The sequence below is a fragment of the Aquabacterium sp. genome (genome assembly GCF_029946005.1).
Lineage (GTDB): Bacteria > Pseudomonadota > Gammaproteobacteria > Burkholderiales > Burkholderiaceae_C > Aquabacterium.
In genome coordinates this window covers 110,378-166,437 of sequence record NZ_JAQSDR010000033.1, presented here as the reverse complement: position 1 = coordinate 166,437, position 56,060 = coordinate 110,378, and the positions used below count along the sequence as shown (strand labels likewise).

Here is a 56,060-nt window from a genome sequence, read left to right as displayed (position 1 = left end):
GCTTGTCCATGCTCAGCCTGCGAGACTGCTTGGATTGGCGCTACCCCGCCCCTGAAAGGGATCCGGCTTTGGCTGGCTTGTTTTGCAGCTGATCATCAATGGCCTGCAACAGCAGATCGGGATCGACGGGTTTGACCAGGAATGCGCTAAAGTTCGAAGAACCGGCACCGGGTCGCTGCTGCCCATAACCGGTCAAAGCGATCAGCGGAATGTGCCGCAGCTGCGCGGACTGCTTCAGTTCAGCGGCGATTTCGTAGCCGTCCCGGCGCGGCAGCCCGATGTCCATCACCACCACATCCGGCATGCTTGTGGCGGCCATCGCCAGGCCCTGATCACCATCCTGCGCTTCGACCACATGGTGTCCTGCAAAGCGCAACAGCTCTGCGGTGGCTTCCATGGTATCCACGTTGTCTTCAATCAGCAGAATCTTGCAAGCGGATCGCGTGGTGTCGCTCAGGGCACTTCGGGCAAGGTGGGGCGAAGGTATCAAGGGCCAGGTCACGGTGAAAGTGCTGCCCAGCCCTTCTCCGTCGCTGTGCACCTTGACTTCTCCATCATGAAGTTCAACCAGCTGCTTGACCAGCGCCAGCCCGATCCCCAGGCCGCTTTGCAAGTTCCCGCTGAGGGCCGGCCCCTGCAAGAAGGGCTCAAAGATGCGCGGCAACAATGCCGGACTCATGCCCATGCCAAAGTCTCTGATTTCAACGACGGCCAAAGTGCCGGATGCTTGGACACGAATGTGAAGTGCCTTGTCGACCGGCGAGTATTTCAAGGCGTTGGTCAACAAGTTGCTCAAGACCTGCTCGATCCGGACAATGTCGCCATCAAGCCAGACCTCCTCGGCCTCGACCACAAACCGGCGCCCTGCCCCACGGTCCGTGGCCTGCAGGGCCTCAATGCAATGGTGCAGGCATTCGGCCAGGTTCAAGGGCTGGCGTTCCAGCACGATCTTGCCCGACAGCATGCGGCTCACGTCCAGCAGATCATTGACGATGTGCCTCAGGTGCTTGCTCTGCCGCTGAATCATGCCGAGGTACTTCGAGTCAATGAGCTGAAGGTCCTGGCTTTTACCAAGGATGGCCGTCGCGCCCGCGATGGCGGAGAGGGGGTTTCTCAGCTCATGCCCCAGCAAAGCCAGGAACTGGTCCTTGGCCGCGTTTTGGGCCTGCGCTTCTTCGCGGGCCCTCGTCTCGATGTCGAGCAGGTGGAGCCTCTGTTGCGCCAGTTCCGCCTTGGCATGCCGATCGGCTTCCAGCAAACGCCCGGCCTCGGCCAGCGCATCGTTCAGCACGTTCACTTCGTGCACGGAGGTCCTCGCCACCTTCAGTTGGCGCTGATCGGTGGCCAGGCGCCTGGCGGCTGTGGACGCCGTGTTCATGGCCAGAATGAACTTGTGTGCCAGCACCAATGACGTGGCGGTGGCCCCCGCCAGTGCCAGCAGCACGCCCGCTGTCAGCAAGGCGACCGCCTGGCTGGCCGAGGCCTCGATGGACTGAACCGGAGCGGCCACCGCGATGGTCCAGCCTGTCAGATCCGAATGGGTGAAGGCGTCATAGGACTCGATCCCCTCGAGGGTGTTGTGGCGGATCAGCCCATCGTGCGACGCCGCCGCAGCCGCCACCAGTTCGGGCCGGGCCTGCTTGCCGAGCAGATTGGCTGCGTTTTTGCTGCGAGAGATGAACCGGCCCGAATGGTCAATGACCGCCACCACCCAATCGCGCCGCACTTCCGTCTGCAGAACAGCCTTTTTCCAGTGCTCAACCGAAAAGGCCTGCGCGACCACATATTGCCGACCACCGAATGCTTTGGTCGGCAGGTAGACGGTAGTGAGCAACTTGCCCGTGACCGGCCCCACAATCAGGTCCGTCACCAGGGGTCGCTGGGTGGCCAGCACCTGTGCCACGCGCTGGCGGGCGGCCGCGGGCGGCGGCGGCGTGCCAAAGGGCACCACGGTGTTGAGGACCTGGGTGCCTGTCTCGTCCAGCAGCAAGGTCCAGACATCCGGCGCTCGGTTGATGGCCAGGGCCTGGTCGTAAAACCCCCTCAGGTTGCCCGTTTGCAAGTGTTCGGACGCACCCAGCGCCGTCAGGGATCCCAGCGCGCGCTGCAGCTCGCCATCCACCATCAGAGAGGTGGCCCTCACGGTTTCATGCAGACCCTTGAGTGCCGCCAGCCGTTCGCCCTCACGCACCTTCTCGATGGCAATGGCCGCCGCCAGAAACCCGGGGATCAGCGCCACGGCCGCGACCAGAAATAGATGAGAGCGAATTCGCATGCGGCGATTATGAATTGGCAGGCCACTGTGACAGCACTTGCAGGAAGTCAACGGTACCATTGACGACCATCAGTTGTCGATATCAGGGAGAGCATCATGCGCGGGCGACACAGCCAAGCCGCCGTTCGGTCGGATTATTTCGGCAAACACTTGCGAGGGGACTACGGGCTGGCGCGGGCCTGCGCGCTACCTATCCAGGGCCGTCCTGGCGTTTGAGCCGATGGCCCTGTTGGTGTGGGGATGGTCCACCTTCGGCGCATTCATGTCGGCTTTCAAGCAGGGGGCCGGCCGTGGCAGCACATTGGCAGGTCGCGATGGTGAACGACCACCAACAGTTGGTGTTTGCCGGAGGCGTCAACGAAGGGGCCGCAGACGCGCTGGAGCAGGCGATTTTTTCCAAGCTTGGCACCGTTCACACGCTGGTGCTCGACTCTCCGGGCGGCTGGATCGGCGAGGGCCGACGCATGGCCGAGGTGGTCAAGGAGCACAAACTGAACACGCACTTTGAACAAGAATGCATGTCAGCCTGCACGCTGTTGGCTGGCCATGAACGCTCAGTATTGACCAGGTGACGATTGTGAGCCGCCCCAAGAACCAGCCCCTGGTTCAGCGGGATTTCGGGCGGAGCATGAGCCAGACGGTACCGTGCGCCGCCAAGCCAATCCCCCAGCCCCAGGCCACAATGCTGGCCCAATCGTGCTCGGCGGAGGTGGTCTGGTTGATGCGCCACAAGCCCACCACGACGATGACGTAAACCACAGCGTGGATGACGAAACTCAGTTGCAACAGACTTCGGTGACGGGCCATGACTGCGATCCAGGTTCAATGTTGAGGCCTGAACTTTAAGCCTCGCGGACCAGCCTGTCTCGCCTTTGCCCGCCACGGACTTGACTGGTGGCGCCATGGCGGCCATGGCGCCCGCCCAAAGGGCAAGATGTAAGCACATGATTGCAGGGCCCCGGCAAACTTAAAATCCGGCCGATCCAATAGGACAATGGACTACTTGCAACCAACCGCCATCTTCCCGATGGAAGCCCCATGACTCAAGAGAAAAGCCCTACGTCCGAAACGATCGCCGGATGGGATTCAACCCCCGTGGCAGGCAAAGGCATCAGGCTGCGCTTCCTCACCCAAGGGCAGAACAAAGGCCAACTCGAGTCCGGGGCCTGGGTCATGCTGAGCGCCAAGCAATGCCTGGCGTTGGCGGAAGAGCTTTTGCAAGAAGCGAAAAAGATCTAGTACGCGGCGCGGTCGGCCATCGGCGCCTGCCGGTTAGGCCGCCGCCCCCAGTGAATCGCCGGCAATTCCACGTACCTGTGCAGTAGCGCAGAAGCCACCAGGGTGCTTGGCACGACCACGAGCACTACCGTCGCCGCCGTGGGGGCCAAACCCATCCCGAATTGCGTCACGCACACCCAGGTCACCAGTTGCACGATGGGCATGTGAATCAGGTAGGTGGCGTACGACCGGTCGCCCAGCCAACGCGAAACCGGTGACGAGAACACCTGGGCAAAGGTCCACCGCGCGCCTTGGCTGACCGGGTCAGAGGCCGAGTCATTCAGCAGCATCATGCAGACAAAAGCCGCCCAGACCAGGATCGGCGTGGTGCCCGTGGCGTTCATCAGCAAGCCCGCCCCCAGCATCAACAAGGCCAGCGGAAACGCAGAGAGGGAGGCGTTGGCCTTGAGCAAAAACCTCGTGGCCATGCCCACCCCAAAGTAAAGCCCCGCCCCGGGCAGCACGCTGGGCAGCATGAACTCGCCAAACACACCGCGTGTGTACAGCACGTAAGCCCAGATCGCCGCCGCTGTCAAAGCGAACTGCCCCAGGCGGTGCATGGCCAAAGCCACCATCAGGGGCGCCACCAGGTAGAACTGCCACTCCAGCGACAGGCTCCACGCCGGCCCCAGGAACATGTATTGCGACTCGTACAGCACTTGGCTGGAAATGGCGCCATGCAGCATCGACAAGTGCGCGGCCAGGTGCCACAGAAAATCGCCGCTGGCCAGGCTCTCAGACTGCAGGAGCATGCGCTGCGTGGCGGGTGTCATCTCACCCCAAGGGTGCGACAGAAAGGTGTCAAAAGCCAGGTAGGTGCCGCCAATGCCAGCCAACAAGGCCACGGCGTAGACCGGATAGATGCGCAGAAAGCGGCGCACGATGTAACGCGCATAAGGCTCGCGCCGCTCCACCAGCAGGTGGGTGATGACGAAGCCGCTGAGGATGGTGAACACCATGACCGCGCAGTCCGCCAATTGCCCCAAAGGTTTGGCCAGCCAGGGCGCCATCTGGCTGAAGCCGGTGAACGACATGAGGTGACTGAACACCACGGCCCACGCCAGCCAGGCCCTGAGCCCTTCCAGTCCGCCAAACCGCCGCATCGTGCCCGCCCCCAGCCAAAGGGACGGATTTTAAAGCTCAGACCTCCGGCGGGTCCATGAAGCGCTGGAAGTGCCGGTGCTTGGCCATGGCCGCCTTGAACATGGCGGCCGTGGTGACCGCGTCCGCTGCCGTGCCCACGATGACGCCCGGATCGGGCTCACCCCATGGCAGGTCGGGCGAAGCCCCTGCCGCCTCCAGCAAAGTGGCACCTGCGCCCAGCACCAGGATGGGCTTGCAATGGCGGTACTGGTCACGCACAAACTCCAGGGCCGGCCCCACCCCGACCAGCGAGGCGATGGCCGCTTCGCCATCAGGGAGGACCACGGCGTCGTACAGCACCGCTGGCGAAGCTTCGAGCGTGATGTCCACGTGGATCGGCGTGCCGGCGATGGACTCGACGGCGCCCAATTTCACCCCCACGAAACGGGGCACAGCGCCTTCCTGGATCAGGGCGGTGTAGATGGATTTCAAGGATTCGGCCTCGACGCCATCCGCCACCAACAGGGCCACGCGGCGCGCCTTGATCGAGCCATCGCCTGGCCGGGCCATCAATGACAGCGGGGGCGACGGTTCATACACGGGCGCGGGCTCGTCCGTGGCCAAGGGCATGGGCGCAGGCACCAAAATGCCCAGGCCGGTGGCCACGCCCAGCGCCAGGTCGGGATCGACATTGGCCAGCATGGACACCACCCGTTCGCGGATGGCCTGGATTTGCACGCGGGTCAATTCGAAGCGGTAAGCCTTGATGATGTGCTCTTGCTCGATGGGCGTCTGGCTCTTCCAGAACAATGTGGCCTGGGCGTAATGTTCGGCAAACTTCTCGGGCTTGCCACGCACCTTGTCCTCGGCCACCCGCTCGGGGAAGGAGGTGAAGCCCGTCATGCGCCCTGCCTGGAAGGGGCAGCCGCCGCCCAGCGAGTTGGGCTCGTAGGCCACGCGGCCTCGGTGCACGGCCTGGCGGTGCATGCCGTCGCGCTGGTTGTTGTGCACCTGGTTGACTGGCGCGTTGATGGGGATCTCGTGAAAGTTGGCGCCGCCCAGCCGCGAGATCTGCGTGTCCAGGTAGGAGTGGATGCGGCCTTGCAGCAGCGGGTCGTTGCTGAAGTCAATGCCCGGCACGATGTGCGCGGTGCAAAAAGCCACCTGCTCGGTTTCTGCAAAGAAGTTGTCGGGGTTGCGGTTGAGCACCATCTTGCCCACGGGCGTGATGGGTATCAGTTCTTCGGGGATGAGCTTGGTGGGATCCAGCACGTCAAAGTCAAAATTCTCGGCCTGGTCCTCGGTGAAAATCTGCAGGCCCAACTCCCATTCGGGGAAGGCACCGGCCTCGATGGCCTCCCACAAGTCACGGCGGTGAAAGTCGGCATCGGCCCCAGCGATCTTGACGGCCTCGTCCCAGTCCAGCGAATGGGTGCCCGCCACGGGGCTCCAGTGAAACTTGCAGAACACCGACTCGCCCGCTTGGTTGATCAGGCGGAAGGTGTGCACGCCAAAGCCCTGCATCATCCGGTAGCTTCGCGGGATGGCGCGGTCAGACATCTGCCACATCAGCATGTGGGTGGATTCGGGCATCAGCGACACAAAATCCCAGAAGGTGTCGTGCGCCGACGAGGCCTGGGGCATGGCGTGGTGCGGTTCAGGCTTGACGGCGTGGACCAGGTCGGGAAACTTCATCGCGTCTTGAATGAAGAAGACCGGGATGTTGTTGCCCACCAGGTCCCAGTTGCCTTCGTCGGTGTAGAACTTGACGGCGAAGCCCCGCACATCGCGCACCGTGTCAGCCGAACCGCGCTCACCCGCCACGGTTGAAAAACGCACGAACACCGGCGTGCGCTTGCCCGCCTCTTTGAAAGGTGCGGCTTTGGTGACGGCCGCCAGGGGTTTGTAGCACTCGAAGTAGCCGTGGGCGGCAGAACCCCGTGCATGCACCACGCGCTCGGGGATGCGCTCGTGGTCAAAGTGGGTGAGCTTCTCGCGCAGGATGAAGTCTTCCATGGCGGTCGGACCGCGCAGACCCACCTTGAGCGAGTTCTGGTTGTCGGCAATGGCCACGCCCTGATTGGTGGTCAGCACCTGGCCGCCCGAGTCCACGCGCACGCGGTCAAGCGAGCCCACCGTGGGGTTGTGCCCGGCAGGTGCTTGGCCCGCGCCCACCTTGTCCGACACCGCACTTTCGCTCACGGTGCTGGCGGTGGCCAGTGGGGTGCTCGGTGCGGTGGACTGGCCTTGTGGCGGCTCGGCAGCCGCTTCACCGTGCTCGGCGGGCTTGTTCTCGTTCCAGACCACGGCCGCTGCCAGCTCGGCCGATGCGCTGACCTTGTTGACCAGGTCAGGCAGCACCGGTTCCGTGGCTTTGGAGGCCTTGGGCGGTGGGGTCGTGGAAGGGCCCGCCACCGTGGCGAGGGTGGAGCCGAGATTCATCTCAATCTGGGGGGGAGTGATCTTGCGCGTTGCCATGGGTCTCTTTCCTGGTCAAAGTGGGGGGGCCAAAAACAAGAGATCAAGAGGCAATCGGGGTGCCAGTGCAGAGTGCCCTCTCCTCTGCTTCACTGGGCAGGCGCTTTAAAGCCGCTTGGCGTAAAGCTTGCTGCAAGTTCGGGTTTACCATGGGCAAAAATTCACTCATGCACCAATCTTTGGCAAACCTCATGCAAGACACCCCCGACCACACGCAGCCCCTGTCCAGAATCCATTTGATCGGCGGCGAAAAAGGTGGGGTCGGCAAATCGATGGTCTCGCGCCTGCTGGCCCAATATTTCATCGACCAGCAGTTGCCCTTCGTCGGCTTTGACACCGACCGCTCGCACGGGGCCCTGCTGCGCTTTTATGCGGGCTTCGCATCGCCAGTGCTGATCGACCGCTACGAGGCCCTGGACCACATCGTCGAAACCGCCATCGAGAACCCAGGCCAACGCGTGCTGGTGGACCTGGCCGCGCAAACGCACGAACCCTTGGTGAAGTGGATGGAAGAGTCGGGCGTGCTGGACATGGCCGTTGAATCCGGCTTCAAGCTCACCTACTGGCACGTGATGGACTCGGGCCGCGACTCGGTCAACCTGCTGACCCGGCTGCTGGACCGCTTCGGCTCACGCCTGAACTACGTGCTGGTGCAGAACCAGCTGCGCGGTGATGACTTCAGCCAGCTGGAAAAATCAGGGCAGCTTGAACGCGCCTTGGGCCTGGGCGCCAAAGTGGTCGCCATCAAGCACCTGCACGACAACGTGGTGCAAAAAATCGATGCCAACAACGCGAGCTTCTGGGCGGCCAAAAATGCTGGCGATGCCAGCAGCCTGGGCCTGATGGAGCGGCAGCGGCTCAAGACCTGGCTGCAACACGCCTATGGCGAACTGGCCAAAGCCGACGCCTGAACTGGTGAAGCGACTCAGGCCGTGGGCCTGACCTGCATGGCCGCCAGGCTTTGGGTGCCGACCACGATCATCCGCACCATCGTCACCAGCTGAGCGGTCAGCTCTTCCTGCTTGTCAGGCGGCATGTCCATGGCGGAGGCCCCCATGGTGAACACCAGTCGGGTGATGGCTTTCGCGGTCAGGGCGGGCTCGAACAGACCGGTCTGGTTGGCGGCTGCCAGGCGGATCAGGTCAAGCCGCAACTCCTCTTCAAAAAAATGAAGTTCGCGCTCGACCGCTTCCTTGTAGGCATCGGAGCCGACCGTGCCTTCGCACAGCAAGATGTGCAGCAACTTGTCGTCCGCGCGAAGCTGATCCATGAAGGCATGGATGGAGCCGGCCACTACGCTTTGCTCGGCCGTGGCACGGTGCCGGGCTTCGCCAATGATCTGGCGCAGTGAGCGCCCTGCCAAGTCGATCAAGGCCACAGCCAGCTCGTCCATGTCGCGAAACTGGCGGTAAAAACTGTTGGGCGCGATGCCGGCCTCGCGGGCCACTTCACGCAAGCTGAGCGATGACACGCTGCGGTGCGGGCCCACCAGCTTCAAGGCGGCCGCGATGATGTCCTCTCGGGAAATCACGGCTTTGCGTCCCAGGGCATGCACAGCAGGTGCCGCGCCTGGCAAGGTTTCCCGAAGGTCTAAGGACGTGTCCAAGGTGGTCAACGCGCTTTTGTGAAAGTGAGGGATTATACCGCCCAACATTAATATACAACCGTATAGACAAACGTTCAGAATTCACTACAATTCGCTCAAAGTCTGCATTTGGAGACCCCTTGATCGCCCCTTCCAACGACACCGCCCTGAGCCGCCTGATGGGCCCCTTGGTCAAACCGTCCGTGTTTGATTTCTGGGCCGGACACCTCAACTCCGCCTGGTCCTGGGAGCGCCCCCTGGCGCGCGTGGTGGCCCGGCGCATCGAAGCCCAGGGCACCGTCACCCTGGACCTGAAGGCCAACCGCCATTGCGGGGCCATCCAGCCTGGGCAGCACATCAACGTCAGCACCGAGGTCAATGGTCGGCGAATCACGCGCAGCTACAGCCCTACCCGCCTTTCGCGCTCGGGCAAGCGCCTGTCCATCACCATCAAACAAGTCGATGGCGGCAAGCTCAGCCAGCACCTGTGCCGTCAAACGCAGGTGGGCGATGCCCTGGAAATCGGCCCAGCATTTGGCGACATGACCTTGCCCCAGGGCGGCGCCCAGCAAACCGATCCACGCCTGTTCCTGGCGGCGGGCAGTGGCATCACGCCCTTGATGAGCCTGACCCGCGCGCTCGATCAGGTCGGCCTGACGCAGGACCTGACCTTGGTCTACTGGGCCCGCACCCGCGCAGAACTGTGCTTCGTGGCCGAGTTGCGCGCCCTGGCCGTCCGGCAGCCACACTTCAAGGTTCACTTTGTGCTGACCCAGGAATCCCAGCGCTTGAATGGCGAACTCGCCGAGCGCCTGAACGCCGAATTGCTGGCCACCCTGGTGCCCGACCTGGCCCAACGCCGTGTTCACGCCTGCGGCCCTGCTGGCTTCGTGGACACCGCTCGCTCGCTGAGCCTGGGCCACGCGCGTTCATTCTTGGGCGAAGCCTTCACGCCGCCGCCCCCCCTCGCGGCCACCGACGCCGTCGGCACAGTGCGCATCAACCTGGCCTTGAGTGGCCGCACGATCGAAGTACCCACCGGGCAAGCCCTGCTGCCCGCCCTGGAAGCCCAGGGCCTGAGCCTGCCTTCAGGTTGCCGCATGGGCATCTGCAACACCTGCGCGTGCGGCAAGCAAACCGGCGTCACCCAGAACCTGCACACCGGTGACAAGGAAGACATCCCCACCACGGCCTTGCGCTTGTGCATCAGCCGCGCCTGCACCGACCTCACGCTCGACCTTTGAAGAACCCTGATCCAGCATGACTTCATCCAAATCCCTGAGCCGCCCCCTGAACGACGAAGAATTGAAGCACTTCGGTGCCGAGATCGATGCCCTGCGCGCCCGCACCGTGGCCGACCTGGGCGAGCGCGATGCGCGCTACATTCGCCGCGTCGTCAAGGCCGTCAACTACCTGGAAGCCGGTGGCCGCCTGGTGCTGATGGCCGGGCTGTTCCCTCCGGCTTTTGTGCTGGGCACCTTGATGCTGGGCCTGTCCAAGATCATCGAGAACATGGAAGTGGGCCACAACGTCATGCACGGTCAGTACGACTGGATGGGCGACCCCAGCTTGACCGGCAAGACCTATGAGTGGGACATCGTTGGCACGGCCGACAGCTGGCGCAAGACCCACAACTTCCGCCACCACACCTACACCAATGTGCACGGCATGGACGACGACATTGGCTACGGCCTGCTGCGCCTGTTCCCCGAGCAAAAGTGGAGCCCCTTCTTCCTGTTTCAGCCGCTGATCGCCATCATCTTCGCGTTGCTGTTTCAGTGGGGCGTGGCCATCCAGGACCTGCGCCTGGGCCGCTACTTCATGGGCAAGATGAGCGGCAAACAACTGGGCGAACAGTTCAAGCCCGTGGGCAAGAAAATGCGCTACCAACTGGTCAAGGACTACGTGATCTTTCCGCTGCTGGCAGGCCCCTTCTATTTGCCGGTGCTGCTGGGCAATCTAATCGCCAATGGCATGCGCAATGTGTGGACCTACAGCATCATCTTCTGCGGCCACTTCACCACCGATGTGGAGACCTTCCCGCGCAGCATCGTGAAGAACGAAACACGGGGCCACTGGTACGCGCGTCAGATCAAGGGATCGTCCAACCTCAAAGGCGGGCGCCTACTGAACTTGATGTCGGGCAACCTCAGCTTCCAGATCGAACACCACCTGTTCCCCGACCTGCCAGCCAACCGCTACGCGGAGATGGCGCCTGAGGTGCAAAGCATCTGCGCGCGCTATGGTCAGCACTACAACACGGGCTCGTTCGCCCGTCAGTTTGGCCAGGTAATTTGGCGCATCCTGCGCCACTCCCTGCCCAGTCGGCCCAAAGCCGCCGTGCCCACGGGCGAACTGGCCATGGACCAGTCCTGACGTGATCAGAAGCGGTACTTCAGGCCCACGGTAGTCAAGTCCACATCCTTGCGGCCATCGCCCGCGAACTTCAGATCGTGGCGCTCCCAATCCAGCGTGGCACTCCAGTTGCGCGTGAAGTCAAAGCTCAAGCCTGCGCCGTAGGCCAGCCCAAAAGCATCCTCGGAACCTGAAGGTGCCACCAGGCCCACCACGGGCTGGCTCTTGGTGAAGCCATAGGTGGCACCGACCTTGCCCACCAGGGTGAACATGGGGCCCAAGGGCACGAAGCCCGTCAGCATGGCATTGACACCGCGGGCTTTTTGCTGACCGCCATTGCGGTCAGCATCACCCCACTGGATGTAGCCCAGCTCAATGCCCAGGTAAGGGTTGAACATGCCACCCGTGTAGATTTTGCCGGAGGTGTCCGGATCTTCACAGCTCAAACCAGCCACACACGATGTGTTCAGTTCGCCCCGGCCAATGCTGGCACCCACATAGCCAGAGGTGGTGTAAGGCAACCAGGAATGGCGCAACTCACTTGCCGTGGGGCCGCTGTCGGGGCCTTGGCTTTGCGCCATTGCGGGTGCCGCCATGGCGATCGACAGCAACGCGGCAGTCGATGCAGTGGCAAGCTTGAATTTGACGTGGTTAGCGGACGTTTTTCTCATGCGTGTTCTCCTGTAATGATGGAATGCACCATCACATGGCAAACCTCGTGCCTTCGTTGGCGCAGCATTCAGAGCTGACACAGTTCAACGCGCCGAGCGGTATCTCGTTTGCTGGAGTCGGTCATGCCCCCAACCGGAGACTCCCATGAGTGTCACTGACCGCCTTTGGCCGAACGGCCCAGTAGACCTGCCCCCAGAGGCAGGGAACGTCACGGCGTCACGCTTCGAGCCTGATGAGCAATGGATTCAACAAGCGCATGCCGAGCTCCAGAAAGCGGCGCTGTGGCGATGGTTTGCCACGCACCTGGAAGACCCACGCGATGCCGTGCCGCACAGCGAAAATGATGACGACTATCTGTGGGGTGACGACGAACCTGTCCTGGCCGACCAGGCGTTGAATGAACGGTTCGGCTCGTTGGTTCCTAAAGCCGTCATGCGCGAAGTACTGACCGCCATCCGGGACGAGGTCGGCAACGAATGGGCCCTCAAACGCCTCGACAAGGCTGGCGGCTGAACCTTGCAGGGTTTACTGCAAGGCTTGCCAATCACTGCGGCGGATCGCCTCAAAGAGGTGGTGCGGGACCGGATTTGGCGCCAGGCAGCAACGTTTCTTTGTCGGAATCCGGGCGTGGTGACCCAGGCTTCTTGTGCCCACTTTCCTGCGTGGCATCGATCTCGGTGAGGTTTGAGTCGGGCACTGGTGTCCCCCTGTCTTGGGCAGTCCCCTCGTTGCGAGGCGTGCCGGGGCCGTGGCCCACGCTGACGGAAGTGGTCATGATCGCGTCCTTCAAACATGTGTTGCTGAGCTTCAGCCCAGCAAGGCACGTTCCCGTGGTCAGGAAACCTGTTCGGGCGTGGGCGCGGTGACGAGTCGCAACTCGTCCACGGTGTAACCCTCTTTGGTCAGGGCTTCGCGAATCCAGGGGGGTTGGGAGCCTTCACCATTCCAAGTGTCACCTGTGCGCGGATGCTGGTATTTGGGCCCCGCCGGCGCCGCCGGTGGCTCTACTTTGCGAACGATCGTCTCAAGCTCTTCGATGCCCAATTCATCAGGCGATATTTGCCAAAAATCGAGGAGTTTCCTGATCGAACGCAGTACTGCTTCTTGTTCTGCGGTCAACATGGTTTTTTCAAAATGGCATCAGGTCTAGGGTGTTATGTTGGTATTCAAACATTGAATGGAAAATCAATCAGGGTAATTATTCACGCAGATTCAACATGCGGTCAATTTCAGAAAATAACTGAACCACGTTCAGTGGTTTGGTGAGGTAGACATCAAACCCGGCGCGCTGGGCCTTGGCCACATCACTGGGCATGGCGTTGGCGCTCAGCGCGATGAGTGGAATGTGCCGCGTGGCCGGGTCACCCTTCAAACGGCGGCACAACTCTATCCCGTCAATGCCCGGTAAATTGATGTCGATTACCGCCAGATCAGGAGGGTTGGCGCGAGCCATTGCCAAACCTTGCAAACCATCCGTGGCCACCTCGACCCGGTAACCGGCCTGCAGGGCCATCACCCCGACGAACAATTCCACGTTGGACGGATTATCCTCGACATAGAGCAACCGGCTCTCGGCTTTCACCCCTGGCAGTGCAAGGGAATTGCCATCGGCCACGGCCAGCTTCTCCGCCACACCGGCTGGCGGCGTGGCCGCTTTGAGGTGGACTCGGAACATCGACCCTTGACCGGGCGCGGATTCCACCGTCAATTGCCCCCCCATCAACTCAACCAGCCGACGCGTGATCACCAGGCCAATGCCCGTGCCCTGGATGACCTCACCCTCGGTTTCGAACCGCGTGAAAGGCTGAAACAGGCGCTCCAGCTGCTGCGGCGTCAGCCCACGGCCGGTGTCGCTCACGACCAGAACGACCTGCCCTGACTCACCCGGCTCCACCGTGACCGTCACCGTGCCCTGGTAGCGGTTGTACTTGACCCCGTTGGACAACAGATTGCTCAGTACCTGCTTGAGCCGCTTGCGGTCGGCCAGCACCCAGTGGGTCTGGCCGGGTGTGCTGCGGTTGAGCAGCACCACATTGCGCTCCACGGCCACCGGGCCGACCATCTCCAGCGTCTCTTCAATCACCAGGCCCAGGTCCAGGGACTCCATGGAGGTGCCCACCGCGCCCGCCTCGATGCTGGCCAGGTCCAACACTTCGTTGATCAACTCCAGCAGGTGCCAGCCAGCCGCTTCAATCTGGCGAACCTTGTGCAGATCGGCATCGCTCAGCGGGGGTTTGGCCAGGCTCAGCAATTGGGCAAAGCCCAGGATGGCATTCAGGGGCGTGCGCAACTCGTGGCTCATGCCAGAGAGGAATTCGGTCTTGGCGCGACTGGCGTGCTCGGCTTCGTCCTTGGCATGCTGCAGCTCGTTGGTGCGCAATTGCACGCGCCGCTCAAGTTCATCATTGGCCGCGCGCAACTCCTGCTCGGCCATGATGTAACGCGTGACGTCGTTGATCACCGTCATGCCCGCGTAAGGCGCGGCCTCACCCTCGCGGAAGAGCGGCGACACGTTCACTGAGCCCCAGATGCTGGTGCCATCGCTGCGCAGGATCCTTATCAACTCGCCACGCACCGGCTGACGGCTTTCCATCATGCGCTGAAAGGGCAATTCATGAGGAGCGTACTCGCTGCCATCGGGCCTGAACTGCCGGATGCCATAACGGACCGGGTCACCCGTGGCTGTCACGGCCGTGGCCTGCTCGCGGGTCACGCCATACAGTGCCAGGGCCGAATCGTTGAAGTCAAGCAACTTGAGGTCGCGCTCGCGCACCACCATGCCCTCGGCCAGGGTATCGATCAGCAGGCGCAGGTAGGACTCTTTCTCTTTCAGCGACTTGACTTGGGCACGCACCGCCAACGCCATGCGATTGAAACTTTCGGACAGCTGACCCAGCTCATCGTCGCGCCGCTTTGAGAGCATGCGCGGGGCATCACCGGCCTCGATGGCATCGGTGGCCATTTGCAGGTGCCGCAAAGGCCGGTTGATCTGACGCTGCACGATCCAAGCCAACAACAGCAACTCGGCCAGCAGCGCCAAAGCGCCGAGCAACACCACGTTGCGGGCCGCGTTGGTGGCCAGTTGGTCCACCACCTGGCGCGGGTACACGGTGACCGAGTACCAGTTGGGTCCGGCAATGTGGGCGATGCCCAGCACCAGGGCATGGTCGCTGGTTTCTCTCACCAGAGGTGAGTGGCCCGCGTGCTTCACCTGCTTGTAAATCTCGGCCAACACCGGGTCTTGCAAGGCATTGAGTTTGAGTTCGCCTTTAGACGCCCTGATTTTGTCCATCAAGTGCGGGTGCGCAATGAGCTCCCCCTTCTCCGTGAGGATCAGGCTGTAAACCCCTGGGGTGTCTTGCTGAATGGTGCGGGCAATCAGGGCGTCTATGGAGACATCCTGGCTAGCCAAGCCGACCCATTGACCGGCCACATCAATGGGCGCGACTGCCGAGACCATCCAGGTGCGGGCCTTGTCGTCAAAGTACAAGTCCGTCCAGGTGGTGGAGCGTTTTGGATTGAGGCCTAGCGAGGCCCGCCGCACGGACGGCTCATCCACATCGGTGGTGTCCTTGTCCACCAGCCGCCCCCAGTTCACGCTGGGCGAATACATGATGATGCCCTTGCCCTGCAACGCGATGTAGGCCGAGTAATAGCGCTCGGTCATCAACGGGCCCCATTCGCGCAGTAAATCGAAGGCGCTCATCACCTGACGGCGCAGCAAAGCATCGTGTTCGACCCCGACCAACAGGCCCATGCTGGGCAATCGGTGGTGGTCGTCGCGCTCAGGGCGGATGCGCGTCACGCCATCTCTGTCTCTCGCAAACCAGGCGTTGAACTCGGCCTGCGGGTCGGCGTCGCCCATGGCACGCAGGCGTTCCAGCCAGGCGTCGCGCAAACGCAGTATGTTGTCCTGCGCCACCTCAAAAGGTTGGGCATCCAGTTCTGCGCGTGCGGCTAAAACTTCTTGCAGGTTCTTGGCGGTCAATGCGCGCACATCCTGCACGGTGTCCCGGTAGATGAGGGCGGTCGTCAAGCCAGTCCCGACCGCCATCAGCAGCCCTACCTGCAACAACACCCGACTCGAAAGGCTCAAGCTCATCTTGATTTGGCTTTCCGGCTGAACGCCATCTCTGCATGCCATTCTGGTACATCACACGCTTTGGTTGCCGCAAATGTGAGTGGGGAAGACCCTTAAGGTCTATCCGGTCTAGACTCTTTGCCATGAAGCTAGCGCTGTTGTCAGACTTACACGCCAATCGCCAGGCCACGGAGGCCGTGTGGGCCCATGCCCAGGAAGAAGGCATTGACCAATTGGTATTGCTGGGCGACTACGTCGACTATGGCGCCGATCCAGTCTGGGCCGTTGACTTTGTGCGAGACCAAGTCAGGCAAGGGGCCATCGCTGTGCGGGGCAACCACGATGACGCCATCGATGGTCACGGCAGCGCCGACCTGGCGGGCCATGTGATGCCCTCGTTGGAGTGGACGCGCCGACAGCTGAGCCCTGATCAACACGTTTTTCTGACCTGTTTGCCATTGACGGCCACCGTGGGCCCTTGCCTGCTCACGCATGCCAATGCGCACGATCCCGTCAATTGGGGCTACATCCATGGTCGGCTGGAGGCCACCCGCAGTTTGTGCGCCACCGATCAGCGTTTCGTGTTTTGCGGGCACATGCACCAACCCTGTCTGTACCACCTGACCGGCGCTGGCAAATCGGGCGAATTCAACCCCGTGGCGGGCGTGCCGATCGAGTTGTCCCCAGCGCGCCGCTGGCTGGCCATCCCCGGTTCGGTGGGGCAACCCCGAGATGGGAACCCTGCCGCTTGCTACGCCCTGTTCGACACCGACAGCGAAACCTTGACCTTTCACCGCGTGCCTTATGACCACGAGGAAGCCGCCCGGCGCATCATCGCAGCGGGCTTGCCGACCCACCATGCCGAAAGGCTGAAGCATGGGCACTGAATCGACTCGGCTCGAAGCCGGTCAGGTCATCGATGGCTTCCGGTTGGACGAGCGCCTGCACCAGGGTGGCATGGCGCACTTGTGGTCGGTGACCGCCCTGAACGGCGAGCCTGCCGATGTGCCCCTGATCATGAAGGTGCCCCGCATCAAGGGTGGTGAGGACCCCGCCACCATCGTGGGCTTCGAGGTGGAGCGGATGATCATGCCGCGCTTGAGCGGCCCTCATGTGCCCCGCTTCGTGGCGCGGGGAGACTTCACCAAGCAGCCCTACATCGTCATGGAACGCATTGGCGGCGACACCTTGCGGCCGCGGCTGCTGCAAGCGCCCTTGCCCGTGGACGAGATCGCCCGCCTCGGCGCCAGCGTGGCGCAGGCTTTGCACGCCCTGCACTCCCAGCACGTGGTGCACCTGGACATCAAACCCAGCAACATCATGTTCCGCGAATCTGGCGAGGCGGTGCTGGTGGACTTTGGCTTGTCGCGCCACGACCAGTTGCCCGATCTGCTGGAAGAAGAGTTCACCTTGCCGATGGGCACCGCGCCCTACATGTCACCCGAGCAAGTGCAGTTTGTGCGCACCGACCCGCGCAGCGACCTGTTCGCGCTGGGCGTGATGATGTACCACCTGGCCACTGGCGAGCGGCCCTTTGGCCAGCCCACCACGGTGGTGGGCTTGCGCAAGCGCCTGTACACGGAGCCCATGCCGCCCAGAGCCTCTCGCCCAGACCTGCCGGCCTGGTTCCAGGAGGTGGTGCTGCACTGCCTGGAGGTCGACCCCGACAGCCGTTATCAGACCGCCGCGCAATTGGCGTTTGATCTTCAGAACCCCGACCAGGTGGCCTTGACAGGCCGCGCCGCGAAGCTGATCAAGGCCGGGCCCATCACCACCTTCGGCCGCTGGTTCAAGGCCATGGGCGCAGAGCCCAAAGGCGACATCACCGCCACATCGCAGATCGACCGCAGCCCCATCATCATGGTGGCCATTGGCTTGAAGTCCAGCCCGCTGGAACTGCAGCAGAAGCTGCTGACCACCGTGGGCCGCATCCTGCAGATCGAACCCAAGGCCCGGCTGGCTTGCGTCAGCATCATGAAGACCAACCGGGTTGGCATGGACAAGCTGACCGATGACGCAGGCAACAGCCTGCACGTGCAGCAACTGGTGGCCATCAAGCATTGGGCCAGGCCGCTGCAGCAATCTCTGAAAATGGAAGACCAGCGTTTGACCTTCCATGTGCTGGAGGCGCCCGACACGGCGGCGGCCATCGTGGAGTTCGCCACGCGCAACCAGGTCGACCACATCGTGATGGGCGCGCGCGGCAACTCGGCCTTGCGGCGCTACCTGGGCAGTGTGTCGGCCCAGGTGGTGGCCGAGGCGGAATGCTCGGTCACCGTGGTGCGGGTCTTGCCTTTTTAGCCTTCCGGTTAAAGCGGCAGCACCCTCATCACCTTTTGCATCCCATCGACGGGCTTGCCCTTGCGAGCCCGCTTGCCGATGTGGGCCACATAGCCTGAGTTGCGCACGTCTTCTTCCTTGTCCTTGCCGCCCCGGCCTGAGCCGATCACCTTGACGCCGTTGTGCGCCGTGGTCACCGAAATCAGCGGATCCTTTTTGGCATCGACTTCCATCAAGGTCAGGCCACGGCCGCCATTGGATTGCAGCTTGAGTTCGTCCAAAGCGAACACCAGCATGCGGCCACCTTGCGCCAAGCAGGCCACTTGCGTGTGACCAGGCTGCACCAGCACGGGCGGCAGCACAACATCGCCTTCATCCAAAGTCAGGAAGCCCTTGCCGCCCTTCTGGCGAGTGATGAGGTCGCCCATCTTGGCCAGCAGGCCGAAGCCGCCGGTGTTGGCCAGCAGCAGGCGTTGGTCCACGGCACCCGCCAGGTAATGCACCGGCTGCGTGCCTGATTCGAGTTCGATCATGCTGGTGATGGGCGAGCCATCGCCACGCGCGCCCGGCAAGGCGCTGACCTGCAGGCTGTAGACACGGCCATTGCTGCCGATGACGATCATCGGATCCACGGTGCGGCATTCCATCGTGCCGTACAGGCCATCGCCCGCCTTGAAGGCGAAGCTGGCGGGGTCGTGACCATGGCCGGTGCGCGCGCGCACCCAACCCTTTTGGCTGACCACCACGGTCACGGGTTCGTCGACGACCTTGACCTCGGCCACGGCGCGCTTCTCGGCCTGGATCAGGGTACGACGCTCGTCACCAAACTGCTTGGTATCGGCTTCAATTTCCCTGATCACCGTGCGCTTGAGCACGCTGGGGTTGTCGAGGATGTCGCGCAGCTTGGCTTCTTCGGTGCGCAGTTCGGCCAGCTCCTGCTCGATCTTGATCGCTTCCAACCGGGCCAGTTGGCGCAGGCGGATGTCGAGGATGTCGTCGGCCTGGCGGTCGCTGAGCTTGAAGCGTTCGATCAGCGCAGCCTTGGGCTCGTCGCTCTCGCGGATGATGCGGATCACCTCGTCGATGTTGAGCAGGACGAGCTGACGGCCCTCCAAGATGTGGATGCGGTCGAGCACCTTGCCCAGACGGTGGCTGGTGCGGCGGGTGACGGTCTCCATGCGGAAACCGATCCACTCCAGCAGCACTTGGCGCAGGCTCTTCTGCGTGGGTCGGCCATCGGCGCCCACCATCGTCATGTTGATCGACGAAGAGGTCTCCAGGCTGGTGTGGGCCAGCAAGGTGGTGATCAGTTCCTGCTGCTCCACCGTGCGCGTCTTGGGCTCGAACACCAGGCGCACGGCCGCGTCTTTGCTGGACTCGTCGCGCACGGCATCCAGCACCGACAGCACGGTGATCTTCAGCTGGGTTTGCTCGGCCGTCAGGGCCTTCTTGCCGGTCTTGACCTTCGGGTTGGTCAGCTCTTCAATCTCTTCCAGCACCTTTTGCGAGCTGGTGCCATGCGGCAACTCGGTGACCACCAACTGCCACTGACCACGCGCCAGATCCTCGATCTTCCAGCGCGCGCGCACCTTCAGGCTGCCCCGGCCTGTGCGGTAGGCATCCTGGATGTCCTGGGGGCTGGAGATGATTTGCCCACCGCCCGGGAAGTCTGGCCCCTGGATGTGCGTGTACAGCTCTTCGTCGGGCAGCTTGTCGTTCTTGATCAAGGCCACCGTGGCCGCGGCCACTTCCCGCAGGTTATGGCTGGGGATCTCGGTGGCCAGGCCCACGGCGATGCCGCTCGCGCCGTTCAGCAGCACGAAAGGCAAGCGCGCGGGCAACTGCTTGGGCTCTTCAAACGAGCCGTCGTAGGTGGGGACGAAATCCACCGTGCCCATGTCGATCTCATCGAGCAGCAGGCGGGTGATGGGCGCCAAGCGTGCCTCGGTGTAGCGCATCGCGGCAGCGCCATCGCCGTCGCGTGAACCGAAGTTGCCCTGGCCGTCGATCAGCGGGTAGCGCAGCGCGAAGTCTTGCGCCATGCGCACCATGGCGTCATAGGCAGCGCTGTCGCCGTGCGGGTGGTACTTGCCCAGCACATCGCCCACCACGCGGGCGCTCTTGACGGGCTTGGGGCCAGTGTTGCCTGCAAAGCTGAGGCCCATCCGGTCCATCGAGTACAGGATGCGGCGCTGGACCGGCTTCTGGCCATCGCACACATCCGGCAAGGCGCGGCCCTTGACCACGCTCAGGGCGTATTCCAGGTAGGCGCGCTCGGCGTAGTGCGACAGGGTCAGGGATTCGCTGTCGTCCGCTGGGGGCGGAGGCGGCGGTGGGGGAAAGTCCATGGTTTGCTGGGTCATCTTGGTGTGGTCGAAACCAGTCGGTATTTATTCATGTCAGACAACGCTGACAGGCAAAGCAGACAAGGCCGATGGCTTGAACTAAGGTTTGCGGTCACAGTCATGTTCATCTCAATTGGCAAGGCGGTACTCGCATGAACAGCATCAAAATCCTCGCCGTGGCGATCATCGTTGCGGGCATCCTGGGTCTCACCTATGGCGGCTTCAGCTACACCAAGAACACGTCGGCCGTGAAGCTTGGGCCGCTGGAGTTGAACGTCAAGGAAAAAGAAACGGTCAACATCCCCTTGTGGGCGGGCATCGGCGCCATCGTGGTCGGTGGGCTGTTGCTGGTGGGCGGTGGCCGCAAGGTCTGATTCAAACGTCGATGTCGACCTCGTCGCCGTGCAGCTCCATGAGTTCGCGGCGCGAGGCGGCTTCGCCCTTGCCCATGAGCTTGTTGAATGAAACTTCGGTCAAGCCGAAACCGGGCTCACCATAGGCCACGGGAAGCAAGCGGCGGGTGTCGGGGTTCAGGGTGGTGTCCCACAGCTGCTCGGCGTTCATCTCGCCCAAGCCTTTGAATCGACTGATGGACCAAGTGCCTTCGCGGCAACCTTCCTTGCGCAGCTTGTCCAGCGTGGCGGTCAACTCGCCTTCATCCAGTGCATACAGCTTGGCGGCGGGCTTCTTGCCCCGCGCGGGCGCATCCACCCGGAACAAGGGCGGGCGCGCGATGTAGATGTGGCCGGTCTCGATCAACTTGGGGAAGTGCCTGAAGAACAGCGTCAGCAAGAGCACCTGGATGTGCGAGCCATCGACATCGGCGTCTGAGAGGATGCAGACCTTGCCGTAGCGCAGGCCCGACAGATCAGGCGAATCGTTGGGGCCATGAGGATCAACCCCGATGGCCACGGAAATGTCGTGGATTTCGTTGTTGGCGAACAGGCGATCGCGCTCAACCTCCCAGGCGTTGAGCACCTTGCCGCGCAGAGGCAGGATGGCCTGGGTCTCTTTGTTGCGGCCCATTTTGGCGCTGCCGCCAGCCGAATCACCCTCCACCAAAAATACTTCGTTCAGGCTGAGGTCGCGGCTCTCGCAATCGGTCAGCTTGCCAGGCAACACGGCCACGCCGGAGCCCTTTTTCTTCTCGACCTTTTGGCCAGCCTTCTGGCGAGCCTGGGCCTGTTTGATGACCAGCTCGGCCAGCTTCTTGCCATGGTCCACGTGCTGGTTCAGCCACAACTCCAGGCTGGGCCTGACGTAGGTGGTGACCAGGCGCAGCGCGTCGCGGCTGTTCAGGCGCTCTTTGGTCTGGCCCTGGAACTGCGGGTCGAGCACCTTGGCGCTGAGCACAAAACTGGCGCGCGAAAACACGTCGTCGGGCATGAGCTTGACGCCCTTGGGCATCAGGCTGTGCATCTCGATGAAGCCCTTGATGGCGTTGAACAGACCGTCTTTCAAACCGGCCTCGTGCGTGCCGCCCGCCACCGTGGGGATCAAGTTGACGTAGCTTTCGCGCATGGATGCGCCTTCTTCGGTGAAGGCCACGCACCAGGCAGCGCCCTCGCCTTCGGCGAAGTTTTCGGTCTCGGCGCCGGTGGCGAACTGCTCGCCCTCGAACAGAGGGATGATCGGGTCGGTGTGCAGGGCTTGCGTCAGATAATCGCGCAGGCCGCCCTTGTAGAGCCAGGTCAGCGTCTCGCCGGTTTTCTCGGTGGTCAGCGTGATGGTCACGCCGGGCATCAGCACGGCCTTGCTGCGCAGTGCATGCATCAACTCACTGCGGGGCAGCTCGGCGCTTTCAAAGTACTTGGGATCAGGCCAGGCGCGCGCGGTGGTGCCGTTCTTGCGCTCGCCGGAGGCCAGTGGGCGCACGGTCAAAGGCTCGATCACATCGCCGCCGCTGAAGGCCAGTTGCGCCACTTGCTTTTCGCGGTAAACGGTGACTTGCAATCGCGTGGACAGCGCGTTGGTCACGCTCACGCCCACGCCGTGCAAACCGCCCGAGAAGCTGTAGGCCCCGCCCGAACCCTTGTCGAACTTGCCGCCCGCGTGCAGGCGCGTGAACACGATTTCGACCACGGGCACCTGCTCTTCCGGGTGCAGGCCAAAGGGGATGCCCCGGCCATCGTCTTCCACGCTGATCGAGCCATCGGTGTGCAGGGTGACGGCGATGCGCTTGCCAAAACCGGCCAGGGCCTCGTCGGCCGCGTTGTCAATCACCTCTTGAATGATGTGCAGCGGGTTGTCGGTGCGGGTGTACATGCCCGGGCGCTGCTTGACCGGCTCCAGGCCCTTGAGGACGCGGATCGACGACTCGCCGTAGGTGGCGCTGGGCTTGGTGGAGGAAACGGGGACAGAAGTGGGTTTCGATGACATGGGCGCGATTCTACGAACTTAACGGGGGCGGAAGACTTCGGTGACCGGCCGCAGATTGAGCCACTCTTTTTCGGCCTCGGAGCCAGAACCCGCCACAACTTGGTGAAATTGCCGGAAATCGGCCCTGAAACGCTCCAATGCGCCGTTCAGCCACAGCACCGTGGCCAGGATGTTGAGGTGGTCCACCCGCCCGTCGAACTCGCCTTGCTTCACGCCCGCGCCAAAAAACAGGGTGGGAATGCGGCCAGCGCCCGTGATGTAGCCGTTGCCCTGGCGGGTGTCGGTGCTGCCGTCTTCGTCAAAGGTGACGATGAGCAGGCTGTTGTGGGCTTTGGCCCAATTGGCATAAGCGCTGATGTTCTGGCGCAGCCAGTCGTCGGCCATCTGGGCGGTGTTGCTGTGCGCGTCGTGCTGCTCGTTGGGGACGACGATGGACACGTGGGGCAGTTGGTCGAAAGTCAGCGGCCTGCCTCCGGCATCGCGGTCGAAGCCGCGGAAGGATTGCTTGAGCACCGGGTCTTGCGTGGGCATGAAGCCCAGGTTGACGCTGACGGGCAGCACGTGCTTGGCCAGGTCGCCCTTCAGGCCGCGCGGGCTGGTGGGCGCCACTTGGTCGGTCCAGTTGACGGCAGGGTTGTGCTTGCGGCGGTAAAAGTCCGTCTGGGCTTGAGCGCCTGAGCAAACCGCCATCCGGTCGTCGGTGGCGCATTTCCAACTGGGATAAGGCAGCGATTCGCTGAAGCTGGCAAAGCTGCGGCCACGCTGCAGCAGCGCGGCGCCCAGGTTAGGCGAGGTCAGTGGCAGCCAAGCCTCGGGCAGGTTTTGGTTGCCCACGCCGATGTGGGTCTGCCGCGCTGACGGCAGCAAGCGGCCGTGGCAGTCGTACAAGGCTTGGCCCTGGTAGGGAGAGCGGGTGTCTTCAAACCAGGCTGGCAACACGCCCTGGTGGTGGCCTGAGAAAAGGTAAAGGTAGTTGGGCTGGCTGGGCCGCGTGGGCAAGGCCGAACCATAAGGCGTGCGCGTGAAGTGCGAGTTGGTGAAGCGTGCGCCCTGGCTGGCCAGTTCGTTGAGGTAGCGCCAGTGCGAGGTGCTGGCGAAGACGGGGCCATCGCCCCTTTTGAGCTGCGCCTCGGTGGCCTCAAACGCCGAGAGGTTTTCAAGGATGACGATGACGGTGTGGTCCGGGCGCCAGTTCGGGACAGACTCGTTGGGCGTCGACGTGGGCCCTGCAATGGCGGAGAGCTTATGGCGGGCGGCCGCCAGGGCGGACAAGGGGCCGACGCTGAGAAAAGTGGCGACGAGGCGTCGCAGGGTGGTGCGGCGCGTGATGGCGGCGGGGCGGCGGGGCTTCATGGGGGCGTAGGTTAGCCCACACCGCCAACCATTCTTTTCTTGTTTTGTCGGCCGCGACGGCGTGTGCCGCGTTACAAGGGGGTACGTGCCGCCTTCGTGGCACGCTTGGAAGCCCATGATGAACTTGCCTTCACGACTGTCCGTGCTCATTCTCGCGCTGGCGGCAGCCTTGCCACTGACCGTGGCCACGTCTGCCCACGCACAGACAGCCGCGACCGTCACCGCAGACAGCTTCGGCGTCGAACAGGTGCGCGCCCTGACCCCCGGCACCGAGCTGGCCTTCCGGCTCACGGCCACGCCGGGGTCCGAGGTCACGTTGCAAATTGGCGGCGCCTCATCTGGAGTTCGGCTGCAGGAGGTCCGGCCTGGCGTCTACGAAGGCGACTACACCATCCGCACGCGGGACCGACTGACGGCGACCAGCCTGGTGACCGCCCGCATCGCGCGCGATGACCGGGTGATGAACGCCACTCTGGACCAGTCGCTCCTGCGCGGCGCGCCCAGCCCTGTGCAGACGGCACGCATCGGGGCCTTCACGGTCAACGCGCCGGACCGCATCCGCGCTGGCGACGAACTGACATTCTCCCTCTCGGGCGTGCCTGGCGGCACGGCCCGGGTGGCCGTCGAAGGCATCACCCGTGCGCTGCCCCTGACCGAGGTCAGCCGCGGCTTGTACGAAGGCAGCTACACCGTGTCCCGCAAGGACCGTCTGCGTGGCCAACTGGTCGCTACTGGCTTCCTGAAGGTCGGGCAGAAGGAGACGAGCCAGCGCTTCGTGCGTGAGCAAGTGGCAAACACCTACCCTGATGCTGATGGCTGCGACCGTCGCGATCGCCGCGACGATCGCCGCGCCGACATGGTCAGTGCCAATTGTGGCGTGGTGACGGCCGCTGGCAAGGCCGAGATCGACGACAAGGACTCGCACAATGTGCTGGGCACCGTCGCTGGCGGCGTGCTTGGCGCCGTGCTCGGCAACCAGGTGGGCGGCGGTTCGGGCAAGGACATTGCCCGCATCGTGGGCGCCCTGGGCGGCGCTTATGCAGGCAACCGCATTCAGAACGCCAGGGAAAAAACCACCGTCTACCGCGTCACAGTCCAGATGGAAGACGGCAGCACCAAAACCTTTGACCACGCGGTGGACCCGGCACTGGCGGTCGGTGCGCGCGTAAAGATCGTCGATGGCGCCATCGTGCGCCGCTCAACAGGTAACTCACAATGAACTTGCACCTCGGCCTGACGCCGCTGATTTCGCTGCTCGCCGGCATCCTCATCCTGGTGATGCCGCGCCTGCTCAACTACATCGTGGCGATCTACTTGATCGCGATTGGGCTGATCGGGCTTTTGGGGGCTGGTGGGTTGCGGATCGGGTGATCATGGGGTGTGCGGGGCGAGGAGGTGATGTTGCCTCCAAGTCCTGTGGACCCCTGCGGTGTAGGGCGCCTTCTGGCTGGAAGTCCCCTACGACCGCATTCGGGGCGCCGTGATGGTCAGCAACCAGGCTGGGCTTGAATGCGGGGCAAATGGAAGGATGCAGCAGGCATGACTCCCGCATACCGACCCTGACCGGTCATTCGTCGCAACAAATCGGGGACCGCTTGGCAGCGATAGCGGAAGCTCGCATCCACCGATGAATGAACGGTGTGAAACGAAAGCGGACTTGCCCCACGAGTTGGTCCCGTCGCCACGCCAAACGGGAATGCAGCCGTTTATTCGAGTGGGACCGCCTCGAATGCCTGCCGCGCATCGGCGCGCTCGAAGGCTGAACCGACCGGGTGGCTCAGCAGGGGCTCAACGTCGGGATGCTCAAGTGCGAAGTCGGCCAACACACAGGTGATGTAGTGCGTGGGTTGGTTCATGTATTTCTCACTTTCGCTGCCGCTGAGGAAACGCCAGCCACTGTCGTTGGGCGTAGCCGGGGCGGTGCGGTAGGCATAGCCAACCGGTTTTTGGTGGGTGGTGATGACCTCAGTGGCCACGCATGTGAGAGAAGTCATGGGAAAAGACGGTTGGAGAAGGCCATCGATGGTACTCCGCGCGCATGCTCAATCTCAGTGAACCCGCAGCACCTCAAACTGCTGACGGATTGGAGCGACCTGGATCGACACCTCATCACCTTCGCATTTGCCCAGCAGGGCCCTGCCCAAAGGGGCTTCGCTGCTGATGACCTGAACGAGCTGAGCGCCGCTGACCAACTTCATGCTGCCCCCATCCGGGCCGAGAAAGAGCTGTTGCTGCTGGTCGTCGGCATCGACCAGGCAGACCAGCGCGCCGAGCTCTATACCTTTACTGGCGTCGTAGGGACGCGGGCGGAATTGGCGCCAATGGGCCATCGCCTGGCGGATGCCTTCGGCGCGACGAGCTTGGCCGGTGGCCAGGTAGGCGGCTTCGAGCCCCAAGGTGTCGTGCTTGTTTTCGGCGATGTTTTCTTCGTGAGTCGCCGTTTCATGGGCAGCCCTTGCTGCCTGTTCGGCTTGCAGCAGGTCTTCGGCGAGCCGTTCCAGCACCTGCTGCTGCAGCAAGAATTTATCCATGATGAAAGGTCGGCATCTCGAACAAGCGGGGGGTCAGGTCTTGATTATGAAGGGCTCCACCAGCCATGGGCACTGTCCTGTCGCCCATTTCGGCGCATCGAACGGCAGGAACTGGCCTGGTCGAGACGAAAAAAAACCGACTCAGGAGAGCCGGTTTTTCACAGGAAGCGACTGGTTTCAGTAGCGTCCACCGCCGAAGCCGCCTGTGCCATAGCCAACGTCCGACCGCTTGGCTGAGCTGTAACCACCCGCGCTGTAGCCGCCTGAGCCGCTATTTTCTTCGCGGGGACGAGCCAGGTTCACGACAATCGAGCGTCCATCAACGGACATGCCGTTCAGTGCGGTGATCGCGGCCTGGGCAGCTTCAGCAGAAGCCATTTCCACAAAGCCGAAGCCCTTGGAGTTCCCGGTTTCCCGGTCCATCATGACCTTGGAAGAGGTCACGTTGCCAAACTCGGCGAAGTTGCTTTTCAGGCTGGAATCGGTCACGGAGAAGGGCAAGTTGCCCACGTAAATTTTGCTGCTCATGGAAGAGCCTTTCTGAATCATGGCGCATCGTGAGGATGCGGGTGCGCGAATTGGGATTGCGCAGCGACGGGGAGATGGATCGGGTATCTGGTGCGAGCAGATGCTCAGCACGGGGGCGCTTGCGGCGTGCACGTTTCCAGCCAACCCTGGGTGACTGCAAAGACTCGGGCCGCTTCGTGCGAGGCAAAGGTTTTGTCAAAACGGAACACACGGGCGTAGCTGCCGTTGCCGTGTGAGCGTTGGACCGAGAAGGAGGCGCGGAATCGGCCACAGTCGGTCTGGTGTGTCGCGGGCGAAACGACGTACTTGCCCATGGAAATGGCGATATTTGTAATGTTATTCAATCAGGGCGCGCAGGCCTGAATCAACCTGCGTGAGCATCGAGTGGCTCGGTTGGCCGCAGCTCGGCAGGCCAAAAGGGCGACGAAGGTCGCAAAACGCTGACAGCATCGGCGGGGTTCCGCCTTTGAGAGGCGATCGCTTTAGCTTGGCAGCGCAATATTATGGCTTGAATGAATATAGAAGTCAATCAATATTGATTGTGCGGCATGGGCAGCGCCCATTCCATCGCCGTGTTTGCCGTGCGGGCCCCCTGCGCGAGCGGGAGTTGGAAGAGAGCTTGGCGGCCAACACGCATGCCGATCACGACACGCTGGCGACGTTCATGGATTCACAAGCGAAATTCGCTTCCGCGACACGCTCACCGACCGCCGCGATCGCCAAATCACCAATCCCACCCCCAGGGCCACCAATGCGGAGGTGGCTGGCTCCGGCACCGCCGCGATGTGGCTGTAGTCAAACCCGCTCCCCGAGCTCACCGAGCTCACCGACCATTGGGACACTTCATTGAACCCGGCGTCGAAAAGTTTGGCATCGACCAAGCTGAAGGTGTGCGAAAAATCGGCAGAGCTGCCGCCCTGGATGAGGCCGGTCCGGTTCAGTGCGTTCATTGCCAGGCTTGAACCAACAGTCGTCTGCAGGCGGTAGACGTAACGCAGATCCGAATACACGGGCATGTCGAAGGACACGATGCGGTCAACACTCTGGCTGGCATCGAAGTTCATGTGCCCGATGAGGTTGATCGACCCCGGCGACGGTGGGCTGAAATCGGCAGACTGGCATGGGCTGCTGCCGACTCCGCCCAAGCGCGCCGAACCACATTCGAAGGTGATCGACGATTGCGCTGAGCCCAAGGTCTGGCCCGACACGTGCGAAGTTTCCGCGTAGTTGACCGAGGCCGATCCGGTGATGCGGTACGACAGGCGAAACCAGCCCGGACCGTTCCAGCTGGGCGTGCTGGCCAACGTGAATTCGTCGCGCACCAGGATGATGCCCGCGCCGCCCACGCCGTTACCGCTGTAGGTGCCAGGAGAGTTGAAGTAGCCGCTGGCACTGCTGCTGGCTGACCACTTGTTGACCCCGCTGACGCTTGCTTGTGCCGCGCCACTGGCGCCGAAGTTGTAGCTGGTGTCGCCGCCTGTAGCGATGTAGGACCAGGAGTGCGACACCGAGCTGTTGCCTGCTGCGCCGTTGGGCGGCGACCAGGAGGCGGTGGGCCCGTAAAAGCAGTCGTTGTTCGGCCCCTGGCAGGTGGCGGTGTAGGCGTAGACCTGCGTTTGCGCACCAGCGATGGGGCTCACACTCATCGCGCACAACGATGCCAGCGCTGCGGCTGCCCAATGAACCACACAGGGTGCCCTTGCCAAGACTGAATGGGGTTTCATCGATGGCTCCGGTCGGGTTGATGGGCAGCGATCAGTATTTGTCAAAAGATCGCTGCTCGGTATCCCTAGGAAATGGGCGCGGCCACAGCACCCTCTCGGCGATGCGCCCACCGGTACAACAGCGGCAGCACCAACAAGGTCAGCAAAGTTGACGACAGGATGCCCCCGATCACCACCGTGGCCAGCGGCCGCTGTACCTCAGCCCCCGTGCCAATGGCCACCGCCATGGGCACAAAACCCAGGCTGGCGACCAAGGCCGTCATGAGCACCGGCCGCAGGCGCGTCAAAGCCCCTTCACGGATGGCCGGATCCAAAGCCAGGCCCCCTTCACGCAGGCTGCGGATGCAAGCAATCATCACCAGCCCATTGAGCACCGCCACACCCGACAGGGCGATGAAACCCACGCCCGCCGAGATGGACAGCGGGATGTCGCGCAGCCACAGCGCCGCCACGCCACCCGTCAGCGCAAAGGGCACGCCCGTGAACACCAGCAAACCATCTTTGACATTGCCAAACATGGCGAACAGCAGCACCAAGACCATCAACAAGGCCACCGGCACGACGATGGCCAGGCGGCGCGAGGCCGATTGCAGCTGCTCGAAGGTGCCGCCCCAGGTGGTCCAGTAACCGGCAGGCACGCTGACACCAGCCTCGATCCGGCTCTGGGCTTCACCCACGAAGCTGCCAATGTCCCGGCCCCGCACATTGGCAGTGACCACCACGCGGCGCTTGCCCTCTTCCCGGCTGATCTGGTTGGGGCCAGGGGTGAAGTCAAACGTGGCCACGTCGCCCAGTCGCGCGTGGCCCGCATGTTCGCCTGTTTGGTTCGCGGGCAAAAGAATCGGTAACTGCTCCAAGGCATCCAGGTCACTGCGCAAGGCTTCAGGCAGGCGCACCAGGATGTCGAAGCGGCGGTCGCCTTCGAACACCGCACCGGCTTCGCGGCCACCCAGCGCGGTGGCCAAGGTGTCTTGAATGTCACCCACGTTGAGCCCCAGGCGCGCGGCCTTTTCGCGGTCAATCTGAACCGACAGCATGGGCAGGCCCGTGGTTTGTTCAACCTTCACATCCTCGGCACCCGGCACCTTCTCCAACACCTTGGCGATTTGCTCGGCGGTTTCATTGAGCGTGTCCATGTCGTCGCCAAACACCTTGACGGCCACATCGCTGCGCACACCAGAGATCAGCTCGTTGAAGCGCATCTGGATGGGCTGCGTGAACTCGTAGTTGTTGCCCGGCACCTTCAGCACCGCCGTTTGAAGGGCCTCGATCAGGTCTTGCTTGGACCGCTTGGGATCGGGCCATTGATCTCGCGGCTTGAGCATCACAAACGTGTCGGCCACGCTGGGGGGCATGGGGTCGGTCGCGATCTCGGCCGTGCCCATCTTGGCGAACACCGTGTCCACCTCGGGGAAGGCTTTGATCGTGCGCTCCAGCTGGGCCTGCATCTCGATGGCCTGGCTCAGGCTGGTGCCCGGGATGCGCAACGCGTGCAAGGCGATGTCGTGTTCATCCAGGCTGGGGATGAATTCACTGCCCATGCGCGTGGCCATCAACGTGGCCAGGGCCACGGACACCGCCGTGATGGTGAGCACCAATGGTGGCCGTGACAAGGCTTTGTCCAACAGCGGCTCATACGCCCGCTTGGCCCAGCCCATCAGGCGATTCTCTTTCTCGCTGACCGGGCCGGTGAGCAGCAAGGCCACGGCCGCCGGCACAAACGTCATCGACAGGATCATGGCGCCCAGCAAGGCCGCCACCACCGTGAAGGCCATGGGGTGGAACATCTTGCCCTCGACCCCGTTCAAGGCAAAGATGGGCAGGTAGACCACCATGATGATGAGTTGCCCGAACAGCAGCGGCCGACGCGACTCCTGCGCCGCCGCGAACACTTCGTGAAAGCGCTCGGCCTGCGTCAAGGGGCGGCCATGGCGGGCTTGCGCATGCGCCAGGCGCCGCACGCAGTTCTCCACGATCACCACGGCGCCATCGATGATGATGCCGAAGTCCAGCGCGCCCAGGCTCATCAGGTTGGCGCTGACCTGCTGGGTCACCATGCCCGTGAAGGTGAACAGCATGGCCAGGGGAATCACCAGGGCTGTGATCAAGGCCGCGCGGAAGTTGCCCAGGAAGGCAAACAGGATCACGATGACCAGCACGGCGCCTTCGAACAAGTTTTTCTTGACGGTGGCAATCGCCTTGTCCACCAGCACGGTGCGGTCGTACACCGTCTTGGCAATCACGCCCTTGGGCAGTGATTTGTTGACCTGCTGAAGGCGCGCATCCACCGCGCGCGACACGGCGCGGCTGTTCTCGCCGATCAGCATGAAAACGGTGCCCAGCACCACCTCCTGGCCATTCTCGGTGGCCGCGCCTGTGCGCAGCTCCTGGCCCAGCACCACCTCGGCCACGTCACGGATGCGCACGCTGACCCCTTGCGCCTGCTTGACCACGATGGCGCCGATGTCGGCCAGGCCCTTCAACTGGCCGGGTGCGCGGATCAGGTACTGCTCGCCACGCCGCTCGATGTAGCCAGCACCCACGTTGGCGTTGTTGCGCTCCAGGGCGGTGACGAGGTCTTGCAAGCTCAGGCCGTGTGCCGCCATCTTGGCCGGGTCGGGCGCCACCTGAAAGGCTTTGGCATGGCCGCCCACGGTGTTGATCTCGGTCACGCCGGGCACCGTGCGCAGTTGTGGCTTGACGATCCAGTCCTGGATCTCGCGCAGGTCCATCGGGGTGTAGGGCTGGCCATCGGCCCTGAGGGCGCCGGCTTGGGTCTCCACGGTCCACATGTAGATTTCGCCCAGGCCTGTGCTGATGGGCCCCATGGATGGGCTCAGGCCAGCAGGCAGATTGGCGCGCGCTTCCTGGAGGCGTTCATTCACCAGTTGGCGGGCGAAGTAGATGTCGGTGCCATCCTTGAAAACCACGGTCACCTGCGACAGGCCATAGCGCGACAGGGAACGCACTTCTTTGAGGCCCGGCAAACCCGCCATCGTGGTTTCAATGGGGAAGGTCACGCGCTGCTCGGCCTCCAAGGGGGAGTAGCCCGAGGCCTCGGTGTTGACCTGGACCTGGACGTTGGTGATGTCCGGCACCGCATCAATGGGCAGCTTCTGATAGCTGAACACCCCAAGGGCCGCCATGGCCAGCGTGGCCAGCAGCACCCACCAGCGCTGGGCAATCGAGAAGCGCAAGGTGCGTTCAAACAAGGTGGTCGATTCAGTGGTCATGGCTGGCCCCCGCCTTGCCCAGCTCGGCCTTGACCACAAAGCTGTTCTTGGCGGCGTAGTGCTCGCCTGCGCTCAAGCCACTGAGCACCTCGACCATGCGCCCATCGCTGCGGCCGAGCTCCAAGGGCCGAGCTTCCAGTTGCTGGCCGTAGCGGCCAAAGACCACCTGCCAGTCGCGCACGGTTTGCAAGGCATCCACCTGCACGGCCACGGGCACCTCGGCTTGGCTTGAGGTGACCTCCACCTGCACGGGCAAGCCTGGGCGCCACAAACCTTGAGGGTTGGGCAACACCACCCGCGCCATGGCGCTGCGGGTCTGCTCACCCACCAAAGCGCTGACGTAGTGGATGGTGCCTGCAGCTTGTGCCTCAAAGGCCGATGCTTTCACCTGCACGGTGAGCCCCGCGCGGATGACGCCCAGGTCCTTGGTGGCCACGGGCACTTCCACCCACACCGATGACAGGTCGGACACGGTGAACACCGCCTCGCTCTCACCCACCGACTGGCCCACGGTGATGCGTTTGTCGGTGATGATGCCGTCAATCGGCGAGCGCAACTCGAAACGCGTCAAGCTGCCGCTGCTGGCGGACGTGGCGCCCAGGTGGCCCAGCTTCTGACGGGCGTTCTGCTCAGCGATCGCGGCCTCTTGCCAAGCCGCACGCGCCTGCAGGTAGTCTTGCTCAGCCGAGATCTTCTCTTGCCAAAGCTTCTTCTCACGATCGTGGGTGGCTCGGGCCATTGCCAAGCGCTTTTGCGCGGCCGCCGCTTCAGCGCGTTGATCGGCCAATGCTGGGCTGGACAGCACCGCCAAGACCTGCCCCTTGCGAACGCGGTTACCCGCGCTGACCAGCACGGCCTCGACCAAACCCGCCAGACGGGGCACCACCTGCACAGTGCGGTCACCGTTGTACCGAACCTCGCCCAACAGGGCCAGTTGGGTGCTGATGTGCGCCGGGCCCGCCACGGCCAGGGTCACGCCCGCCTGCTGCAGTTGGACATCGCTCATGGTGACGCGGGCTTCTTCCTGCTCGTAGGCAAAGCGGTGGGACTGGCTGCCCTGCACGGCTTCGATCGTGACCTTGAAGGAATGGGGCTCGACCACTTCGGCGTCGCCGCGCAAGTAGTCGCCCTGGGGTTTGAACTGGATGAGCTGCGGCGCACGGCCAAGGCGTTCCAGCGTCAGCTTCACGCTGGTCTGGCCGGGTGCCACCGGCTTGCCGTTTTGATAAGCGTAGAGGCGGAACTCGGGTGGCACGCCATCTTCGAAGATGGTGACTTCCAGGCCATGGGCGCCCGCGTTGAACAAGCGGCCGCCATGGGGTCCTTTGGCGGGCTTGGCCTTGCCTGCGTCTTCATGGTGCTCCTTGTCCGCGTGGCCTTCGGCCTCCGTGTGTTCGGCATGGCCGTGGTCATCATGGGCCGCGGGCTTGTCCTTCTGAAGGATTGCCCAGCCCAGGGCCGCACCAAGGGCGACGACCACCAAAATGGCCAGCCAGGATTTTGATTTCTTGGGGTTGTTCATGGTGTGATCAATCTTTGTTCAGGGTGGGCTCGCCCAGCAGCTCAAGCAAGCGGGCGTCGGCCTGGTAGGCCTGGGCAGCGGCGCTCAGCGCCAGGGCTTCTGCCTCGAAGAGGGTGCGTTGCGCATCCAGCACGTCCAAGTAGCCAAACTTGCCCAGCTCGTAACCTTTGGTGCTGGCCGCGAAGGCCTGCCGCGCGGCGGGCAGCACTTTGTCGCGCAGCGTCTGGGCCTGTGCCAGGGCCGAGGTCAGTTGCGCCAGGGCCTGGGTGGCTTGCGCCTCAACGCTGGCGCGCACGGCTTCCAGCTCCGCCCTGGCCTTGTCTTCGCGGCGGCTGGCTTCCAGGATGGCGCCCTGGTTGCGGTCGAACAGCGGCAGCACCAGGCTCAGGCCCAAGATGGGCTGATCGCGGCCCAATTGCTCATCACGCTTGGCACCGAGCGACACCGTGAGGTCGGGCATACGGCGCGCCCGCTCCAGATCGCTCATGGCTTGCCTGCGGGTGATCTCTTGTTGCGCCCGGGCGATGGCGGGCGAGGCTTCCAATCGCTGCGCCAAGGGCTCCCAAGCGCCCAAGGAGGGCAAGCGCTGAAGGTCAGCCTCGACCCGGTCAAACTTCACACTCGGATCACCCAATGCCAAACGCAGTTGGGCCACGGCCCCTCGCCAATCGCTTTGGGCCACGGTGGATGCCGACAGCGCCTGGGCCTCGGCCACTTGCGCCTTCAGCTCTTCCACCGGCGAGACCTTGCCGGCCATCACCCGCTTGGACGCCGCCTCGCGCGCCTGGGTGGACAAGCGGCCCAGCTCATTCGACAGCCGCACCCGCTCTTGCGCCACGGCCGCGCCATGAAACGCCGCCATCACCTGCGACCGGACCTGGGCCCGCCGTGACACCACATCGAGCTCGGCCTGGCCTTGCGCTGCCTGCGCCGCGCTGATGCGGGCCGATCGCTTGCCGCCCAGCTCAAAGGGCTGGTTCAGCTGGATCGTGGTGGTGCGCGTGGCTTGGCGCTTGTCTTCCACCAGGGTGGACAGCTCGGGATTCAGCCAGGCACCGGCTTGTTGCGTGGCACCTTCGGCCGCCTCGCGCTCCAGCACGCTTGCGCGCAGATCAGGGTGCTGAGCCAACGCCGTGGCCAGGGCCGATTCCAGGCTCAGGCTTTGCGCCCAGGCCGCCTGGAAAAAGAAGGGAACGCACAGGGCCGCGCATGCCGCCCAGGAAAGATCAAACCGTCGCATCGAATTCTCCGCACATCAGCAGGGGGACATTCGGCGAACAGGCACGGCGCATGGTCAAGATGGGTGGCTTGCCACCCGCCTCACATGGCCAGGATCACATCAAGGTGTGTTCATTCAGGACCTGTCTCGCCGACTCAGGGCAAGACGATCCAATTGGGGCGTTCAATGCGGGTGGCATCGAAGGAGGTGTAGCCCGCCAGCGGCGAGGCCACCAGCTCGGCCTGGGGCATGGGCAACCCAGGCAATGGCATGGCGGCTGGCGGCAAAGACAGCGCCGAGCAGCAATGGTGATCGTGGTCGAGCATGGCCGAGGCCGGGTTGTCGTTTTGGGCCTCACCACCAGGGTGATCACTGCTGGCATCGGCGTGGTGCTGGTGCTCGTGGTGACCCAGGTGATGCGTTTCGCCCTGGCTGCTTTCGTGCAGGCAATACGGCTCCACGGCCGCCCAGACAGCCTGGAGCGGCAGCAGTACCAACAGGAAAATGGCGATCAGGCGACGCATGGCATCAGTATATCGGCAGCTTGGTCAGGACGTGTAGCGAAGCAAGCGCAGGCCATTGGCCACCACCAGCAAGCTGGCACCCACGTCCGCGAACACCGCCATCCACATCGTGCCCAAGCCAAGCAGCGTCAAGACCAGGAACACCGCCTTGATGCCCAGGGCCAGCACGATGTTCTGCACCAGCAGCTTGTGCGTGCGGCGCGACAGGCGCACAAAGCGCGGCAGCTTGCGCAGGTCGTCGTCCATCAAGGCCACGTCGGCGGTCTCGATGGCCGTGCCCGTGCCTGCGGCACCCATGGCAAAGCCGATGTCGGCGCGGGCCAATGCGGGCGCATCGTTGATGCCATCGCCCACCATGCCCACTGAAGCGCCCTGCCCGATTTTGTTGGCAATCACCTGGAGCTTGTTCTCGGGCAGCATGTCGCCGTGGGCTTCATCAATGCCCACTTGCCCCGCGATAGCACTGGCCGTGTGGGCGTTGTCGCCGGTGAGCATGACCGTCTTGATGCCCAGCGCGTGGAGTTCGGCAATGGCCTGGCGGCTGCTGTCCTTGACCGTGTCGGCCACCGCGAACAGGCCGAGCACACTTTGCTCGTCGGTCAGCAAAATGACGGTTTTGCCTTGCTTTTCCAAGGCAAACAAACGGGCTTCCAGCTCAGCAGAGCAACGGCCTTGCTCATGGATCAAGCGGTGATTGCCCAAGTGGTAAACCTGGCCGTCGATGATCCCCTTCGAGCCACGCCCGGGCAAGGCTTCAAAGCCCTCCACGTTCTTCACCACGATGGCGTCTTGTTGGGCGGCCACCGCCACGGCGCGAGACACCGGGTGATCGGAGCGCCCAGCCAGGCTGGCGGCTAGAACGCGAACCTCTGATGCGCCGTGGCCATTCAAAGCCACGAAGTCGGTCTGCACCGGCTTGCCGTGGGTGATGGTGCCCGTTTTGTCCAGGGCCAGCCACACCAGCTTGCGGCCCTCCTCCAGGTAGGCGCCGCCTTTGATCAGGATGCCTTGGCGCGCGGCCGCGGCCAGGCCACTCACGATGGTCACCGGGGTTGAGATCACCAATGCACAGGGGCAGGCGATGACCAACAGCACCAGCGCTTTGTAGACCCAGTCAAACCAGACGCCACCGAACAGCAAAGGCGGCACGATGGCCACGGCCAGCGCGATGGCGAAGACCACGGGCGTGTAGACGCGGGCGAACTGGTCCACAAAACGCTGCGTCGGCGCTCGTGCACCCTGCGCTTCTTCGACCGCGTGGATGATGCGGGCCAGCGTGCTGTCGCCCGCCGTGGCCGTCACCAGGTATTCAAAGGAGCCGGATTCATTGATGGTGCCGGCAAAGACCGCATCGCCCTGGGCCTTGTCGACCGGCAAGCTCTCGCCCGTGATCGGTGCCTGGTTGACCGTTGAGCGCCCGCTGGCGATGGTGCCATCCAGCGCGATGCGCTCGCCCGGTTTGATGCGCACGCGCTCTTGCAAGGCCACCGACTTGGCGGCCACCTCCTGCCAGCTGCCGTCCGCCTGCAAGACGGTGGCGCGCTCGGGCGCCAACTGCATCAGGCCCTGGATGGCGTGGCGAGCCCGGTCGAGCGATTTAGCCTCGATCAACTCAGCCACCGTGAACAACACCATCACCATCGCCGCTTCGGGCCATTGGCCCAGCACCAGCGCGCCGGTCACGGCAATGCTCATCAGGGCGTTGATGTTCAGGTTGCCGTTGCGGATGGCCACCCAGCCCTTTTTGTAGGTTGTGATGCCGCAAGCCAGCACCGCGGTCAGCGCCAGCAAAGCCGCCACCCAGCTTGGCAAGTTGAGCCAGTGCGCGGCCTCGGAACCGAGCGCGGCCACCCCTGCCAGGGCCAGTGGCCACCAGGGCTTGACGGGCCCCGGAGCCGGCTTGGCACCTGAAGACGCGCTGTTGGCCACCTCCGGAGTGAAGCCCAGGGATCGAACCGCCGCAAGGATCGATTCGAGGGCCAAGGGCTCGTGCGTCACCGTGAGCACGCGCTGCATCAGGTTGAACTCCATGCCCGAGACACCGGCCACGCCGCCCAGCTTCTTGCGCAGCAGCGCCTCCTCCGTGGGGCAATCCATCTGCATGATGCGGATGGGCGTCTGCCTGCCGGTGCCTTTGGCCAAGGTGGCGCCTGCCACCACGGCAGCTGTGGTCGTCGCCCCGCAGCAAGGCTCATGGCCATGCGCGTGGCGGTGTGAATGGTGTTCAGGATGAACTGACATGGGCAGGGGTTTGGCGTTTCAGCCATTGCAAAGCTGAAGCTACTATAGAGCCAAGAGGTTTTTGGGAGCATCCGCCACTGCCGTGCGCGGGACATGAGCCACGAGGAAAAAATGCACAACAAGGATCAATGGGAAAAGGTGTATGCCACCAAGGCGCCAGACAGCGTGAGCTGGTTTCAGCCGCATGCCGACATGTCGATGCGCCTGATTCGCGCGGTTGATCTCGACCCCGACGCCGCCATCATCGACGTGGGCGGGGGCGCCTCCACGCTGATCGATGACCTGCTGGACGAAGGCCACACCAGCCTGACCGTGCTGGACCTGTCGGGCGCAGCCTTGGCAGAAAGTCGTCGTCGCCTGGGTGCCCGAGGTGCGTCCGTGACATGGCTGGAGGCGGACATCACCCGTGCTTCGATCGAGCCCCAAAGCATCGCGCTGTGGCATGACCGCGCCGTTTTCCATTTCCTGACCGCCCAGGAGGACCGCGTGGCCTACGTGGGGCAGCTCTTGCGGGCCCTCAAGCCAGGCGGCCACGTGGTCATGGCCACCTTTGGCAGCAACGGGCCCACCCAATGCAGCGGTTTGCCCGTCATGCGTTACGCGGCAGACGAACTGCATGCCGAGTTTGGGGAGGCATTCACCCTGCTGGCGCATGAAGAGCAGCTGCACCACACGCCGTTTGGCACCGACCAGCAGTTCATCTACTGCCTGTGCCGAAAGCGGCTCACCTGAAGGCCTTCGCTGATGATGGATAGCGCTCGTTCACCCAATCGGGGTGCTTCCACACAATGCGCAGATCCCGGTGCCGCCACGCATCCACCCACATCGACAAGAACTCGCCAAACACCAGGTGCAGCGGGTTGAGCGAACGCGGCGGCCGGGCACTCACACCATAGCGGATCTCACCTGCCTCACGCTCATCCACAAAGGTGCCAAACAGGCGATCCCAGATGATGAGCGTGCCGCCAAAATTGGTGTCGATCTGGCGCGGGTTGCGGCCATGGTGGACGCGGTGATGCGATGGCGTGTTGAACAGGTATTCGAACCACGCCGGCAAGCGCCGAACCACCTCCGTGTGGATGAAGAACTGGTAGAACAGGTTCATCTCGAACGCAAGCACAACCAGGTTCTTGTCGAACCCGATCAATGCCTGCGGGATCGTGCTGAGCAACACCACCCCCGACAAATCAAACATGGGCGTCTGCCGCAAGGCGGTCGACAGGTTGTAGCGCTCGGAGCTGTGGTGCACCGCATGCGCAGACCAGCCAAAGCGCACGCGGTGCATGAAGCGGTGTGCCCAGTAAAAAAGCAGGTCCGTCAGCACGAACACCAGTGCGAAATCCAGCACCACGGACGGTGACCGCCAGCTCAAACCCCACTGCCGCACCCAGTCGTAGAACACCGTCACCACCAGCGCGATGAAGACGCCATCTACCACTTTGTACAAAACCCCGGTCGAGAAGTTCGCCAAGGTTTCCTTCGTGTCGTAGGCATCAGGACGCTGCTGGCGGATCAGGTGCCGCCGCTCCAGCAGCACCAAGCCGATGAACACCGAACCGGCGATCAGGATGAAATACAGGGCGTGCAGGAAGTCGGTCACCGGCCATCTCCAAATCGTGTCGTTGATGGCGCAACTTTAGAGACGCTGCCCCGCAATGCATCGACAATGCATGCCAATGTTTTAACCATCCATGCCAAGCCATGTCTTTCCTGATCCGCGTCACCGGCGCGTGGACGCGCCTGCTCACCGACTGGCTGGACCGCGAGTCCATCGATGCCCGCCGCCTGCGGGCCGCCGTGAACGCACACGCGATGGACGATGCCGTGCCCATGGTGACGTGGGCCGCCATGCTGGATGAAGCTGCCGCGCTTCGCCCTGAGCGCCCCGCCCCTGGGCTGGACATCGGGGCGGGCGTGGCTGCTCGCCATGTGGGCGCGCTGGGCTACCTCGTGACGGCCTGTGACACCTTGGGCGATGCCCTGGTGGCCTACCAACGCTACGAACGCTTGTTCTACGGGGTCGGCATTGCGCAGGTGCACCCCACAGGGGCGGATGTGAGTTTGAGCTGGCCCCCGGGCGGCGGCGGCGCCTTGGCGGATGAGGTCGCCATCGCGGCGCTGGTTTCGTTCATGCGGCAGCAGGCCGATGGCAAGGCGTCGCCCAACCAGGTTCACTTCCTGCACCCGGCCAGTGCCGAACGCCAGGCCGCCAACGAACGCTTTTTTGGCTGCCCCGTGCTGTTCGAGCAGCCGCGCACGCTGGTGAGCATCCCCCTGCCCTTGCTGGGCCTGCCTTTGTCCAAGCGCGACCCCATGCTGAGGGAGTTGCTGGAGCGACAGGCGCAGGCTTTGCTGGACGCGCTGCCCGACCCCAACGCGTTTAACCAGTCCGTGCAGCAACTGCTGGCACGCCTGCTGCCCGAGGGGCAGGTCTCGGTGGACAAGGTGGCCGCCAGCCTGCACCAGTCCACGCGCACTTTGCAACGGCGGCTGGCAGACAGCGGGCTGTCGTGGCAAGAACTGCTGGACCGCACACGCGAGCAACTGGCGTGCGGCTACCTTCGGGATCTTGGCTTGTCGCTGGCAGAGATCGCCCTGCTGTTGGGCTACAGCGAGCAAAGCGCCTTCACCCGGTCGTTCAAACGCTGGACCGGCCTGACGCCCAGGGCTTTCAGGGCGCAGGCGAAACAAGGGCGGTGATTGCCGCGAAAAATCTTTCAGGCCCATGTCGATTTCAGGCAGCTTGATTCGTCGTCATGGTGATCAGGGCCATGCGGCCTTCAACCCGACTCAAGGAGAAACAGCAATGCGTGTCATGGTGATGGTCAAGGCCACCGGCCAATCGGAAGCAGGCGAAATGCCCAGCACGGCGTTGATGACGGCCATGGGCCTGTTCAATGAAGAGCTCGTCAAAGCAGGCGTGCTGATGGCAGGCGAAGGGCTGCACCCCAGCGCCCGGGGCAAGCGGGTGCATTTCTCGGGAAGCCAGCGAAGCGTGACCGACGGGCCTTTCGCGGAGACGAAAGAACTCGTCGCCGGGTTCTGGCTGTGGCAGGTCCGATCCATGGACGAGGCGGTTGAGTGGGTCAAGCGCTGCCCCAATCCGATGGATGGCGAGTGTGAAATCGAAATTCGGCCGCTGTTCGAGGCGGCCGGTTTTGGCGCTGAATTCACCCCTGAATTGCAGGCGCAGGAAGAGCGGCTGCGCCAGCTCACAGGCCAATGAAAAACCCAAGTGATTGATCTTGATCAATCACCCTGGTGCCCAGCCCGCTTGGGCCATTTTTTGGCGCGCTACTTGCAACTAACTTAGGTCGCCAGTTTCAACGACCGCGAAAGGCAGCGCCATGGTTACCACGCACCAAGAACGGGCCAGCATCGAGCTTTTGACGGTCTATCAAGTCAGCAAGATCCTCGGGTCCTCCCTCGACATTTACAAAACGTTTCGGGAAGCCCTCAATGTCATGGTGTCCATGATGGGATGGCGACGGGCCATCGTGAGCCTTCAAACCGAGGAAGGCTCCCTGGAGGGCATGTGTGCGGTGGGGCTGTCGCGTGAAGAGTCGGCCAGGCTGGTGTTTGCCGTGGGCGAAGGCATCGTGGGCCGGGTTTTCGCCAGCGGCTTGCCCATGGTCGTGCCCGACATCCAGGCTGAACCACTTTTTCTGAACCGAAGCGGTGCGGCGGATCAATCGCCCAGCGAATCGATCGCCTACATCGCCACCCCAATCAAGGCCGACCGGCGCACCCTGGGCGTGTTGACCATGGACCGGCCGGTCACCGACCGATCCGGCGTCTTTGACGAAGACTTGCGACTGCTATCGATGGTGGCCACCCTGATGGGCCAGAACCTGCTGCTGCACCGAAGTGTGAGCGCGGAGCAAGGGCGCTTGTACGATGAGAGTCGGCGCCTGTCCAAGGCCCTCAAGCCCGTGTACAAACTCGACACGGCCATTGGCGGATCGCCCCGCATGCAGGAAGTGTTCGCCGAAGTGCACCAGGCGGCGCCCACCAAGACCACCGTCCTGCTGCGCGGCGAAAGCGGCACCGGCAAAGAGGTGGTGGCCCGCGCGGTGCACAACTTGTCGCCGCGCAAGGATGAGCCCTTTGTCCGTGTCAACTGCGCGGCGCTGACTGAATCGCTGCTTGAATCAGAACTGTTTGGCCATGAGAAAGGCGCCTTCACCGGCGCGGTGAACACGCGCAAGGGCCGCTTTGAGATGGCGCATGGCGGCACCCTGTTCCTGGACGAGATCGGTGACATCTCCGCCGGTTTCCAGGCCAAGCTGCTGCGGGTGCTGCAGGAACGTGAATTCGAGCGGGTGGGCGGCACCGCCTCCATCCGCGTGGACGTGCGCATGGTGCTGGCCACCAACCGAAACCTTGAAAAAATGGTGGCCGCGGGCGAGTTCCGCGCCGACCTGTATTACCGCATCAACGTGGTCAGCATCTTCCTGCCGCCACTGCGTGAGCGCCGTGAAGACATCCCCTTGATGGTGGAGCACTTCCTGGCCCGCTTCAACCGCGAGAACAGCCGCAAGGTCAAGGTGACGCCGCGCGCCATGAAGGTTCTGAGCAGTTGCTACTGGCCGGGCAATGTCCGCGAGTTGGAGAACTGTGTGGAACGCACGGCCACCATGTCCCACAACGAAGACTTGACGGACCTGAGCTTTCCCTGTCATGACAACCGCTGCTTGACGCAGGTGCTTCACCACGTTGACCGCGAAGACGCCGTCAAACCCGGCCGCCCCATCGGCATCCCGATCACCGAAGCGCCCTTGCGGCCCACCGTGCCTTTCAAGCCCTTGGACAGCAGCGAAGTGGATGACGATCATGGCCCGGTGCCCACCACCCCCTCTTCCTCCGACGACAAGCCAGACGGAGAGCGCGAACGCCTGATTTGGGCGATGGAAAAGTGCGGCTGGGTGCAGGCCAAGGCCGCACGCCTGCTCAACATCACGCCCCGCCAGATGGGCTACGCGCTGCAGAAGCACGACATCGAAGTGCGCAAGTTCTAGCCTCGTCTACGGGGCAAAGCACAGCAGCTGGTCTTCGCATTGTTCGCAATGCGGCGACTTGCAGATCAGCACATCAGCCCGCTCGCACAGCATGCGGTAGAGGAACTTCTTCCAGCGCATGTCCTTGTGGTTGAGTGCCTTCAATGAGGTGAAGTGCTCCTGCATCAAGGCGCCCAGTTGCGCGCGGTTGCCCAGCCCCAAGTCCTCCCAAAGGTGCTTGGGGCCCATGCAGGCTTCGGCCACGGCCTGGGCCAGGTGCCGGGCCAGCACACCCGGATGAGTCGCATGCTCCAACAGCAGCACGACCAGGTCATCGACCTCGTCGTGAGCCGCGAGCTTGGGGGGCAGCATGTCGTTCATGGTGGCGTCCTCTTGCGTCTCTGGTGTGCACTGACATGCCAGGCACGGCGCAAGAGCTGTGCCATGCACATGCCCCCCGCAGCACGCCTCCACGTGTCGTCTTTGTCAGGGACCTGACAGGGCCTTGCGACAAGCCGTGTTTCAAAGCCTTCAAGCCCAACACTCCACGCCAAGCCACGAACGCTAAGTCATTGATTTTCAATTGATTTCAAGGTGGCACGGAACTGGCAATGCAGGCTTGGCAACGAGCCGCAACTCTTGGACGGGGAACACCACATGGACGCACCGCAACTCGCGACGAAAGCCTTCATCGGCATCGGTCAAATCCGCCCCTTGGGCGCCGCCATCACGCCTGACCCTTCGGGCGGCTGCGGCACCACGGGCGGTGAAGGCAAGGCCAGCTGCGGATCATCTGGCGGGCCTGACGACATGCCGCAAGAGATTTGGGACAAGGTCAAGAACCACCCCTGCTACTCAGAAGAAGCCCACCACCACTACGCCCGCATGCACGTGGCCGTGGCGCCAGCGTGCAACATCCAGTGCAACTACTGCAACCGCAAATACGACTGCAGCAACGAGTCCCGCCCCGGCGTGGTCTCGCAAAAGCTGACCCCTGAACAGGCCGTCAAGAAGGTGCTGGCCGTGGCCAGCGAAATCCCGCAGATGACGGTGCTTGGCGTGGCGGGCCCTGGCGATTCGCTGGCCAATCCCAAGAACACCTTCGACACCTTCCGCATGCTGCAGGAAACGGCACCGGACATCAAGCTGTGCATCTCGACCAATGGCTTGGCCCTGCCCGACCTGGTCGACGAGATCTGCCAATACAACATCGACCACGTCACCATCACCATCAACATGGTGGACCCGGCCGTGGGGGAGAAGATCTACCCCTGGATCTTCTGGCAGCACAAGCGCGTGACCGGCTACGAGGCCGCCAAGATCTTGCATGAACGCCAGATGCTCGGCCTGGAAATGCTGACCGCGCGCGGCGTGCTCACCAAGATCAACTCGGTGCTGATCCCCGGCATCAACGACGAACACCTGATTGAAGTGAACCGCGAAGTCAAGAAGCGCGGCGCCTTCCTGCACAACATCATGCCGCTGATCTCGGAGGCAGAGCACGGCACGGTGTTCGGCCTGACTGGCCAACGCGGCCCGACCGCCCAAGAACTCAAGGCCGTGCAAGACGCCTGCATGGGCGGCGCGAACCTGATGCGGCATTGCAGGCAATGCCGCGCTGATGCGGTGGGCCTGCTGGGCGAAGACCGCAGCGAGGAGTTCACGCTCGACAAGATTGAAGAGATGGAAATCGTGTACGACCTGGACAAGCGCCGGGACTACCAGGACAAGGTGGAAACCGAGCGCCAGGCCCAGCACGCCGCCAAGCAGGAGGCGCTGAGCGCCCAGGTGGAGCGCGCAGGTGTCGACCCTGACATGAAGGTGCTGGTGGCCGTGGCCACCGAGGGACACGGCCGCGTGAACCTGCACTTTGGCCACGCCACCGAGTTCCAGATTTTTGAGGTGTCGGCCGCCGAGGCCCTGTTCGTGGGGCATCGCCGTGTGGACCTGTACTGCCAGGGCGGCTTCGGTGAAGACGAGCAGTTGCCGTCCATCGTCAAGGCCATCAATGACTGCCACGCCGTGCTGGTGGCCAAGATCGGCGCCTGCCCGCGTGACGAGCTCAAGGCCGCGGGCATCGAGCCTGTCGATGCCTACGCCCACGAGTTCATCGAGAAAGCCGCCCTGAGCTGGTTTGCCGACTATGCCGACCGGCTGGCACGAGGCGACATCACCCATCAGCCACGGGGCGATGCCTCCATCCGCCAGGGGGCTTACACCTCTGAAGCGGCGGCCTGACCCGACCTGCACAAACCTGTTGAACGAAGGAGAACCACCATGGCCTTGAAGATCATCGCCTCCACCTGCACAGGCTGCTCCGCCTGCGAACCCGAATGCCCCAACGTCGCCATCCGCGAAAAGGGCGGGACCTTCATCATCGATCCGGCCAAGTGCACGGAATGCGAAGACCAATTTGATGCGCCCCAATGCCTGGCCGTGTGCCCGGTGGATGGCTGCATCGTGAATGCTTGAAAAGGAAAGACATGACCATCAACATGACCGTGACCCAGGCCGCTGAACGCTTCATCAAGCGGATGGTGAAGTTCTCGGGCCTGCCCGCCACTGCGGGCTTTCGCCTCACGGTGAGCCCCGGCGGCTGCTCCGGCTACAGCAGCGAGTTCACCGTGGAAGCGGCCCCGCTGGACGGCGACAAAGCCTTTGACATCAACGGCGTGACGGTGTTCCTGCCAGCGCAAAGCCGCCTGATGCTGGACGGTGTCACCGTGGACTTTGCCGACACGCCCACCCAATCGGGCTTGACCTTCTTCAACCCGAACGCTGGGGCCTGTGGCTGCAGCAGCAGTGAGAGCAGCGCCGACAACAGCGCGGCCGCGCCCCCCGCGGTGGCCAAGATCGAGATCAGCTCGATCCGTTCTTCCATGCCTCGTCCCGTGAACTGAAGCCTGGGGAACACGCCATGCACCACCACCCCTCATCCCAGCACGACGCCGGCTTTGACAGCGCCGTGTTGGGGGGTGGCTTGCCCGCTGAAGTAGAGGGCCTGATCAAGCAAGCCGGGCTGGTCCGCGGTGACCGCGCCCAGGCCGAGCCCTTGCTGCAGAAGGCGCGCGAGCTGGCACCCTCGCACCCGGCCACGCTGATCGCGATGTACCGCTTTCACTTCTATGGACACCGTCTGAAGGAGGCCCGGCTGGTGGCCCAGGAATCCCTGAGCATCGCGCGCTCCGCCTTGGGACCGGACATCAACATCAATGATGAACAAGCCCGCTTCGACGCGGCCACCCGCTTTTACCTGTTCGCGCTCAAAGCCTTTGCCTACCTGAGCTTGCGCCTGGGCGATACCGACACCGCGCGCAACACCTTGGCGGACCTGCGCCAACTCGATCCTCAGGACCGGGTGGGCGGTGGTGTGCTGACCCACGTGCTGGCCCGCGCCGAGGCGCTGGACCTGAGCGACGACGACTTCAGCGCCCCCATCGCGCACCGGGGCTGGAGCACGCCATGATGAATCTGGCGTCGAACGAGATCGAATCAGTGGACTGGCAAGGCCTGCCCGTGGCTTGCCAGTCATGCCACTACCAGAGCCTGCTGGCACAGGGCCGGTGCGAGCCCGGCCGCGCCTGCGTTCAAGACCGCTATGCCCGGCGCATCGACCGCTTCTTCAACTGGAACCCGCAGCTGGCCAACGAGTTGCTGAGCCACCCTTACTTTGAGGTGCGCGCCATCGCTGTTCGCTACGCCGATGTGTTTCGCCTGACCGACCTGATCCACGACCCGGACGAAACCGTGCGCCTGCAACTGGCCCTGCGCCTGCCGCAACGCGCTTTGATGACGCTGCGCGACGACCCGCATCGGGAAGTGCGCATCCGCGTGGCTCACCGCCTGGACGTGCGCGCCCTGTCCTCCATGCGGCAAGACCCGGACTACTACGTTCGGCAGTTGGTGGCGCGGCGCCTGCCCCAGGCGCTCCTGCTGTCAATGATGAACGACGCGCAAAGCGACGTGCGCCAGGAAGTGGCGCTGCGCCTGGAGATGCCCGCCCTGCAGCGCATGGCCGACGACCAGGCCAGCGAAGTGCGCCGCATCGTGGCCCGGCGCCTGCCGGTGCCGCTGCTCAGCAGCCTGGCGCACGACCCCGACCTGATGGTGCGCTGGGAAGTTGCGCAACGGGCTGACCGGGCCCTGCTCATTTTGATGATCAAGGATCACGACGACGACATCCGCACCGTGGCCCGTCAGCGCCTGATGCCTGAGCGCACAGCCACCTCACTAGGAGCGCAGCATGGCTGACATCAACCGCGACGACAACCTGATTGAAGTGGCCGATCCGCCGCGCTTCGGCTTTGGCGAGCGCGTGGTCAGCCGCACCATCATCCGCAACGACGGCACCTTCAATGGCAAGGACATTGGTGAGGTGCTGGTGCGCAAAGGCGATGTCGGCTACGTGTGCTCCATCGGCACCTTCCTGCAGCAGTTCTACATCTACGCCGTGGAGTTCACCGACCACGGCTACCGCGTCGGCATGCGCGCCAAGGAACTGATGACGTTGGACAAGCTGCCCGATGAGGTGTTGGCCCAGTTGGGTGAACGCGCTGATGAACTCAAACAACTGAGATGAGGTCCACCATGATGATCGAACTCCGTGAGCCCCAATACCAATGGGGACAACAAGTGGTCGCGCTGGTCGACCTGGTCAACGATGGCACCCACCCCGGCCATGCGCCAGACGCGGTCCTGGCCTGCGTGGGCAGCGAAGGCGAGATCGTTCAGGTGGGACGGCATGTCGAGGCCAACCAGCCGGTTTACATGGTCGAGTTCGACGGCCTGGTTGTCGGGTGTCTGGAAGAAGAGATCCTGCTGCTCCAAGAGTTGGATCAGATGCTGTCGGAATCCCGCGGCCAGTTGCGCCTGTTGCACGGCTGACGAGCAGGCCTCCATGAACACCCTGGCCGCCCCCCTGCCCCTCATGCAGGCCGTGGTCCATGACATGGACCGCGTGCGCATCGAGCGCGCCTTGCGGCAGCGGGTGCGCTATCGCTATGTGCAGCCCCAGGTGGAGCGGGCGTCGACCGCGCCAGGCTGGGTGGTCAGCAGCCCCTGCTGCTCGCGCAACATCGACCCTTCTGGTGGCGTGATCTCGATCGCCTGGCTGGAACCCGCCGAAGGCATGTGGTCCCTTTACTTTCGCGACCATGTGCATGACCGCTGGGTATTGCATGACGAGTGCCACCACCTCCAGCCGCTGCTGGACGAGGTCTGCCTGGACCCGACCCGGGTGTTTTGGCCATGAACACCGACCGCATCTACCTGGACAACAACGCCACCACGGCCCCGACGGCGGACGTGATGGGCGCGGTGGCACAAGGCATGGTCAGGCATTGGGCCAATCCCTCATCGACTCACGCCATGGGCCAGGAGGCCCGGCAGGCCTTGACGCAGGCCCGCTCGCAGGTGGCGCGCATGCTGGGGTGCAAGCCTGCTGAAGTGGTGTTCACCAGCGGCGCCACCGAGTCCAACCACATCGCCTTGCGCGGCGCGGTGGGCTTCAATGGTCGGCATGGCCTGGTCCTCAGTGCGGCCGAGCACGCGGGCATGCAGAAGCTGGCCCGGCACCTGGCTCAGCGTCAGCAAGTGGATCTGGGCTGGATCGGGCTGACGCCCCAAGGCACGTTGGACATGGCTCAGGCGCGCGAGCTGGTCACGCCGCACGTGGCGCTGGTGTCCGTCATGGCGGCCAACCATGAAACCGGCGTGTTGATGCCGATTGGCGAGATGGCCCGGCTGGCCCACGCACAAGGCGCCATGCTGCACGTCGATGCCACCCAATTGATTGGCAAGCTGCCCTTTGACTTCGACCAATCCGGGGCCGACCTGGTGTCCTTGTCGGCACACAAGTTCAACGGCCCCAAGGGGATCGGCGTCCTGATCGTGCGCCAAGGTTTGAACTGGCCGCCCCTGTACCAAGGCTCGCAGGAACGCGCCAGGCGCGGCGGCACCGAGAATCTGCCCGGCATCCTGGGCCTGGCGGCGGCCACCGAACGCCTGACCATGGCGCCGCAGGCCTGGTTCCACCACATGGCTTCGCAAACACGCCTGCGGGACCAACTCGAACGAGGGCTCATCAGCCGCTTGCCCGGCACCGTGGTCTTTGGCGGCGAGGCCGCCCGCCTGCCCAACACCAGCTACCTGCGCTTTGGCCACCTGCACGCCGACGTGGTCCTTCAACGCCTGGAACGCCTCGGGATCATGGCCTCGTCCGGGGCGGCCTGCTCCGCCAGCGGCAACGAGCCCTCCTTCGTGCTGAGCGCCATGGGGGTGCCGCGCGAAGAGGCCTTGTGCGCCATCCGATTTTCCTTGTCAACACAAACCACCTCAGAGCAGATCCAGATGGTGCTTGATCGCCTGCCCGCCGAACTGGCCCCACTGATGGCCGAGCACGCCGCTGCCGCAGGCCACCCCGCATTCCCCTCAGGAGCATTCGCATGAAGATCATGATTCGCACGGCGCCCAACGGTGTCACATCGGTGTACGTGCCCAAGAAAGACCTGGAGGAACCCATCGTGTCGATGGAACGCCCCGGCATGTGGGGCGGCCTGGTCACGCTGGCCAACGGTTGGCAGCTGGCCATGCCCGAGATGCCCGAGGGCACCACCTTGCCGATCACCGTGGAAGCGCGCCGCACCACGACCGGCGAAGAAGCCTGAGGCGCCCACCATGGCCATCACGCTTGATCAAATCGAAGAGGCTGGGCAGATCCTGGGCTCGTCTGCCACGGTGCGCGCGGCCGCAGCGCTCATCCGGGAACGCTTTGCCCCCTTGCCCGCCCTGGTGCTGGACGCCTTCGACATGCGCAGTGAATCACCCGCGCTGCAGGTGCAGAACCGCGCGCTCTTCTTGATGGCCACCGACGGCCATTGCTGGTCGGTGACGGGCCAGCTCGAGCGCGCGTCCGCCTTTGTGCTCACACAAGACTGACCGAAAGAGCCACACCATGCATGCCCCTTACGACTGGATCGCCCTGTCCGACCCCGACATCACCGGCCAGGAACTGGAAGCCGTGGTCATGGCGTTGCGCAGCGGCCAGCTGTCGGCCGGGCCTGCGGTCAGTGAATTTGAAAACGCCTTTGCCCAATGGGTGGGCCGATCGCATGGCGCCGCCGTGGGCAGTGGCACCCTGGGCGTCTGTCTGGCCCTCAAGGTCATGGGCATTGGCCCCGGTGATGAAGTCATCACTGCCGCCTATGCCTGGCACCAGGTTGCGCATGCCATCTCGCTGGTGGGTGCCACGCCGGTGTTGGCTGACATCGACTACTGGTCAGGCTGCATTGACCCGGCCAAGGCCGCTGACAAGGTCGGGCCGCGCACCCGCGCCATCCTGGCCACCAACGTCAACGGCCACCCTGCTGACTGGCAGGCCTTGCGCGAACTGGCCACCCGGCACCAGCTCAAGCTGATCGAAGACAGCACCGAAGCGGTGGGCTCGCGCTACCAGGGCCGCCTGGTGGGCGGCTTCGGCGACGTGTCGATCTTTGATTTCTCACAACCCTCGGCCTTGTGCTGCGGCCAAGGTGGCATGGTGCTGACCGATGACCCCGCCCTGGCCAGTGAACTGGGTTACCTGCGCGAGCGCCGCTTGAGTGATCGCAACTCGGTGTCGGTGGGCAGCCGCGTGCCCTGGCAGGCCAGCATGAGCGACCTGGATGCCGCCCTGGGCCTGGCGCAATTGCAGCGCATTGACGAGATCCTGCTCAAGCGCAAACAGGTCGAAGGCTGGTACCACACGCAGATGCAAAGCTTCGAAGGCATCAAGCCGCCCTACCTGGCCGAGCACATCGACGAGGTCCACTGGATGCTCTACAAGATCCACCTGGGCAAGCGCTTCACCGGCAGCGCGCGCAACCAGATCATTGAAGACATGGACTCGAACTCGGTCCAGTCGGCCATCTACTGCGTGCCACTGCACCAGCAGTTTCACTACCAGCAACTGGGCTGGCACCGCGGGCTCCTGCCCAACACCGAGCGCATCGGCGACCGATCCCTCACCCTGCCCTTTCACACCCACCTGGACGAAGACGAAGTCAGCTACATCGTCAAGACGCTCAAGGACGCCTCGGTCAACGTCGGGGCCGGGGCCGCCATCTACTGACCTCATTGGAGTTGAACATGACCCTGACCGACGCCCCCGTGGCTGTGACCGCCCCCCCTTGGCTCACCGAGCTGAGCGATGGCCTCAAGAAGGGCCGCATCGTGCCCTACCTGGGCCCGCGCATGCTGGAGCTGATTCCCGACGCCCCCGTGCCCGCCACCCCGGAGGCCCTGGTGGCGCTGCTGGTGGCCAAGGCCACGGTGCCCCACAGAATCCGCAACCGCCTGACCCAGGCCGCGCAGTTCATTGAAAACTTCAAGCACCGCAAGAGCGTGGTCAGCCTGATGAACGAGGCCTTTGCCCGGCCCGCCACCCCCAGCGCCTTTCACCTGTGGCTGGCCAAGGTGGCGCCACCGCTGGTGGTAGAGAGTTGGTACGACGACACCATGACCATGGCCTATGCGCAAACGCACCCTGCCGCCGATTGGGGCCAGGTGCAAGGCCTGGCGCAGTCCGAGCACTTCGGCACCTGGACGGCGTTCTACGATGCGCTGGGGCAACTGGCCGAGAGCTGTCCGTCCGGCTGGAAGTCACTCGTCTACCGGCCGATCGGTGGACACGCGCCCGCTGGCAACTACCTGGTGTCCGACTCGGACTATGTGGAAGTGCTGACCGAGATCGACATCCAGACGCCCATCCCGGCCGAGGTGCAGCAACTGCGCACCGGGCGCGGCTTCCTTTTCCTGGGTTGCCGCTTCAACGACCAGCTCACACGCAGCTTTGCCCGCCAGATCATGAAGCGCTCCAGCGGCCAGCACTGGGCCGTCTTGCCCGACGAGCCCACGCGCATGGAAGCGCGCTTCCTGGAAGAGAACAACGTCACCCGCATCGCCCAACCCCTGGCCGAGGTGGCGGCGTTGTTGACCGCGGCCTGAGGGCCATCCCTGACCTTTTGCAAACTGGAGAAACGACATGACCACGCTGACCATCCTGCCCGCCGGCATCACCTTCGACGCCCCTGCAGGCACCACCCTGCTGCAAGCTATCAAGGACGCGGGCGCCGCCATCATCAGCAAGTGCGGCGGCAAGGCCGAATGCGGCGCCTGCCACCTGTATGTGCAGGAAGGCCGCAAGAGCCTGTCCAAAGTGCAACGCAAGGAAAACGAAGCCCTGGACGCCATCATCGGCGTCAGCTCCAAGTCGCGCCTGGCCTGTCAGACCACGCTCGGCGAAGAGCCCGTGACCATCGAACTGCTCAGCTTCGTTTGACCAGCCCGTGGAGGCGACCGCCATGATCGACGTCGCGGTTATCGGCGCGGGCCTCACGGGGCTGGCCCTGGCGCATTCATTGCAAGCCCAGGGCGTCAAGCTGGCCGTGTTCGAGGCGCGAGACCGCGTGGGCGGGCGCATCCTCACCCACGTCCCGCAGGGCCCAGGTGCCCACGTGGACCTGGGTGCCAGCTGGTACTGGCCCGACACCGAGCCACGCATGGCTGCGCTGGTCGAGTCCCTGGCCCTGAAGTCCTTCGTGCAGCCGGACCAGGGCCACGTGCTGTCGCTGGTCGACCCGGCTCGCGCGCCCGACGTGCTGGACGTGCAAGGCATCCATGGCGGTGCGCGCCGCCTCTCGGGCGGCATGGGCACGCTGACGCGGTCATTGCATGGGCGGCTGCTGGAAGGCACGGTCAAGCTGGGCCATCGGTTGGTGGCCGTGCACGATGCCCCAGACCACGTCGAGTTGCACTTTGCCCGCGTGGAGAGTGGCGTCCAGCATGTTGAACGGGTGACGGCGCGGCGCGTCGTCCTGACCCTCCCGCCCCGCCTGCTGGCCCAGTCGGTGCGATTTCAGCCAGCGCTGTCGGCCTCCACGGCCCATGCCTTGGCCAGCGTGCCGACCTGGATGGCGCGCGAAGCCAAGGCGGTGGCCCGATTCGATCGCCCCTTCTGGCATGCGCAAGGTCAGTCGGGCAGTGCCTTTGTCAGCCACCCTCAAGCCGTGCTGCGCGAAGTCTGGGATGCGAGCGATGAACAAGGCGCGGCACTGGCTGGCTTTTGCGCCATGGGCCCAGACACCCGGCGGCCTTTTGAGCGCAGCCTGCCCTTGCTCGCCTCCAGCCAGTTCGCCCAACTGTTCGGCCCCGAAGCGCATGCAGACTTGGTGTTGGTGAACGACTGGAGCCTGGACGCCTGGACGTGCAGCGAACTGGACCGCCTCGACCCCGAGCCCCTGCCTCCGCAGGCCGACCCCGTGCTGCGGCGCCCGCACTGGTCAGGCCGCCTGTTCTTTGGCGGCACCGAGACCGCGCGCCATGCCGTCGGCCACATGGAAGGCGCCCTCGAATCAGCCGCTCGCTTGGCTGACTTTTTGCGCCACGCCAAGCCCACGCGCCACGGCACCACCAGACCACTGGAAGAATCGCTTGCATCGTTCGAGCTGTGGGTCACCTTGGAACGCCAGGACGCGGTGCCTCGCTACCGGCAGCATTTGAACCAGATGCTGGCCCGCCAGGACCGTGACCGCGTCACTCAGCGCGCCATGCTGGCCACGGCGGAGCAAACCTACACCCGAGCCCTGGAGCAACTGGCCGCCTTGGAGCTGGGCTGGGGCGTGAACCGCCCATTGACACCCACGGGCCGCAGCGAGCTGACACCGCAGGTCCTGGCGCCCTTCAGCGGCTTCAGCAAAAGCCTGGTGAATGACGCCCTGGCCTTCAATGCCAGTTCCTGCGCCCTGTCCAATTTCGACACGGAACACCGGCCCGATGCCGACTACCTCCAGGCCATCACGGTGGACCTGGCCGCCGCCTGGCGCGAGTTTGCCTGGGCCACCAATGACCTGCTGTGCTCACGCAGCGGGCCGTCCCCTTGAAAGAAGGAGCACCCCTCATGTACGGCGCAGCCCTGCTCAAAACCATCAACGACGCCACCCTGATGTGGCTGAGGGTCTACAAACAGCAGCAGCCAGGCTGGTTTCGCACGGTGCCTGCGGTGGCCAGTCATTGACGGGCGGCACGGAACCGGCGCACGGCGGGCCGAGACGCTGCCTCGCTTGATTTAGCGCAAATTGAACCGGGAGAACTGGCGCACAGTCCATGCCACCCCCTTCGATCAAAATGCAGCATGAAACAAGCCCCTGGCTTTTTGAACCACACCACTCGCCACGTGCTCTTCACCGGCAAGGGTGGCGTCGGCAAGACGTCACTGGCCACTGCCACGGCACTGGCCTTGGCAGACTCGGGCCAACGCGTTCTGCTGGTCAGCACCGACGCCGCGTCGAACCTCGACGACATGCTGGGCATCGAGTTGCGCAACACCCCCACACCCGTGCCTGGTGCGCCGGGTTTGTCGGTCTTGAACATCGACCCCGACAACGCGGCGCAAGCCTACCGCCAGCGTGTCATCGCTCAAATGGACGCCAGCGCCAGCCCTGCTGAACTCGCCACTGTGCGCGAACAGCTGTCCGGGGCCTGTACCACCGAGATCGCCTCGTTCGATGAATTCGCTGCCCTCTTCTCGGACGGCGCCCCACACTTTGACCACATCGTGTTTGACACGGCACCCACGGGGCACACCTTGCGCCTGCTCAGCCTGCCCAAAGCCTGGGGTGGCTTCCTGAGCGGCAACGACCGAGGGGCCTCCTGCCTGGGACCGCATTCCGGCCTGAAGATGCAGGAAGCGCGCTTCAAGGCCGCCCTCGACGCCCTGAGCGATCCAAGCCGGACCACCGTGGTCCTGGTCACGCGGGCCGACAAAGGCGCCATCGCCGAGGCGGCTCGCACATCGCAAGAGCTGCGCGAACTGGGCCTGAACAACCAACGCCTGGCCATCAACGGGGTGTTCCATGCCAGCGACCACACCGACCTGGTGGCCACCGCCATCGAAGCCCTGGAGCAGCAGGCACTGGCGGACATGCCAACCTCACTGCGCGCCCTGCCTCAGGACCAAGTGCCCCTGCGGGCCTTCGACACCGTCGGCCTGCCCGCCTTGCGCGCCCTGCTCTCACCGGAGGATGCCGTGATCAAGGCGGGCATCGCCGTGGCAAAACGCGCCGAGCCTGCCCAGCCCACCGCGCCCCTGCAGGGCCTGGACGCCTTGGCCGATGAACTGGCCGCCAGCCCGCATGGCCTGATCATGGTCATGGGCAAAGGCGGGGTCGGCAAAACCACGGTGGCTGCGGCGTTGGCCTTGGGTCTGGTCCAGCGGGGCAAGACGGTGCACCTGAGCACCACCGATCCTGCGGCCCACCTGACGGGCACCCTCGCAGGCGAGGTGGCCGGTTTGCGCGTGGACCGCATCGACCCCAAGGTCGAAACTCAGCGCTACATCGACAAGATCATGGCGGCCAAGTCACCCCAGCTCGACGCGCAGGAACAGGCCCTGTTGCTGGAAGATCTTCGCTCTCCCTGCACGGAGGAAGTCGCCGTCTTTCATGCTTTCTCACGCACCGTCAGCGAAGCGCGCAGCGCCTTCGTCGTGCTGGACACGGCGCCCACCGGGCACTCCCTGCTGCTGATGGACGCCACCGGGGCTTACCACCGGCAGATGACGCGGGAGTTCGAAGGTCGGGGCACCAGCCATGTGATCACGCCCTTGATGCGGCTGCAAGACACGGCCTACACCAAGATCATCCTGGTGACCTTGCCCGAGGCAACCCCGGTGTCGCAGGCCTCGGCCTTGCAAGACGATCTGCGCCGCGCGGGCATCGAGCCTCATGCCTGGGTACTCAACAAGAGCGTGCTGGCAGCAGGCACCCACGACCCCTTGCTGGCCGCGCGCCTGGCGGGTGAGCGCCAGCAGCTGGAACGCATGTCCGCCGGCCTGGCCAAGCGGATCTTCACCGTGCCCTGGTTGATCCGCCCACCGATTGGCCTGGTTGAACTGTCCAAGCTGGTTCACAAGCCAGGCTAAAGTAAGCTCGGGCCCTCGTCCACCACCGTGCGCCCGCCATGCAAAGCCCCCGTTCAGACCGAGTCCTCGCCACCCTGGCGTTGATGCTGCTGGGCAGCGGGTGCCTCCTGGTGCTGTGGCCCTTCCTGACCTCGCTGGTCTGGGCCGCGATCCTGGCGTCCACCAGTTGGAGCGTGTTCCTTCGGCTGGACCGCCTGGTCGGACAGCGGCGCACCCTCGCCGCCAGCCTGATGACCCTCCTGGTGACCGTGGTCCTGTTGGTGCCTGTCGTGGCCGTGGCACTGGCCATGGCCGACAACGTGGCCGAGCTGGGCGGCGCGGCCTCATCCATTCTCAAAGACGGGTTGCCTGATGCACCTTCCTGGCTGGCCAACCTGCCCCTGGTCGGCCATTCACTGGCGGCCTACTGGCAGCAGTTCGCG

At 63.7% G+C, this 56,060-nt stretch carries 55 protein-coding genes (1 of these 55 cut by a window edge); 32 read left to right on the top strand and 23 right to left on the bottom strand.

Annotated features, from left to right (window positions below):
* Positions 1-40: 40 nt before the first annotated feature.
* Positions 41-2,275 (bottom strand): ATP-binding protein, encoded by a 2,235-nt coding sequence (locus tag PSV38_RS16750; RefSeq protein ID WP_300549400.1) that lies wholly within the window; start codon positions 2,273-2,275, stop codon positions 41-43.
* Between the two features lie 290 nt (positions 2,276-2,565).
* Between PSV38_RS16750 and PSV38_RS16745 the strand changes: the two genes are divergently transcribed.
* The gene (locus tag PSV38_RS16745; RefSeq protein ID WP_300549398.1) at positions 2,566-2,847 is read left to right on the top strand and encodes a hypothetical protein; all 282 of its coding nucleotides are present in this window, start codon (positions 2,566-2,568) and stop codon (positions 2,845-2,847) included.
* A gap of 34 nt (positions 2,848-2,881) precedes the next feature.
* On the opposite strand, the gene PSV38_RS16740 is transcribed toward PSV38_RS16745, so the two are convergent.
* On the bottom strand, positions 2,882-3,082 hold the full coding sequence (locus PSV38_RS16740) for a 2TM domain-containing protein (RefSeq protein ID WP_300549396.1): 201 nt from the start codon (positions 3,080-3,082) through the stop codon (positions 2,882-2,884).
* 231 nt (positions 3,083-3,313) lie between these two features.
* On the opposite strand from PSV38_RS16740, the gene PSV38_RS16735 reads away from it, so the two are divergent.
* Positions 3,314-3,514 (top strand): hypothetical protein, encoded by a 201-nt coding sequence (locus PSV38_RS16735; protein ID WP_300549394.1) that lies wholly within the window; start codon positions 3,314-3,316, stop codon positions 3,512-3,514.
* Here the strand turns inward: PSV38_RS16735 and PSV38_RS16730 are convergent.
* Together PSV38_RS16730 and PSV38_RS16725 are read right to left on the bottom strand one after the other, a co-directional pair.
* Positions 3,511-4,656, bottom strand: coding sequence for an acyltransferase (locus tag PSV38_RS16730; RefSeq protein WP_300549392.1), 1,146 nt, complete (start codon positions 4,654-4,656; stop codon positions 3,511-3,513). The two genes, PSV38_RS16735 and PSV38_RS16730, sit on opposite strands and share 4 nt — an antisense overlap.
* Before the next feature lie 37 nt (positions 4,657-4,693).
* Entirely contained in the window at positions 4,694-7,114 is a 2,421-nt protein-coding gene (locus PSV38_RS16725) for a catalase (RefSeq protein ID WP_300549390.1), read from the bottom strand.
* A 191-nt stretch (positions 7,115-7,305) separates the two neighbouring features.
* Here PSV38_RS16725 and PSV38_RS16720 point away from each other — a divergent pair, with 191 nt between their 5' ends.
* Positions 7,306-8,025: a mobilization protein gene (locus tag PSV38_RS16720; protein WP_300549388.1), complete on the top strand. Its 720-nt coding sequence runs from the start codon at positions 7,306-7,308 to the stop codon at positions 8,023-8,025.
* A gap of 14 nt (positions 8,026-8,039) precedes the next feature.
* Here PSV38_RS16720 and fabR read toward each other — a convergent pair whose 3' ends face one another.
* Entirely contained in the window at positions 8,040-8,720 is a 681-nt protein-coding gene (gene fabR, locus PSV38_RS16715) for an HTH-type transcriptional repressor FabR (protein ID WP_300549386.1), read from the bottom strand.
* Positions 8,721-8,839: 119 nt separating this feature from the next.
* Between fabR and PSV38_RS16710 the strand changes: the two genes are divergently transcribed.
* Complete coding sequence (locus tag PSV38_RS16710) at positions 8,840-9,943, top strand: ferredoxin reductase (protein ID WP_300549384.1); 1,104 nt, start codon at positions 8,840-8,842, stop codon at positions 9,941-9,943.
* A 16-nt stretch (positions 9,944-9,959) separates the two neighbouring features.
* Complete coding sequence (locus PSV38_RS16705; RefSeq protein ID WP_300549382.1) at positions 9,960-11,075, top strand: acyl-CoA desaturase; 1,116 nt, start codon at positions 9,960-9,962, stop codon at positions 11,073-11,075.
* 5 nt (positions 11,076-11,080) lie between these two features.
* Here PSV38_RS16705 and PSV38_RS16700 read toward each other — a convergent pair whose 3' ends face one another.
* On the bottom strand, positions 11,081-11,725 hold the full coding sequence (locus tag PSV38_RS16700; RefSeq protein WP_300549380.1) for a porin family protein: 645 nt from the start codon (positions 11,723-11,725) through the stop codon (positions 11,081-11,083).
* 145 nt (positions 11,726-11,870) lie between these two features.
* Here PSV38_RS16700 and PSV38_RS16695 point away from each other — a divergent pair, with 145 nt between their 5' ends.
* Positions 11,871-12,239, top strand: coding sequence for a hypothetical protein (locus PSV38_RS16695; protein ID WP_300549378.1), 369 nt, complete (start codon positions 11,871-11,873; stop codon positions 12,237-12,239).
* 321 nt (positions 12,240-12,560) lie between these two features.
* On the opposite strand, the gene PSV38_RS16690 is transcribed toward PSV38_RS16695, so the two are convergent.
* The gene (locus tag PSV38_RS16690; RefSeq protein WP_300549377.1) at positions 12,561-12,848 is read right to left on the bottom strand and encodes an H-NS histone family protein; all 288 of its coding nucleotides are present in this window, start codon (positions 12,846-12,848) and stop codon (positions 12,561-12,563) included.
* A gap of 76 nt (positions 12,849-12,924) precedes the next feature.
* Positions 12,925-15,828 carry an ATP-binding protein gene (locus PSV38_RS16685; protein WP_300549376.1) on the bottom strand — a complete coding sequence of 968 codons (2,904 nt, stop codon included), beginning with the start codon at positions 15,826-15,828 and terminating at the stop codon, positions 12,925-12,927.
* Positions 15,829-15,950: 122 nt separating this feature from the next.
* On the opposite strand from PSV38_RS16685, the gene PSV38_RS16680 reads away from it, so the two are divergent.
* Both PSV38_RS16680 and PSV38_RS16675 read left to right on the top strand, forming a co-directional pair.
* On the top strand, positions 15,951-16,694 hold the full coding sequence (locus tag PSV38_RS16680; RefSeq protein WP_300549373.1) for a metallophosphoesterase family protein: 744 nt from the start codon (positions 15,951-15,953) through the stop codon (positions 16,692-16,694).
* Positions 16,684-18,108: a bifunctional serine/threonine-protein kinase/universal stress protein gene (locus tag PSV38_RS16675; RefSeq protein WP_300549371.1), complete on the top strand. Its 1,425-nt coding sequence runs from the start codon at positions 16,684-16,686 to the stop codon at positions 18,106-18,108. Before PSV38_RS16680 ends, PSV38_RS16675 begins: the two co-directional genes overlap by 11 nt.
* Before the next feature lie 8 nt (positions 18,109-18,116).
* On the opposite strand, the gene parC is transcribed toward PSV38_RS16675, so the two are convergent.
* Positions 18,117-20,435, bottom strand: a complete 2,319-nt coding sequence (gene parC, locus PSV38_RS16670) for a DNA topoisomerase IV subunit A (RefSeq protein ID WP_300549369.1) — start codon at positions 20,433-20,435, stop codon at positions 18,117-18,119.
* A gap of 149 nt (positions 20,436-20,584) precedes the next feature.
* Between parC and PSV38_RS16665 the strand changes: the two genes are divergently transcribed.
* Positions 20,585-20,806: a hypothetical protein gene (locus tag PSV38_RS16665; protein WP_300549367.1), complete on the top strand. Its 222-nt coding sequence runs from the start codon at positions 20,585-20,587 to the stop codon at positions 20,804-20,806.
* A gap of 1 nt (position 20,807) precedes the next feature.
* Here the strand turns inward: PSV38_RS16665 and PSV38_RS16660 are convergent, their stop codons facing one another.
* A complete protein-coding gene (locus PSV38_RS16660) occupies positions 20,808-22,811 on the bottom strand; it encodes a DNA topoisomerase IV subunit B (RefSeq protein WP_300549365.1) in 2,004 nt (667 codons plus the stop codon).
* A gap of 18 nt (positions 22,812-22,829) precedes the next feature.
* On the bottom strand, positions 22,830-24,164 hold the full coding sequence (locus PSV38_RS16655; protein ID WP_300549364.1) for an alkaline phosphatase family protein: 1,335 nt from the start codon (positions 24,162-24,164) through the stop codon (positions 22,830-22,832).
* A gap of 118 nt (positions 24,165-24,282) precedes the next feature.
* Here PSV38_RS16655 and PSV38_RS16650 point away from each other — a divergent pair, with 118 nt between their 5' ends.
* Both PSV38_RS16650 and PSV38_RS16645 read left to right on the top strand, forming a co-directional pair.
* Entirely contained in the window at positions 24,283-25,383 is a 1,101-nt protein-coding gene (locus tag PSV38_RS16650) for a glycine zipper 2TM domain-containing protein (protein WP_300549363.1), read from the top strand.
* Positions 25,380-25,535 (top strand): DUF3096 domain-containing protein, encoded by a 156-nt coding sequence (locus PSV38_RS16645; protein ID WP_300549361.1) that lies wholly within the window; start codon positions 25,380-25,382, stop codon positions 25,533-25,535. Before PSV38_RS16650 ends, PSV38_RS16645 begins: the two co-directional genes overlap by 4 nt.
* A gap of 335 nt (positions 25,536-25,870) precedes the next feature.
* Here the strand turns inward: PSV38_RS16645 and PSV38_RS16640 are convergent, their stop codons facing one another.
* The 10 genes from PSV38_RS16640 to PSV38_RS16595 form a co-directional block, all read right to left on the bottom strand.
* The gene (locus PSV38_RS16640; protein WP_300549359.1) at positions 25,871-26,158 is read right to left on the bottom strand and encodes a DUF2185 domain-containing protein; all 288 of its coding nucleotides are present in this window, start codon (positions 26,156-26,158) and stop codon (positions 25,871-25,873) included.
* A gap of 54 nt (positions 26,159-26,212) precedes the next feature.
* Positions 26,213-26,695, bottom strand: coding sequence for a GreA/GreB family elongation factor (locus tag PSV38_RS16635; protein ID WP_300549343.1), 483 nt, complete (start codon positions 26,693-26,695; stop codon positions 26,213-26,215).
* Positions 26,696-26,872: 177 nt separating this feature from the next.
* Positions 26,873-27,223: an RNA-binding protein gene (locus PSV38_RS16630; RefSeq protein WP_300549341.1), complete on the bottom strand. Its 351-nt coding sequence runs from the start codon at positions 27,221-27,223 to the stop codon at positions 26,873-26,875.
* A gap of 104 nt (positions 27,224-27,327) precedes the next feature.
* Complete coding sequence (locus PSV38_RS16625) at positions 27,328-27,537, bottom strand: hypothetical protein (protein WP_300549340.1); 210 nt, start codon at positions 27,535-27,537, stop codon at positions 27,328-27,330.
* A gap of 348 nt (positions 27,538-27,885) precedes the next feature.
* A complete protein-coding gene (locus PSV38_RS16620) occupies positions 27,886-28,869 on the bottom strand; it encodes a PEP-CTERM sorting domain-containing protein (RefSeq protein WP_300549338.1) in 984 nt (327 codons plus the stop codon).
* Between the two features lie 143 nt (positions 28,870-29,012).
* The gene (locus tag PSV38_RS16615) at positions 29,013-32,159 is read right to left on the bottom strand and encodes a CusA/CzcA family heavy metal efflux RND transporter (protein ID WP_300549422.1); all 3,147 of its coding nucleotides are present in this window, start codon (positions 32,157-32,159) and stop codon (positions 29,013-29,015) included.
* Positions 32,160-32,169: 10 nt separating this feature from the next.
* Positions 32,170-33,702, bottom strand: coding sequence for an efflux RND transporter periplasmic adaptor subunit (locus PSV38_RS16610; RefSeq protein WP_300549335.1), 1,533 nt, complete (start codon positions 33,700-33,702; stop codon positions 32,170-32,172).
* Positions 33,703-33,709: 7 nt separating this feature from the next.
* On the bottom strand, positions 33,710-34,942 hold the full coding sequence (locus PSV38_RS16605) for a TolC family protein (RefSeq protein WP_300549333.1): 1,233 nt from the start codon (positions 34,940-34,942) through the stop codon (positions 33,710-33,712).
* Positions 34,943-35,076: 134 nt separating this feature from the next.
* A complete protein-coding gene (locus PSV38_RS16600) occupies positions 35,077-35,445 on the bottom strand; it encodes a DUF2946 family protein (protein WP_300549332.1) in 369 nt (122 codons plus the stop codon).
* A 24-nt stretch (positions 35,446-35,469) separates the two neighbouring features.
* Positions 35,470-37,548, bottom strand: coding sequence for a heavy metal translocating P-type ATPase (locus tag PSV38_RS16595; protein WP_300549420.1), 2,079 nt, complete (start codon positions 37,546-37,548; stop codon positions 35,470-35,472).
* 231 nt (positions 37,549-37,779) lie between these two features.
* Here PSV38_RS16595 and PSV38_RS16590 point away from each other — a divergent pair, with 231 nt between their 5' ends.
* Complete coding sequence (locus tag PSV38_RS16590; RefSeq protein ID WP_366526667.1) at positions 37,780-38,418, top strand: class I SAM-dependent methyltransferase; 639 nt, start codon at positions 37,780-37,782, stop codon at positions 38,416-38,418.
* Here PSV38_RS16590 and PSV38_RS16585 read toward each other — a convergent pair.
* The gene (locus tag PSV38_RS16585; RefSeq protein WP_300549331.1) at positions 38,411-39,286 is read right to left on the bottom strand and encodes a sterol desaturase family protein; all 876 of its coding nucleotides are present in this window, start codon (positions 39,284-39,286) and stop codon (positions 38,411-38,413) included. The genes PSV38_RS16590 and PSV38_RS16585 overlap by 8 nt on opposite strands.
* A 101-nt stretch (positions 39,287-39,387) precedes the next feature.
* Between PSV38_RS16585 and PSV38_RS16580 the strand changes: the two genes are divergently transcribed.
* From PSV38_RS16580 to nifA, 3 genes are all read left to right on the top strand, one after another.
* A complete protein-coding gene (locus PSV38_RS16580) occupies positions 39,388-40,386 on the top strand; it encodes an AraC family transcriptional regulator (protein WP_300549329.1) in 999 nt (332 codons plus the stop codon).
* Positions 40,387-40,543: 157 nt separating this feature from the next.
* Positions 40,544-40,912: a YciI family protein gene (locus PSV38_RS16575; RefSeq protein ID WP_300549416.1), complete on the top strand. Its 369-nt coding sequence runs from the start codon at positions 40,544-40,546 to the stop codon at positions 40,910-40,912.
* 121 nt (positions 40,913-41,033) lie between these two features.
* Positions 41,034-42,704 carry a nif-specific transcriptional activator NifA gene (gene nifA, locus PSV38_RS16570; RefSeq protein WP_300549328.1) on the top strand — a complete coding sequence of 557 codons (1,671 nt, stop codon included), beginning with the start codon at positions 41,034-41,036 and terminating at the stop codon, positions 42,702-42,704.
* Positions 42,705-42,710: 6 nt separating this feature from the next.
* Here nifA and PSV38_RS16565 read toward each other — a convergent pair whose 3' ends face one another.
* Positions 42,711-43,133 (bottom strand): nitrogen fixation protein NifQ, encoded by a 423-nt coding sequence (locus PSV38_RS16565; protein ID WP_300549327.1) that lies wholly within the window; start codon positions 43,131-43,133, stop codon positions 42,711-42,713.
* 207 nt (positions 43,134-43,340) lie between these two features.
* Between PSV38_RS16565 and nifB the strand changes: the two genes are divergently transcribed.
* The 17 genes from nifB to PSV38_RS16480 all read left to right on the top strand — a co-directional run.
* On the top strand, positions 43,341-44,921 hold the full coding sequence (gene nifB, locus PSV38_RS16560) for a nitrogenase cofactor biosynthesis protein NifB (protein WP_300549326.1): 1,581 nt from the start codon (positions 43,341-43,343) through the stop codon (positions 44,919-44,921).
* Between the two features lie 39 nt (positions 44,922-44,960).
* Positions 44,961-45,155, top strand: coding sequence for a 4Fe-4S binding protein (locus PSV38_RS16555; protein ID WP_300549324.1), 195 nt, complete (start codon positions 44,961-44,963; stop codon positions 45,153-45,155).
* Positions 45,156-45,166: 11 nt separating this feature from the next.
* Positions 45,167-45,583, top strand: coding sequence for an iron-sulfur cluster assembly accessory protein (locus tag PSV38_RS16550; RefSeq protein ID WP_300549323.1), 417 nt, complete (start codon positions 45,167-45,169; stop codon positions 45,581-45,583).
* A gap of 17 nt (positions 45,584-45,600) precedes the next feature.
* The gene (locus PSV38_RS16545) at positions 45,601-46,149 is read left to right on the top strand and encodes a hypothetical protein (protein ID WP_300549321.1); all 549 of its coding nucleotides are present in this window, start codon (positions 45,601-45,603) and stop codon (positions 46,147-46,149) included.
* On the top strand, positions 46,146-46,934 hold the full coding sequence (locus PSV38_RS16540) for a 4Fe4S-binding leucine-rich repeat protein (protein WP_300549319.1): 789 nt from the start codon (positions 46,146-46,148) through the stop codon (positions 46,932-46,934). The genes PSV38_RS16545 and PSV38_RS16540 overlap by 4 nt, the downstream gene beginning before the upstream one ends.
* Entirely contained in the window at positions 46,927-47,262 is a 336-nt protein-coding gene (locus PSV38_RS16535; RefSeq protein ID WP_300549317.1) for a nitrogen fixation protein NifZ, read from the top strand. The genes PSV38_RS16540 and PSV38_RS16535 overlap by 8 nt, the downstream gene beginning before the upstream one ends.
* A gap of 8 nt (positions 47,263-47,270) precedes the next feature.
* Positions 47,271-47,567, top strand: coding sequence for a nitrogen fixation protein NifZ (locus PSV38_RS16530; protein ID WP_366526666.1), 297 nt, complete (start codon positions 47,271-47,273; stop codon positions 47,565-47,567).
* A 13-nt stretch (positions 47,568-47,580) separates the two neighbouring features.
* Positions 47,581-47,934 carry a DUF3024 domain-containing protein gene (locus PSV38_RS16525; RefSeq protein WP_300549315.1) on the top strand — a complete coding sequence of 118 codons (354 nt, stop codon included), beginning with the start codon at positions 47,581-47,583 and terminating at the stop codon, positions 47,932-47,934.
* Positions 47,931-49,130, top strand: a complete 1,200-nt coding sequence (locus PSV38_RS16520; protein WP_300549312.1) for a cysteine desulfurase family protein — start codon at positions 47,931-47,933, stop codon at positions 49,128-49,130. The genes PSV38_RS16525 and PSV38_RS16520 overlap by 4 nt, the downstream gene beginning before the upstream one ends.
* Entirely contained in the window at positions 49,127-49,348 is a 222-nt protein-coding gene (gene nifT / locus PSV38_RS16515; RefSeq protein ID WP_300549311.1) for a putative nitrogen fixation protein NifT, read from the top strand. Before PSV38_RS16520 ends, nifT begins: the two co-directional genes overlap by 4 nt.
* 10 nt (positions 49,349-49,358) lie before the next feature.
* Complete coding sequence (locus PSV38_RS16510) at positions 49,359-49,619, top strand: hypothetical protein (RefSeq protein WP_300549309.1); 261 nt, start codon at positions 49,359-49,361, stop codon at positions 49,617-49,619.
* A 16-nt stretch (positions 49,620-49,635) separates the two neighbouring features.
* Complete coding sequence (locus tag PSV38_RS16505) at positions 49,636-50,790, top strand: DegT/DnrJ/EryC1/StrS family aminotransferase (RefSeq protein WP_300549307.1); 1,155 nt, start codon at positions 49,636-49,638, stop codon at positions 50,788-50,790.
* Positions 50,791-50,807: 17 nt separating this feature from the next.
* Positions 50,808-51,665 (top strand): SIR2 family protein, encoded by an 858-nt coding sequence (locus PSV38_RS16500; protein ID WP_300549305.1) that lies wholly within the window; start codon positions 50,808-50,810, stop codon positions 51,663-51,665.
* Between the two features lie 37 nt (positions 51,666-51,702).
* Positions 51,703-51,999 carry a 2Fe-2S iron-sulfur cluster-binding protein gene (locus tag PSV38_RS16495; protein ID WP_300549302.1) on the top strand — a complete coding sequence of 99 codons (297 nt, stop codon included), beginning with the start codon at positions 51,703-51,705 and terminating at the stop codon, positions 51,997-51,999.
* Positions 52,000-52,021: 22 nt separating this feature from the next.
* Complete coding sequence (locus PSV38_RS16490; protein WP_300549301.1) at positions 52,022-53,599, top strand: NAD(P)/FAD-dependent oxidoreductase; 1,578 nt, start codon at positions 52,022-52,024, stop codon at positions 53,597-53,599.
* Positions 53,600-53,850: 251 nt separating this feature from the next.
* The gene (gene arsA, locus PSV38_RS16485; RefSeq protein ID WP_300549299.1) at positions 53,851-55,638 is read left to right on the top strand and encodes an arsenical pump-driving ATPase; all 1,788 of its coding nucleotides are present in this window, start codon (positions 53,851-53,853) and stop codon (positions 55,636-55,638) included.
* A gap of 38 nt (positions 55,639-55,676) precedes the next feature.
* Positions 55,677-56,060, top strand: the start of a protein-coding gene (locus tag PSV38_RS16480) for an AI-2E family transporter (protein ID WP_300549297.1). 675 nt of this gene lie beyond the right edge of the window; 384 of the gene's 1,059 nt are visible here — the first part of the coding sequence; the start codon lies at positions 55,677-55,679; its stop codon lies off the right edge, out of view.

Bases quoted from the DNA above. Each gene is read 5' to 3' on its own strand.
- PSV38_RS16750 (WP_300549400.1), bottom strand. From the start codon at position 2,275: ATGCGAATTCGCTCTCATCTATTTCTGGTCGCGGCCGTGGCGCTGATC.
- PSV38_RS16740 (WP_300549396.1), bottom strand. From the start codon at position 3,082: ATGGCCCGTCACCGAAGTCTGTTGCAACTGAGTTTCGTCATCCACGCT.
- PSV38_RS16735 (WP_300549394.1), top strand. From the start codon at position 3,314: ATGACTCAAGAGAAAAGCCCTACGTCCGAAACGATCGCCGGATGGGAT.
- PSV38_RS16730 (WP_300549392.1), bottom strand. From the start codon at position 4,656: ATGCGGCGGTTTGGCGGACTGGAAGGGCTCAGGGCCTGGCTGGCGTGG.
- PSV38_RS16725 (WP_300549390.1), bottom strand. From the start codon at position 7,114: ATGGCAACGCGCAAGATCACTCCCCCCCAGATTGAGATGAATCTCGGC.
- PSV38_RS16720 (WP_300549388.1), top strand. From the start codon at position 7,306: ATGCAAGACACCCCCGACCACACGCAGCCCCTGTCCAGAATCCATTTG.
- PSV38_RS16705 (WP_300549382.1), top strand. From the start codon at position 9,960: ATGACTTCATCCAAATCCCTGAGCCGCCCCCTGAACGACGAAGAATTG.
- PSV38_RS16700 (WP_300549380.1), bottom strand. From the start codon at position 11,725: ATGAGAAAAACGTCCGCTAACCACGTCAAATTCAAGCTTGCCACTGCA.
- PSV38_RS16695 (WP_300549378.1), top strand. From the start codon at position 11,871: ATGAGTGTCACTGACCGCCTTTGGCCGAACGGCCCAGTAGACCTGCCC.
- PSV38_RS16690 (WP_300549377.1), bottom strand. From the start codon at position 12,848: ATGTTGACCGCAGAACAAGAAGCAGTACTGCGTTCGATCAGGAAACTC.
- PSV38_RS16685 (WP_300549376.1), bottom strand. From the start codon at position 15,828: ATGAGCTTGAGCCTTTCGAGTCGGGTGTTGTTGCAGGTAGGGCTGCTG.
- PSV38_RS16680 (WP_300549373.1), top strand. From the start codon at position 15,951: ATGAAGCTAGCGCTGTTGTCAGACTTACACGCCAATCGCCAGGCCACG.
- PSV38_RS16675 (WP_300549371.1), top strand. From the start codon at position 16,684: ATGGGCACTGAATCGACTCGGCTCGAAGCCGGTCAGGTCATCGATGGC.
- parC (WP_300549369.1), bottom strand. From the start codon at position 20,435: ATGGACTTTCCCCCACCGCCGCCTCCGCCCCCAGCGGACGACAGCGAA.
- PSV38_RS16665 (WP_300549367.1), top strand. From the start codon at position 20,585: ATGAACAGCATCAAAATCCTCGCCGTGGCGATCATCGTTGCGGGCATC.
- PSV38_RS16660 (WP_300549365.1), bottom strand. From the start codon at position 22,811: ATGTCATCGAAACCCACTTCTGTCCCCGTTTCCTCCACCAAGCCCAGC.
- PSV38_RS16655 (WP_300549364.1), bottom strand. From the start codon at position 24,164: ATGAAGCCCCGCCGCCCCGCCGCCATCACGCGCCGCACCACCCTGCGA.
- PSV38_RS16650 (WP_300549363.1), top strand. From the start codon at position 24,283: ATGAACTTGCCTTCACGACTGTCCGTGCTCATTCTCGCGCTGGCGGCA.
- PSV38_RS16645 (WP_300549361.1), top strand. From the start codon at position 25,380: ATGAACTTGCACCTCGGCCTGACGCCGCTGATTTCGCTGCTCGCCGGC.
- PSV38_RS16640 (WP_300549359.1), bottom strand. From the start codon at position 26,158: ATGACTTCTCTCACATGCGTGGCCACTGAGGTCATCACCACCCACCAA.
- PSV38_RS16635 (WP_300549343.1), bottom strand. From the start codon at position 26,695: ATGGATAAATTCTTGCTGCAGCAGCAGGTGCTGGAACGGCTCGCCGAA.
- PSV38_RS16630 (WP_300549341.1), bottom strand. From the start codon at position 27,223: ATGAGCAGCAAAATTTACGTGGGCAACTTGCCCTTCTCCGTGACCGAT.
- PSV38_RS16625 (WP_300549340.1), bottom strand. From the start codon at position 27,537: ATGGGCAAGTACGTCGTTTCGCCCGCGACACACCAGACCGACTGTGGC.
- PSV38_RS16620 (WP_300549338.1), bottom strand. From the start codon at position 28,869: ATGAGTGTGAGCCCCATCGCTGGTGCGCAAACGCAGGTCTACGCCTAC.
- PSV38_RS16610 (WP_300549335.1), bottom strand. From the start codon at position 33,702: ATGAACAACCCCAAGAAATCAAAATCCTGGCTGGCCATTTTGGTGGTC.
- PSV38_RS16605 (WP_300549333.1), bottom strand. From the start codon at position 34,942: ATGCGACGGTTTGATCTTTCCTGGGCGGCATGCGCGGCCCTGTGCGTT.
- PSV38_RS16600 (WP_300549332.1), bottom strand. From the start codon at position 35,445: ATGCGTCGCCTGATCGCCATTTTCCTGTTGGTACTGCTGCCGCTCCAG.
- PSV38_RS16595 (WP_300549420.1), bottom strand. From the start codon at position 37,548: ATGCAGATGGATTGCCCCACGGAGGAGGCGCTGCTGCGCAAGAAGCTG.
- PSV38_RS16590 (WP_366526667.1), top strand. From the start codon at position 37,780: ATGAGCCACGAGGAAAAAATGCACAACAAGGATCAATGGGAAAAGGTG.
- PSV38_RS16580 (WP_300549329.1), top strand. From the start codon at position 39,388: ATGTCTTTCCTGATCCGCGTCACCGGCGCGTGGACGCGCCTGCTCACC.
- PSV38_RS16575 (WP_300549416.1), top strand. From the start codon at position 40,544: ATGCCCAGCACGGCGTTGATGACGGCCATGGGCCTGTTCAATGAAGAG.
- nifA (WP_300549328.1), top strand. From the start codon at position 41,034: ATGGTTACCACGCACCAAGAACGGGCCAGCATCGAGCTTTTGACGGTC.
- nifB (WP_300549326.1), top strand. From the start codon at position 43,341: ATGGACGCACCGCAACTCGCGACGAAAGCCTTCATCGGCATCGGTCAA.
- PSV38_RS16555 (WP_300549324.1), top strand. From the start codon at position 44,961: ATGGCCTTGAAGATCATCGCCTCCACCTGCACAGGCTGCTCCGCCTGC.
- PSV38_RS16550 (WP_300549323.1), top strand. From the start codon at position 45,167: ATGACCATCAACATGACCGTGACCCAGGCCGCTGAACGCTTCATCAAG.
- PSV38_RS16545 (WP_300549321.1), top strand. From the start codon at position 45,601: ATGCACCACCACCCCTCATCCCAGCACGACGCCGGCTTTGACAGCGCC.
- PSV38_RS16540 (WP_300549319.1), top strand. From the start codon at position 46,146: ATGATGAATCTGGCGTCGAACGAGATCGAATCAGTGGACTGGCAAGGC.
- PSV38_RS16535 (WP_300549317.1), top strand. From the start codon at position 46,927: ATGGCTGACATCAACCGCGACGACAACCTGATTGAAGTGGCCGATCCG.
- PSV38_RS16530 (WP_366526666.1), top strand. From the start codon at position 47,271: ATGATGATCGAACTCCGTGAGCCCCAATACCAATGGGGACAACAAGTG.
- PSV38_RS16525 (WP_300549315.1), top strand. From the start codon at position 47,581: ATGAACACCCTGGCCGCCCCCCTGCCCCTCATGCAGGCCGTGGTCCAT.
- PSV38_RS16520 (WP_300549312.1), top strand. From the start codon at position 47,931: ATGAACACCGACCGCATCTACCTGGACAACAACGCCACCACGGCCCCG.
- nifT (WP_300549311.1), top strand. From the start codon at position 49,127: ATGAAGATCATGATTCGCACGGCGCCCAACGGTGTCACATCGGTGTAC.
- PSV38_RS16510 (WP_300549309.1), top strand. From the start codon at position 49,359: ATGGCCATCACGCTTGATCAAATCGAAGAGGCTGGGCAGATCCTGGGC.
- PSV38_RS16505 (WP_300549307.1), top strand. From the start codon at position 49,636: ATGCATGCCCCTTACGACTGGATCGCCCTGTCCGACCCCGACATCACC.
- PSV38_RS16500 (WP_300549305.1), top strand. From the start codon at position 50,808: ATGACCCTGACCGACGCCCCCGTGGCTGTGACCGCCCCCCCTTGGCTC.
- PSV38_RS16495 (WP_300549302.1), top strand. From the start codon at position 51,703: ATGACCACGCTGACCATCCTGCCCGCCGGCATCACCTTCGACGCCCCT.
- PSV38_RS16490 (WP_300549301.1), top strand. From the start codon at position 52,022: ATGATCGACGTCGCGGTTATCGGCGCGGGCCTCACGGGGCTGGCCCTG.
- arsA (WP_300549299.1), top strand. From the start codon at position 53,851: ATGAAACAAGCCCCTGGCTTTTTGAACCACACCACTCGCCACGTGCTC.